We start from the raw sequence: 56,779 nt of genomic DNA, 5'->3' as shown, positions 1-56,779 counted from the left end.
AATCAAAAAGCCTAAAAAATCAGTTTAACATAAAATTAACGTTCTTTTTCACGGAAAAACGCATAAGTAACGTCGTGGAACAAATCCGTATGCGGGCTGTCCTCATAGCTCAATTCCGCCAAAGCGTCTTCAAATGCAAGCTGAATCGACTCGACCGCGATTTCGGCGGTGTCTGCGGGAAGAGCGCGGATTAAGGCTTTGAATGCGGTGGACAGGACGTGGTTCTGCATACGCAGCACGTCGTTTGCCTCCTCCAGATATTCCAAACGCTGTTCGATGCTGCCCATGATGTATCCTCGCGAATCTGTTAAAATGCATCATTATATCAAACCGCGCTTTATGCGCGGGTTTGTCTGCCTGCAAAGATTAAGGACCGGAAGCCGAAAAAATGGATACGAACAATCAGGATAAAGAGCCGAATTGGGAAAAACGCCTGGAAAACCTGCGCCGGACGCGCCGTATGAATACCGCGCCCGACCGTGTGCCGCCGGTTCAAACTTCCGAAGCGGCAAAGGGTTCGCCCGCGCCGAAATTGGACGATGCAAGCCGAAACCGTGTGTTAAAGGCGTATCTGAAGAAATGGCAGGAGGAGCACAATGCCGCCGTTGCCGATTGCGGGGAAGAAATCGAAACCGACCCGATGGTTATTCTTCAGGAAAACTGGCTCAACGCGCAGGCTTCCCTGCAAATGTCGGTTTCGGAAAAACACATCGAATCGCGACGTAAAATCCGGTTTGATGCCAAAAAAGACAGTGTCGAATTTGAAACCGGACAGATTGAAGGCGGGGAAAACGCCGATGCGGCAGAATCGGGTACGGCGGCAGACGGGGTTGCGGAAAACGGCGAAGGCGGTGCGGAAGAGGCGTTGATGCCCGTCCAAATCAATATCCTGAACCCGAAAGCCGTCAACCGGCGTGAAGTGTTCTGCCTGTCCGAACAGGAGCTGACCGAGCGGCTGATCAAACGCCTGCGCCCGCATCTGACCGATACCGTCAACGGCATCATCCGAACGGCGGTGCAAAAGCAGATGGCACTCTTTACTTATCAGCTCCAGCAAATGCTGCACGAGCAGGCGGGTGCGGTAGTCGAAGACGTGTTGGAACACGATGTCCGCAAAATCCTCAACGACATCAAGTACGAATTAAAATACAAACGCTGATTGCCATGCCGTCTGAAAGCCGTTTCAGACGGCATTTACATTCTCATCCGACTTGAAAGGCGCACGGAACGGGCGCAAAATATTAACAAATTAAACAACGGGCGCGCGCCCCGTTGCCGAACGGACAAAACCGAGGAATTACCGATGAGCAAAAAACTCCATCCGCAAACGCTCGCCATACGCGGCGGCAAAGAACAAACCGGATACCGCGAACACAATCAGGCCTTGTTCCTGACCAGCAGCTTCATGTGGGACAACGCCCAACACGCCGCCGATTTGTTTTCAAAAAAAATCAAAGGCTTCACTTATACCCGTACCGCCAACCCGACCACCGCCGCCTTTGAAAAACGCATCGCCGCTTTGGAAGGTGCGGAACGCGCGGTCGCCACTTCGACGGGTATGTCCGCGATTCAGGCGGCGTTTTTCACCTTCCTGCAGGCGGGCGACCACGTGGTTTCCAGCCGCAGCCTGTTCGGCACGACCGTCGGCTTTATCAATAACATCGTTACCAAATTCGGCATCGAAGTGAGCCACGTTTCGCCGACCGATATAAACGAATGGAAAGCCGCCGTCAAAGCTAATACCAAACTGCTGTTTTTGGAAACGCCGTCCAACCCCTTGGGCGAAGTGGCCGACTTGGAAGCTTTGGCGGAATTGGCGCACAGCATCGGCGCGCTTTTGGTGGTGGACAACAGCCTGCTGTCGCCCGTCGGCTCTCAGCCTTTGAAACACGGCGCGGATATTTCCGTTTCTTCCGCAACCAAAGCCATAGACGGACACGGGCGCGTGATGGGCGGCGTGTTGGCGGGTTCGGAAGAGCTGATGGCGCAGGTTGCCGTTTACTGCAACTCTTGCGGGCTGGCGATGTCGCCGTTTAACGCATGGCAGTTGTTGAGCGGCGTGGAAACCCTGTCGCTGCGTATGGAAAAACAGTTCGACAACGCCCTGAAAATCGCACAATGGCTGCAAGCGCAGCCGCAGGTTCAAGCCGTGTACTACACCGGATTGCCCGACCATCCGCAGGCAGAGCTTATCCGCAAACAGCAAAACGGCGGCGGCATCGTCATCGGCTTTGAAGTTGCCGATCAAGAAGCGGCGTGGAAAGTTGTGGACGGTGTGGAACTCTTTTCCCGCACCGCCAACCTCGGCGACGTGCGCTCGACCATTACCCACCCGTGGACAACCACGCACGGCAGGATGCAGCCCGAAGAAAAACTCGCCGCCGGTATCCGCCCCGGACTGGTGCGCCTGTCGGTCGGTTTGGAATATGTTGACGACCTCGTCGATGATTTGAAACAGGCACTCGCACGCTGATTGCGTGTTTCAGACGGCATTGGCAGGGAAACACGGCAAATGCCGTCTGAAACCGTTATCTCATATGGCATACACATCAACAATAGGAAAAAATATGGATGAAGCGGTTTTTGCCGATTGGGCGTTGAAAATCTGCCTGACCGGTTTGATTATTTTTTTAGGTTTTATCGTTTGGAATTTGGGCAAGGAGTCTAAAGCGGGCAAATTCGGCATCGCCATTTTGTTTTTGGTCTTGGGCTTGGGCGTGTTCGGTTTTGTGTTCAAAGAGTTATTGATTAAGTTTTTGGTATTGCCGAAATAGGTTTGCCGCCTGTCAAAATGCCGTCTGAAATCATAAAAAGTAATCTGCACCCTAAAAGTTTGATTTAACCGCCAATGATTAAGGTACTGATTTTTATGATAAAATATAGTGGATTAACAAAAACCAGTACGGCGTTGCCTCGCCTTAGCTCAAAGAGAACGATTCTCTAAGGTGCTGAAGCACCAAGTGAATCGGTTCCGTACTATCTGTACTGTCTGCGGCTTCGTCGCCTTGTCCTGATTTTTGTTAATCCACTATAAAAATCGTCTTTCCGCAGTCATTCCCACGGACGCGAAAGCCTGTCTTTTTGAATCCCGGATAATTTTACATCGTCATTCCCGCGCAGGCGGGAATCCAGATCATTGGGTAGCGGCAATGTTCAAAAGTCGTCTGAAAAATCAGAAGTTCTAGATTCCTGTTTTCACGGGAATGACGGAATTTCAGACGGCATCCTACCGCCCCGTCATTCCCGCGCAGGCGGGAATCTAGTCCGTTCGGTTTCGGTCATTTCCGACAAATTCCTGTTGCCTTTCATTTCTAGATTCCCACTTCCGTGGGAATGACGGAGGAGCGGATAAATTCCCGCAATCTAAAACCTCGTCATTTCCATAAAAAACAGCAATCCGAAACAGCAACTTAAAAACAGCAATCTGAAACCTCGTCATTCCCGCGCAGGCGGGAATCTAGTCCGTTCGGTTTCAGTCATTTACGATAAATTCCTGTTGCTTTTCATTTCTAGATTCCCACTTCCGTGGGAATGACGGTTTGGAAGTTGCCTAAAACTCGAAAACAACTAAAACTGAACGAATCGGATTCCCACTTCCGTGGGAATGACAAACTTTAAGGTGTGATGACTTATCCAAAACAGTCGAAACGCAAAAACCGGTTTCTCGTTTGCATAAGAACGGCAAATTTTTCGGTGTCTTGTTTTATGGGCGTTATCCCTTGTCCGCTCCGTAGGGCAGGTAAACGTCGAAGCGGGTGCTTTTGCCGGTGTATTGGTAGGCAGGAGCTTGTCCGGCAAGGTGTTCGCCGAGGCGCGGGCGTTTGACGACGACGCGTTTTTTTGCCGTTCGGCATGCGGTATGCAGGAGTGCCGCTTCATCTTGCGCTTCGCCGATAAGTCGGTGGAAGTAGGCCATTTCTTTTTTGACGGCGGCACTTTTGCGGCGTTCGGGATACATCGGGTCGAGATAGACGATGTCGGGTTTGCCTTGTGTTTGAACAAGGGGGGGCATCTGTTCGGCGGCATTGCCGAAATGGAGGTTGATGCGCGCGGCGGTGTCTTGCGTTTCGGGATTGAGGAGGGCGCGGCGGATGCCGTCTGAAAGCAGGCAGGCGACGGCGGGATGCTGCTCGAAGGCGGTAACGGACAGTCCGAGCGAGGCGAGGACGAAGCTGTCGCGCCCCAATCCGGCGGTCGCATCCCAAACGGTGGGGTGCGCGGTGTGGTTGACGGCTTTGGCGATGAGTTCGCCTCCGCCTTTTGTGCGCCGGTATTGTGCGGCTCCCGAGGCAAAATCGACGGTAACGCCGCCCTTTTCCCCGACAAGCCTGAGGCTGACGGTATCGTGCTCGGCAAGGAGGTAGCTGCCTTGTTCGGGCGGCCGGGAAACGGGCGCGAGGGGGAATGCCCGTATCAGGGTGCGGACGGTTTCGGTGGCGGTGTCGTCAATGAGGATGTCGGTCATAGTGTTTTGTGTCCGTTCGGGCGTGGGGCAAACCCGCTTTCCCGTGCCCTTTCAGACGGCATTTTTTCGGGGTTTTGCCGGTGTTGCCGTATAGGGTTTTGCCGTCAGCCGATGTTGAGGCGTTCCATACGGTAGCGCATCGAACGGAAGCTGATGCCCAAGCGTTTGGCGGCCTGCGTGCGGTTGCCTTCGGTTTGTTTGAGGGTTTGTTCGATGATGTCGCGTTCGATTTGGTCGAGGTAGTCCTGTATCTGCATGGTATCGGGGTCGAACGGCAGGAGGCGGGACGGTGCGGCGGCTGTTTCAGACGGCAAGGTATCGGCAACGGGGTCGGCGGTTTCCGTCCGGACGGGTTTGTGGCGCACATCTTGGATTTGCAGGTCGTCGATTTGCACGGTATGTCCGACGCACAGGGCGACGGCGCGTTCGAGGATGTTTTCGAGTTCGCGGAAATTGCCCGGATAACTGTAATTCAGGAGCATCTGTTGCGCGGCGGGGGAGAGTGTGTAAGGCCGGTTGTTGTGGCTGTGTTTGTACAGGAGGTAGGGGATGAGCAGCTTCAAATCTTCGCGCATTTCACGCAGGGACGGCATATTGAGGCTGACGACATTGAGGCGGTAATACAGGTCTTGGCGGAATGCGCCGCTTTCGACAAGGGCTTCGAGGTTTTTGTGGGTGGCGCAGACGATGCGGACATCGACGGGCTGCTCGGCCGTATCGCCGATGCGGCGCACGGCTTTTTCTTGAATCGCACGCAGGAGTTTGACCTGCATGGAAAGGGGCAGGTCGGCGACTTCGTCCAAAAATAAAGTGCCGCCGTCGGCGTGGCGGAAGAAGCCGTCGTGGTCTTTGTCGGCACCGGTAAAGCTGCCTTTGCGGTAGCCGAAAAATTCGCTTTCCATCAGGTTTTCGGGAATCGCACCGCAGTTGACGGCGACGAAGGGTTTGTCCGCGCGGTCGGACAGTTCGTGTATGGTGCGCGCCGCCTGTTCCTTACCTGTACCGGATTCGCCGGAGATATAGACGGGTACTTTGCCGGGCGCGAGGCGGCGGATGAGGTGGCGGACTTCGAGCATCTGCGGAGAGCTGCCGAGCAGGCGGGGCATATCGGGTTCCGCATAGGGAAGGGCGGCGGAAACGGGCGGTGCCGTCGGTATCGCGTTTGCAGGTTTCGGGGCTTCAGACGGCATGGGGGAAGAAACGGGGGATGCCGTCTGAACGGGCGGTTCGGGAATCTTGTTTTGGTTTTCGGAAACGGAAATTGCCGATTTGACGAGGGAACGCAGCCGGGCGAGGGTGATGGGTTTTTGGATGTAGTCGAATGCGCCGCAACGCAACGCTTCCTGTGCCTGATCGGCATTGCCGAAGGCGGTGATGACGGCAATCGGGATGTCGAGTGCACGGCTGTTGATGTGTTGGACAACCTCCAGCCCCGAGCCGTCGGGCATACGCATATCGGTCAGGACGAGCGAATAGCGTTGGTTGTCGAGCTTGTTTTTGGCTTCGGTAACGCCTGACGCGGTATGGACGCGCAACCCCATTTTCATCAGGGTCATTTCCATAAGGTCGAGGATGTCGGTTTCGTCATCGACGACGAGGACGGGGTGTTGCAGTTCAGTCATTGCTTTTTTCCGGTAATGTGAGTTCGAAACATTTGGCTTCGGGCAGGTAGGTCAAATCGCCGAAGTTGGCGTGTGCCAGTTCGCGGGCGACATACAGCCCGAGGCCGGTGCCGTTTTCTGCCGTGGTGTAAAAGGGTTCGAACAGGTGTTCCTGCACTTCGGGCGGCACGCCGCCGCCGTCGTCGGCAAAAAGGATGCAGACGGTGTTTTTTTGCGCGGGGCGGATGGTGACGGAAATCGAGCCGGGCTGTTTGCGGCTGTGCCGCCACGCGTTGTTGGCGAGGTTCCACATAATTTGCCGCAGGTGGGCGGGATCGAAATAGGCGGTCGGGCTGCCGCCCTGAATATCCGGACGGATGCAGCCGGCGGCATCGGGATGTCCGAGCAGGAACTCTTGTTTGAATTCTTCCCAAAACGGTATCAGGCCGATGGTTTCGCGTTCGGTTTTGTTGCGCTTGTTGAACGAGGAAATGTCTTCGAGCATTTTGTCGATGCGGCAGACGTTGCCGTCGATGATTTTGCACAATTTGGCGTTGAACGGATCTGCCGCCCCCGCTTCCATATTTTCGCGCAGCAGGTCGTTTGCGTGGCGGATGGCGGACATCGGATTGCGGATTTCGTGGGCGAGGTTGGCGGTCAGTTGTCCGAGCGCGGCAAGTTTGACGGACAGGGCTTCCGCCTGAATTTCGCTTTGCGGGCGGATGTAGAGGATGAGCAGCTTGTCCGGCCCTTTGTTGACCGGAACGGCGCGGATGCCGGCGTTCAGGCCGGGTGTGCCGAGGACGTATTCGAAATTGTGCGGAGAGGCTTGATTCCACAGTTCGGCGGCAGAATCGGACAGGCCGGCGCGCCGTCCGATTTCGAGCGCGGGGAAAAGGTCTTTCGCCTTCCGGTTGAACAGCACCGCCAGCCCTTCGGTATTGATGACGACGACGGCTTCCTGAACGCGTTCGAGTACGGTTTGGCTCAAGCCTTTGATGCGCCGGTAGGCGAGGTGGTTGTCGCGGGCCAGTTGGCCGGCGCTGTCGATGTATTTGACCGACAGGGAAGTGAAGATGGCGGAAAGATAGGAGGCGGCGACGAGGATGAAGGTTGCCGAGGCGGTACGGGTATCCGATATGAGCGGGTATTTGCCGATATTGCCGTCGGCAATGGCGTTGAATATCAGCAGGATGGCGGCGTAGCTGGAATAGAGCAGGGGGTAACGCCCGTAGCTGAGCAGGCAGGAGCAGACGACGAAGGGCAGGATCAGGATGCCGAAGCCGGAATCGATGCCGCCGAACAGGTAGGTCAGCACGCCGATCATCGTGATGTCCGCCACTGCGCTGAAACGCGGCATTTTCAGCGACTGCCATTGCCAATGCGGATGGATGATGGAAAAGAAAATCAGCCAGCAGGCAATGGCGAGCCAAACATAAAACGCCCACGCCGTCCACGAAGTGTGCAGGTTCGCACGGCTGCCGGTTTCCAGCCCGAGGATGTGCATAATCATCAGCGGGAAAACGATGGCGACGCGGATGATGTTGATCAGATTGGGAATCCGGTCTTTGAGTTTTTCAAGTTCGCGGGGGTTGGAAATCACCATAATATGTGCGGAACCGGGTTTATTTCGGGGAAGAAAGCTGTTTCAGGCTGCCCGATATGGGTAATAGTCTGCCTTTTTTGCCGCGTTTTGCTTCAAGCAGGGAAACGGGGATGCGGTCTTTGTGCGCCGCGCCGCGCCTGCCTTCGCTTTCAATCAGGATTTCCGGCTCGGAAGAAACGGCGGTATGCGTCATCGATTCGCCGGCGTTCAATCCGATGATTTGCAGCCCTTTGCCTTTCGCCATAATTTTCAATTCGCCGATGGGGAAGGCGAGGGCGCGGTTTTGATCGGTGGCGGCAATGATTTTGCAGTCGGGGTTGATGAACGAGGAGGCATAAACCGCAACCGGCGGCAGGACGGTTTCGCCGCTGTCTGCGGTCATCACTACTTTGCCCGCTTTCACGCGTCCGACCATGTCGCCCAGCTTGGCGATGAAGCCGTAGCCGCCGCTGCTTGATAATAAATAATGTTGTTCCGGCAATCCTGTCAACATCGCAACAGGTTTCGCACCGTTTTGCAACTCGATTAAGGAGGAAACCGGCACGCCATCGCCGCGTCCGCCGGGGATTTCGGCGGCATCAAGCGTGTAGGTTCTGCCCAATGAGTCGAGAATGACGACGGGTAAAACGGTGCGGCCTTCGAGGATTTGTTTGAGGCGGTCGCCTTCTTTGAACGCGGTTTGGCTCAAATCGAGATTGTGTCCGGCGCGGCTGCGTATCCAGCCTTTTTCCGACAGAATCAGTGTGATGGGTTCGTCGGCGGTGGTTTGCGTCAGCACGGCGCGTCCGGCCTCTTCCACCAGCGTGCGGCGCGCGTCGCCAAACTGCTTCATGTCCGCCTGCATCTCTTTGATAATCAGCTTGCGTTTTTCGTTTTCGTCGCCCAAAAGGATATTCAGACGGCCTTGTTCTTCGCGCAATTCGTTCAATTCTTTTTCGAGTTTGAACCCTTCCAAACGCGCCAACTGGCGCAGGCGGATTTCCAAAATGTCTTCGGCTTGGATTTCGGTCAGCCCGAACGCCGCCATCAAATCGGCTTTCGGGTCGTCTGATTCGCGGATGACTTTAATCACTTCGTCGATGTGCAGAAAGACTTTCAGACGGCCTTCGAGGATGTGCAGCCGTTTTTCCACTTGGTTCAAACGGAATTTCAGACGGCGTGTTACGGTAACGGTGCGGAAATCCAGCCATTCCTGCAAAATCGTTTTCAGGTTTTTTTGCGCGGGGCGGTTGTCCAAACCCATCATTACCAAGTTCATAGACACATTGCCTTCCAGCGAAGTTTGCGCCATCAGCGTGTTGATGAAGGTGTCGGTATCGATGCGGCTGGATTTCGGCTCGAACACCAGTCGCACGGGATGTTCGCCGTCGGACTCGTCGCGCACGCGGTCGATTAAATCCAGCATCAGCTTTTTGGTATTGAGCTGGTCTTGGTTCAGTTGCTTTTTGCCCGCTTTCGGTTTCGGGTTGGTCTGTTCTTCGATTTCGGCAAGGATTTTGGCGGAATTGGCGTTCGGCGGCAGCTCGGTCACAATCACGCGCCACTGTCCGCGCGCCAGTTTCTCGATTTCGTAACGCGCACGCACGCGCACGCTGCCCTTGCCGGTTTCGTAAATACGGCGCAATTCGTCCGCCGGCGTGATAATTTGACCGCCGCCGGCAAAATCGGGCGCAGGGATGTATTGCATCAGGTCGGCGGTTTCCAACGTCGGCTTTTTCAACAGTGCAATCGCCGCCTGTGTGACTTCGTTCAAATTGTGTGACGGGATTTCGGTCGCCATGCCTACCGCGATGCCTGACGCACCGTTGAGCAGCACCATAGGCAGGCGGGCGGGCAGGTGCAGCGGTTCGTCAAACGCGCCGTCGTAGTTCGGCACAAAATCCACCGTCCCCTGATTGATTTCGGACAACAGCAATTCCGCAATCGGCGTCAGCCGCGCTTCGGTGTAACGCATCGCCGCCGCCCCGTCGCCGTCGCGCGAACCGAAGTTGCCGATGCCGTCGATTAAGGGATAGCGCAAGGTAAAATCCTGCGCCATGCGCACCATCGCCTCATAGGCGGAACTGTCGCTGTGCGGATGGTATTTGCCCAAAATCTCGCCGACCACGCGCGCCGATTTCACCGGCTTTGCGCCCGCCGTCAAACCCATATCGCGCATCGCAAACAAAATGCGCCGCTGCACGGGCTTCTGGCCGTCTGAAACTTCAGGCAGCGCACGGCCTTTAACCACGCTCATGGCGTATTCGAGATAGGCGCGTTCGGCGTACCGGCCGAGCATCAGCGTATTGGAATCGGTATGGGAAGCGTGCGGTTGCGTATTCATTGTGTATGTGGAATGTAAAACAAAGGACATTATTGTAAATCAAAACGGCAAACCATAGTGGGCGCGTGTCTGAATCTGAATCAAATACGGGCAATGTGGAAATATGTTATAAATAAGGCTTTCCCACTTTTACAGATTGGAGACGATATGGAACTGGTATTTATCCGCCACGGACAAAGCGAATGGAACGCGAAAAACCTGTTTACAGGCTGGCGCGACGTGAAACTGAGCGGGCAGGGGCTTGCCGAGGCCGCCGCCGCCGGTAAAAAACTGAAAGAAAAAGGCTATGAGTTCGATATCGCCTTCACATCCGTCCTGACCCGCGCGATTAAGACCTGCAACATCGTTTTGGAAGAATCCGACCAACTGTTCGTACCGCAAATCAAAACATGGCGGCTGAACGAACGCCACTACGGCCGACTGCAAGGTCTGGACAAAAAACAAACCGCCGAAAAATACGGCGACGAGCAAGTCCGCATCTGGCGGCGCAGCTACGACACCCTGCCGCCGCTTTTGGACAAAGACGACGCGTTTTCCGCCCACAAAGACCGCCGCTATGCCCATCTGCCTGCCGATGTTATCCCCGACGGCGAAAACCTGAAAGTAACGCTGGAGCGCGTATTGCCGTTTTGGGAAGACCAAATCGCCCCCGCGATTTTGAGCGGCAAACGCGTCTTGGTGGCGGCGCACGGCAACTCCCTGCGCGCGCTGGCAAAACACATCGAGGGCATTTCCGACGAAGACATCATGGGCTTGGAAATCCCGACCGGCCAGCCGCTGGTGTACAAATTGGATGACAACCTGAAAGTCCTCGAAAAATTCTACCTGTAAGGGTGTGAAATAAAAAATGCCGTCTGAAGGCTTGAGCGTTCAGACGGCATTTTTGACGGTAAACGTAGGGCGGGCTTCAGCCCGCCAATCAACGACCGAAAATGAGGAAACGGTGGGCTGAAGCCCACCCTACGCAACTGGCTACGGCTTGCTGCCGCGTTTGCCGTATTTGTCGGCAAATTCGCCGTTGATGATGGCGGAAGTAGGAACTTGCATGATGGTTCTCCTTGTTTCGGGTTGGACGGTAGGGGGATTTTAGCGGAAAAAGGTCGTCTGAAAACGAGATTTTTGTTTTCAGACGGCCTGTAAACCTAAAGGTAGATTTTAAATCTTGGCTTAAATTATAAAAAACGCTAAAATAATGTCATTTATGAATGACTGAAAGATTAACTATGACCGAATTTGCACGAAAAAATTGGAACAAGTTAGCTGGAGATGCCATAAAAGCCAAAATGCATGAGCATGGAATTGGCTTTATACAATTATCAGAATTATTCTTGGAGCAAGGGGAAAGTGAAACGGCAAATGCAATTTGTAACAAAGTAAATAGAGGTACTTTTTCCCATGCTTTTTATCTTAAATGTATGGAGTTAATGACCAAACAGGAAAAGCAAGAAGACCGCGAAAAAAAATATAAAATTATTTCTTTATTTAGCGGTTGTGGCGGAATGGATTTGGGTTTTCTAGGGGGCTTTGAGTTTTTAAACCGTACTTATGACAAACATGATTTTGATATTATTTGGGCGAACGAAATCGACGAACACGCTGTTAGAACCTACCGCCACAACTTAGGAAATCACATTGTACATGGTGATATTTGGCAGCATTTGGATGAAATACCCACTAGCGCAGACATCATTATCGGTGGCTTTCCTTGTCAGGATATTTCTATTAATGGTAAAGGTGCAGGTATTTCAGGCAGCCGCAGCGGGCTGTATAAAGCCATGTTGTCTGCTGTTGAACGCGTTCGCCCCAAAATATTTGTTGCTGAAAATGTCAAAGGGCTACTGATGAAGCATCATCGGAAAGATTTGGAAACAGTGCTTTCAGATTTTCGCAATTTGGGTTATCAGGTAGATTACTATTTGCTGAATGCAGCCGATTACGGTGTTCCACAGACTCGGGAGCGAGTTATCATCGTTGGAAGGCTACCTGAAATTCCCGAAATACAGATTGAAAAAACAAATACCAGCAACAGCTATGTAACAGCTAGACAGGCTATAGGCGATTTGGCCGACAAAGTAGAAGACGAAATTGCCAACCATATTTGGAGTAGAGCAGAAAAAAGCCCCGATCAAGGTAGTCGAAAATTGGATGCCGAAAGGGCGGGCTACACTATTAGGGCAGAATGCCATGGAAACATACAGTGGCATTACGAATTACCCCGCCGCATCTCCATGCGTGAGGCGGCGCGCATCCAATCGTTTCCCGACAATTTTATTTTCCAGGCAAAATTGCGTGCCACAGAACGGCAAATTGGCAACGCCGTCCCTCCTGTTTTAGGGTGGCACATCGCCGCCGCCGTTAGTAAGGCACTTAAATAACCCTGTTAAATAAGATAAAATTACTACTTTATATTTTTAAGTGGTAATGCATTATGCTGACAAAAAAGGAGTTTGAGAAGTTTTTAGACGAGGTTTGCACCGTATTGAGGCAAGAGGCAAAAAACGCACCTTTCAAATCCCAAGATATTTTTGAAAACAGAGTTCGTGCGCTGTGCATTGCAAAAATTCCCGCTTATGCTGACATAGTTATCAATCCTGAACCTGTGCCGCAAATTTTCCCCGATGTTCCAATAGGGGAATATGGCGTAGAAGTCAAATTCACGCTAAAAGATACTTGGCGCAGCGTAGCAAACAGTATCCAAGAGAAAAACAAAGCTGACGGTGTACAGCATATCTATGTGGTATTCGGAAAAATGGGGGGCATTCCCGATGTGAAATGGCAACTTTACGAAGATAGCGTAATTCATGTCCGCACATCGCATGTTCCGCGCTTTGAGGTAGAAATAGAATCTGATCGACCGTCTCTGTTTGAGGGTTTCGGTATTTCCTATGCTGAATTTGCCGATTTGGATATGCATGAAAAAATGGAATATATCCGGAAATATGCCCGTAACAGGCTGAAAGAAGGCGAGCGGTTATGGTGGATAGAAGACATTGACGCAGTAGACAGCCATGATCTGCCTTTGGAAGTGCGCCTTTACACTTCCCTGCCGCAGGAAGAAAAAATCCGCCTCCGAGCTGAAGCAGCATTAGTCTCCCCCCGTATTGTCTGCTCAGGCAGGGCGAAGCACAAATACGATAATGCCGTCCTGTATCTGATTACCTATCGCGGTGTGCTTTGTCATCAGGCGCGGGACTTATTCAGTGCGGGCAGCGTTGCCAACTCGGCGGAAGACTACCGTGGCGGAAACTATGTAGAAAAATCTTTAAAATTGATTGAGCATGAAATTGAAAAAGCTGCTTTGGAAATGGATGATGCTCTAATTGTCGAATATTGGGGAGAAAGCGTCCCGACAGAAAAACGCCTAGAGTATTGGATTAAGATGTTGGATGATTTGGCAGATGGCTGGATACCTTCTGAATCGCTATTCAATGGTAGGTATAAAGCCAAATAAACTGACAGAGGCCGTCTGAAAATATCTTTCAGACGGCATCTTTAACACAAAAGGCAGCCTGAATCCCTTTCAGGCTGCCTTTCTCCATCAAGCCAGCTTCGCGCTAACCCAATCTTTCACGCTATCAATCATGGCGGGTAGTTTTTCGACATCGCTGCCCCCTGCCTGTGCCAAGTCGGGACGGCCGCCGCCTTTGCCGCCGACTTGTTCGGCTGCAAATTTAACCAGATCGCCTGCTTTGACTTTGCCGGTCAGGGCTTTGGATACGCCTGCGCACAGGGAAACTTTGCCGTCGTTTACTGCCGCTAAAAGAATCACGGCGTTGTCGGATTTTCCGGTCAGGTCGGTTACGATTTCGCGCAGGGCGGCTGCGTCGGCTTCGATTTGGGCGGCAACGAGTTTGGCCGCGCCCAAGTCTTTTGCATCGTCCAAGAGTTTGGCACCTGCGTGGACGGCAAGTTCGGCTTTGGCTTTTGCCAACTCTTTTTCCAAGGCTTTGGCGTTTGCGGCGTTGGCTTGGATTTTGGCAAGTACGTCTTTTTCGGTTTGGGCTTTGGTTTCGGCAATAATGTCTTTAACCAAACGCTCTTGCTCTTGCGCCCATTTGAGTGCGTTCAGGCCGGTGATGGCTTCGATACGGCGCACGCCTGCGGCAATACCGCCTTCGCTGATGATTTTGAAGAGGCCGATGTCGCCGGTGCGTGAAACATGTGTACCGCCGCACAATTCGGTAGAGAAACCGCCCATTTGCAATACGCGCACTTCGTCGCCGTATTTTTCGCCGAAGAGCATCATGGCGCCGGTTTTTTGCGCGTCTTCCATGCTCATAATGGCGGCGTTGACGGCAACGTTCGCCAAAACGGCTTCGTTGACGCGGCGTTCGACTTCGGCGATTTCTTCGGCAGTGACTGCTTGGGGATGGGAAATGTCGAAACGGGTGGATTCGGCGGTAACCAAAGAGCCTTTTTGTTCGACGTGTTCGCCCAATACGTCGCGCAGGGCTTTGTGCATCAGGTGGGTCGCGCTGTGGTTGCGCATATTGGCATTGCGGATTTCGTCATCCACTTTGGCGGTAACGCTGTCGCCGACTTTCAGACGGCCTGAAGTTTGTACGCCGAATTGACCGAATACGGCTGCTTTGATTTTTTGGGTATCGCGTACTTCAAAGCGGTTTTCGCCTGAGAAGATATAGCCGACGTCGCCGACTTGGCCGCCGGATTCTGCATAGAACGGGGTAAAGTCGATGACGACTGCGCCGCTGTCGCCTTCGTTCAATTCGTTGACTTGCTCGCCGTCTTTGTAGAGTGCCAACACGGTGGCTTCGGTTTGGCGTTCGCTATAACCTTTAAACTCGGTGTCTTGACCGTCGTAAGGCAGTTGGGCGTTGGCTTTGAAGCTTTGTGCGGCGCGGGCGCGGGCGCGTTGGGCTTCCATTTCACGGTTGAAGCCTGCTTCATCCAAATCGATATTGCGTTCGCGGCAGATGTCGGCAGTCAAGTCGTATGGGAAACCGTAGGTATCGTAGAGTTTGAAGATGATTTCGCCGTCGAGTGTTTTTCCGCCTTTAGCCAGCGCGTTTTCCAACAAAGCCATACCGGTTTCCAGCGTTTGGGCAAAACGGCTTTCTTCGTTTTTCAATGCTTCTTCAATTTGTGCTTGTTTTTCTTTCAATTCAGGGTAGGCATCGCCCATCTCTTTAACCAAATCGGCAACGAGTTTGTGGAAGAATGGTTTGCTTTGACCCAGTTTGTAACCGTGGCGCACGGCGCGGCGGATAATGCGGCGCAAGACATAGCCGCGTCCTTCGTTGGCAGGCAATACGCCGTCTGCAATCAGGAATGAGCAGGAGCGGATGTGGTCGGCGATAACTTTCAGGCTGGGTTCTTCCATACTGAATGGCGCGCCGGTTTCGCGGGCAACGGCTTTGAGCAGGTCTTGGAACAGGTCGATTTCGTAGTTGCTGTGAACATGCTGCATGACGGCGGCCATACGCTCCAAGCCCATGCCGGTATCGACGGAAGGCTTGGGCAGCGGATTCATATTGCCTTGTTCGTCGCGGTTGAACTGCATGAATACGCAGTTCCAAATTTCGATCCAGCGGTCGCCGTCTTCTTCAGGGCTGCCCGGAATGCCGCCCCAGATTTCTTCGCCGTGGTCGTAGAAAATTTCGGAGCAAGGGCCGCAAGGGCCGGTGTCGCCCATTTGCCAGAAGTTGTCGGATGCGTATTTCGCGCCTTTGTTGTCGCCGATGCGGACGATGCGCTCGGCAGGCATGCCGATTTCGTTCAACCAGATGTTGTAGGCTTCGTCGTCTTCTGCGTAAACGGTCGCCAAGAGTTTGTCTTTGGGGATGTTGAGCCATTCGGGGGAAGTGAGGAATTCCCAAGCGAAGTGGATCGCGTCGCGCTTGAAGTAGTCGCCGAAGGAGAAGTTGCCCATCATTTCAAAGAAGGTGTGGTGGCGGGCGGTGTAGCCTACGTTTTCCAAGTCGTTGTGTTTACCGCCTGCGCGTACGCATTTTTGCGCGGTGGTGGCGCGGCTATACGGGCGTTTGTCGAAACCTAAAAATACGTCTTTAAACTGGTTCATGCCCGCGTTGGTAAACAGCAGGGTCGGGTCGTCGTGCGGCACGAGGCTGGAAGAGCGGACGACGGTGTGGCCTTTGGTTTCAAAAAATTTTAGGAATTTTTGGCGCAGTTCGGAGGTTTTCATAATTTTTTCAATGTCTCTCAAATGTCTTGTCATGGTAAAAGCAGGGAAAACGAACGGCGGTATCTTACCGCAAATCCCTGTTTCTAGCTATGGAAGCGGCGGCTTTCAGACGGCATTGCGGGATTTTGAATGCCGTCTGAAGCCATCGCGTTTATAATGGCCGCTTTCTCCAACCCGATATGCAAGGAATGATAATGGCCAAACATCTGCCACTCGCCGTCCTGACTGCTTTGCTGCTTGCAGCGTGCGGCGGTTCGGACAAACCGCCTGCCGAAAAACCGGCACCCGCGGAAAACCAAAACGTATTGAAAATTTATAACTGGTCGGAATACGTCGATCCGGAAACCGTTGCCGATTTTGAAAAGAAAAACGGCATCAAGGTTACTTATGATGTGTACGACAGCGATGAAACGTTGGAAAGCAAGGTGCTGACCGGAAAATCCGGTTACGATATTGTCGCGCCGTCCAATGCGTTTGTGGGTAGGCAGATTAAGGCAGGTGCATATCAGAAAATCGATAAGTCGCTGATTCCCAATTATAAACACCTCAACCCTGAAATGATGAGGCTGATGGACGGGGTCGATCCCGGCCACGAATACGCCGTGCCGTTTTATTGGGGGACAAATACCTTCGCCATCAATACCGAACGCGTGAAAAAGGCTTTGGGTACGGACAAGCTGCCGGACAACCAGTGGGATTTGGTGTTCGACCCCGAATACACGTCCAAACTCAAGCAATGCGGCATCAGCTATTTGGACAGCGCGGCGGAAATTTATCCTATGGTGTTGAACTACATGGGTAAAAATCCAAACAGCAGCGAAACGGCGGATATTAAGGCGGCAACTGCCTTGCTTAAGAAAAACCGTCCGTACATCAAGCGTTTTACCTCGTCCGGTTTTATCGATGATTTGGCGCGCGGAGATACTTGCGTAACGATTGGCTTCGGCGGCGATTTGAACATCGCCAAACGCCGTGCAGAAGAAGCGGGCGGCAAGGAAAAAATCCGCGTGATGATGCCCAAAGAGGGCGTAGGGATTTGGGTGGATTCTTTCGTGATTCCGAAAGATGCGAAAAACGTCGCCAACGCGCACAAATACATCAACGACTTCCTCGACCCTGAAGTGTCGGCGAAAAACGGTAATTTCGTTACCTACGCGCCTTCGAGCAAGCCGGCGCGCGATTTGATGGAGGACGAATTTAAAAACGACAATACGATTTTCCCGAGTGGGGAAGATTTGAAAAACAGCTTTATTATGGTCCCCATCCGGCCGGCGGCATTGAAGTTTATGGTGCGCCAGTGGCAGGATGTGAAGGCGGGGAAATAAAGCCCGATATGCCGTCTGAAGGATGTTCGGACGGCATTTTTTATCTTTGGCGGAACAGGGATTGCAGCCGCTGTTTGAAGGCAATGGGGCGGATGCTGCTCAAAATGCCGCTGAGGATGATGATGCACATACCGAGTATTTCCTGCCAGAAAAGCTTTTCGCCCAAAAAGAACGCCGCCGAAAGCGCGGAAAAGACGACGGTCATATAGGAGAGCGAGGCAACCGTGAATTTGTCGCCGACTTTGTAGGCGCGCGTCATCGACAGTTGGGCAATCAGCGCGGACACGCCGATGCCCGACAGATAAACTGCCGATGGAAAGGACAGGGTGTGCCAGCCGGTCAGCGTCGCCCAAACCGACGACATCGCCACACCTGTCGCGGAAAGGTAAAACACGACGCGCCAGCCGGGTTCGCCCGCCAAAGACAGTTCGCGCACTTTCAAATACGCCCAGCCGGACATCGCGCCGCCGGCAAGACCGGCGAGTGCCGCCGTTTCCTGACCACTGCGGAACGAGGGGTTGAGCAGCAATACCACGCCGGCAAAACCAAGGAGCAGCACCGCCTGCGTGTAAACGGAAATCCGTTCTTTCAAAATCAGGAAGGAAAATACCGCCAAAAAAATCGACGAGGTGTAGCTTAGGGTTACGCCGGTTGCCAAAGGCAGATGCGTTACCGCGTAGAACAGCAGCAGCATCGCCCCCGTCCCGACCATACTGCGGTTTAAGTGGTTTTTCCAATGGGGCGTGCGGAAGGTGTCCCGACGCAATACGGCGGCAGCACCGAGCGCAACGGTTGAAAACAGCATACGCCAAAAGACCAATTCGCCGCTGCCGAGGGCAAATTTTGCCGATGCCTCTTTAATCAATACGTTCATAATGGTGAAGCAGGCCGCCGCCACCAGCATCCAGCCGGAACCCAAAACGTCTTTTTTTGCGGTATCCATATAATATTTGTCGCGATAAAAAGGTCAAATTGTAAACCTTGCGGCAGGGTTTGCGGCGGCGGATTCGGGCGCGCGCAATCCCGCCGAACCCCCGTTTTTTCGGAACAATTTGTTTTTTCAGGGCAAACCTGCTTATAATGGCGGGTATGAAAAAATATCTTGCCCTTATCCCCATCGCGGCCGCCTTGTCGGGCTGCGGAACTGTTTATGTGCCCACCCTGACCGAAATCCCTGTCAGACCGATTAATACCGTTCCGGCGGAAGCACCTGCAAAAGGTTTCCGCCTCGCACCTTCGCATTGGGCGGATGTGTCCAAAATCCGCGACGAGGCGACGCGCCTGAGCTATCAGGTGGACATCGGCAAAATGACCAAGGTTCAGGCGGCGCAATATCTGAACAACTTCAGAAAACGCCTAGTCGGACGCAATGCCGTCGATGACAGTATGTATGAAATCTACCTGCGTTCGGCGGTGGACAGCCAGCGCGGCGCAATCAATACGGAACAGTCCAAGCTGTATATCGAGAATGCCTTGCGCGGCTGGCAGCAGCGTTGGAAAAATATGGATGTCAAACCCGATAATCCAGCATTTACCAACTTTTTGATGGAAGTGATGAAGATGCAGCCCTTGAAATGACGCGGTACGCAAATGCCGTCTGAAAGTATTTTCAGACGGCATTTGCGTTTGAAGCCCCGATTTATTTTTGCCCGCCTTCTTTCCGGTATTGACCCGGCGAAACGTGATATTGCCGTTTGAACGCCTTGCCGAAATGCGTTTCCGACTGAAAGCCTACCGACAGCGCGACCGACAAAACCGAATCCGGGTTTTTTTTCAGCAGCAACGCGCCTTTTTGCAGGCGGATATGGTTCACAAAGGCGTGCGGGCTGAGTCCGACCCGGCTTTTGAAACGGCGCATCAGCTGCGCGCGCGACATATTGGCGGCGGCAACCATTTTGTCAATATTCCATTCGTCTTCCGGTTTGTCTATCACCTTTTGGATCAAATGTCCCAAACGTTTGTCCTGCCAACCCTTCAATACACCGGACAGTTCGACATCTTTTTCCTGTTCGAGATAGGCGCGCAGGATAAGCACCAGCAGGACGGACGATAATGCGTTGACCACGGAAGCCGTCCCCGCTAAAGGTTTTTCGCTTTCCAGTTGCAGCATTGAAACCACATACTGCAAACTCGGATGGGCAATGTTCAGAAAAACGGTTTCCGGCAGCCCGTTCATCAAATCGGCGTGGGTGTCGTAGCGGAAACGGGCGCAAAACAGGCTCATATCCAGTCCGTTGCCGCATTGTTTGACCGTAAACGCGCCGTTTTGTCGTATATCCGGTTGTAAACTTTCTCCGTATTTTCCGTCGTGGCTCAACAGGTGTCCCAAGCCGCGCGGGAAAAATACAATATCCCCCGCATTGACCCGGCGCGGGGAAGTTTCACCGTCGATGCAGAGATAGCCGCTGCCCGATGTAACAATGTGCACCAGCCCTTCGCGTTGCAAGGTTTCATGCCGTACCGACCATTGCCCGCCCAAGAGGCACTGCACATCCACACTGCCTGTCAGTTGGGCGAGGTCGACCAGTTTGTCGAGAATGTCCATAAATCTTTTTGAACCATAAAATGAGATGATTAAACGAGAAACACAACTGAATAATTGCAATAATACGCACATCGAAAACAGATACGCAAGCGCGTATCAGGGTTAAACGCAAGAGAAAGGAAAAGAAAATGTTTAAAGATTGGAAAGAACATACCGCATTGGTTAAAAAATCGTTCGGTGAGCTGGGTAAATCCCATCCTAAAATGCTGCAGGCCTACGGCGCATTGGAACAGGCCGCCGCCGCCGAAGCATTGGATGCCAAAACGCGCGAACTGATTGCCATCGCCGTTGCCATCACCACCCGTTGCGAGAGCTGCATCAGCGTTCACGCCGCCGCTGCCGCCAAAGCCGGTGCGACCGACAGCGAAATCGCCGGCGCATTGGCAACCGCCATCGCCTTGAATGCGGGTGCCGCTTACACTTATGCCCTGCGTGCATTGGAAGCGGTTGAAATGCAAAAATAATCCGTTTCGGATAAGAATGCCGTCTGAAAATATTTTAGACGGCATTTTGTCTGTTATGCTTCCCGATACTGTAAACAATATATGAAGCCGCTTAATTTCAGACGGCATTTGAGAAACAAGGGGTAAGCGTGAAATATTATCGCTGGGTATGGTTTGCCGCCATAAGCTGTCTGCTGTTGTCCGCCGTTTTTATTGCACCTTACCTGACGGCATTTCACGAACAAGAAAAAACATTCGAATATGCGGAATTGACCGTTACCGCACCCAACCGCAGCGGACGGGCAATCAAACTGGATGCAGAAGGGCGGCAGTACCGGCTTTCCTGCTACGGGTTCGATGATTTGTGCGCGCAAGGCAATATCGGCAGAACCATCAGGGCGGAGCAGCTTAGAACCGTTTTAAGCGACACCGTCGGAAACGGTTTTTTAAACGGCGTTCTGTTGGAATACCGCAACAGTGGCGGCATCCATACCAATAAAGATTTTTCCTTTCCGGAAAACCGCCTTATCGAAGTGTTGGCACAACCTGCCGTTTTCAGCCTGAAACCGGGTATTTTGCTTTTATTGGCCGCCATTTTCCTGCGTTTGAAAAGAAAGTGAAAACAGATTGGCGGGAAGGGGGAATGCCTATGCGGTAATTTTACGTTTTGGGTTATGAGGATAACCGTTATAATCACAACTTTACAGTCTGCACAGAGAAAACAGATGCCTTGGAACATCCCCATTTTCCTCACTTGGTTGAGGGTCTTGCTCATACCCGTACTGATTGTCCTTTTCTACCTGCCTTTCTCATGGTTTCCGGAAGAAGCAGTCAATGTTGCCGCCGCCGTCATTTTTGCCGTTGCCGCCTTGACCGACTGGTTTGACGGATTTTTGGCAAGGTTGTGGAAACAGACTTCCGATTTCGGCGCATTCCTCGACCCCGTCGCCGACAAGCTGATGGTTGCCGTATCGCTGCTTTTGCTGGTCAAACTCGATCGGACCTATGTTTTGTTTGCCATGATCATCATCGGCAGGGAAATTACCATTTCCGCATTGCGCGAATGGATGGCGCAAATGGGAAAAAGGAGCAGCGTTGCCGTCGCCACCATCGGCAAGTTCAAAACCGCCGCGCAAATGCTGGCGATTTTCTTTTTGCTGCTGAATTTTCCCGATTTTTACGGTTTTAATCTTGTTGTTATCGGCAACATATTGATGTTTATCGCATCTTTGCTGACGGTTTGGTCGATGCTGTATTATCTGAAAATGGCATGGAAAGAAATTGCCTGAAAAAAACATAAAAATAGCTTGACGGTAAAAACAGAATCCATAATAATTGCGTCTTCTTCGATGTCGGAGAGTGAAATCGGGCGGGAATAGCTCAGTTGGTAGAGCGCAACCTTGCCAAGGTTGAGGTCGCGAGTTCGAGACTCGTTTCCCGCTCCAAAAATTTCATTCTTCCGTAATCATTGCGGGAATAGCTCAGTTGGTAGAGCGCAACCTTGCCAAGGTTGAGGTCGCGAGTTCGAGACTCGTTTCCCGCTCCAAAAACCGATATGTTTGAACGCGCGGGAATAGCTCAGTTGGTAGAGCGCAACCTTGCCAAGGTTGAGGTCGCGAGTTCGAGACTCGTTTCCCGCTCCAAGTTTTATTTCAAACGTATCAACGCGGGAATAGCTCAGTTGGTAGAGCGCAACCTTGCCAAGGTTGAGGTCGCGAGTTCGAGACTCGTTTCCCGCTCCAAGTTTTTAGATAAGCCAGTTTTAGGCGAGATAGCAAAGTGGTTATGCAGCGGATTGCAAATCCGTCTACGCCGGTTCGATTCCGACTCTCGCCTCCATTATCGTACTATGGCGGGGTGGCAGAGTGTTTATGCTATGAGGAGTGCAATCTTCATATAGGCCGGTTAAAATCCGCGCCCCCGCCTCCACCTTTCACAAATGCCCGGGTGGTGAAATAGGTAGACACAACGGACTTAAAATCCGTCGGGACTAAACATCCCGTGCCGGTTCGATTCCGGCTCCGGGCACCAAGCTGAAAATAACAATACCGCTCCAAGCGGTTATTTTTTTATCTGTCGGACGGGGATGGACAATATTGACATGTTCATGCCTGAACAAGAGGAAATCCAATCAATGTGGAAAGAAATTTTACTGAATTACGGTATTTTCCTGCTCGAACTGCTTACCGTGTTCGGCGCAATTGCGCTGATTGTGTTGGTTATCGTACAGAGTAAGAAACAGTCGGAAAGCGGCAGTGTCGTACTGACGGATTTTTCGGAAAATTATAAAAAACAGCGGCAATCGTTTGAAGCATTCTTTTTAAGCGGGGAAGAGGCAAAACATCAGGAAAAAGAAGAAAAGAAAAAGGAAAAGGCGGAAGCCAAAGCAGAGAAAAAGCGTTTGAAGGAGGGCGGGGAGAAATCTGCCGAAACGCAAAAATCCCGCCTTTTTGTGTTGGCTTTTGACGGCGATTTGTATGCACACGCCGTAGAATCCTTGCGTCATGAGATTACGGCGGTGCTTTCGATTGCCAAGCCTGAAGATGAGGTTCTGCTCAGATTGGAAAGTCCGGGCGGCGTGGTTCACGGTTACGGTTTGGCGGCTTCGCAGCTTAGGCGTTTGCGCGAACGTAATATTCCGCTGACCGTCGCCGTCGATAAGGTGGCGGCGAGCGGCGGTTATATGATGGCGTGTGTGGCGGATAAAATTGTTTCCGCTCCGTTTGCGATTGTCGGTTCGGTGGGTGTGGTGGCGGAAGTGCCGAATATCCACCGCCTGTTGAAAAAACATGATATCGATGTGGATGTAATGACGGCAGGCGAGTTTAAGCGCACGGTTACCTTTATGGGTGAAAATACGGAAAAGGGCAAACAGAAATTCCGGCAGGAACTGGAGGAAACGCATCAGTTGTTCAAGCAGTTTGTCAGTGAAAACCGCCCTGGGTTGGATATTGAAAAAATAGCGACGGGCGAGCATTGGTTCGGCCGGCAGGCGTTGGCGTTGAACTTGATTGACGAGATTTCGACCAGTGATGATTTGTTGTTGAAAGCGTTTGAAAACAAACAGGTTATCGAAGTGAAATATCAGGAGAAGCAAAGTCTGATCCAGCGCATTGGTTTGCAGGCGGAAGCTTCTGTTGAAAAGTTGTTTGCCAAACTTGTCAACCGGCGGGCGGATGTGATGTAGTTTGCCGAACGGATGGAAATGCCGTCTGAAGCGTGTTCAGACGGCATTTTTCAAGTTCCGGCTTTGATGTTCCGTTCCGACCACTCTATCCGTTGTCCGATGTCTTTCAAATTGGAATATTGTTCGACCAATCGCGGCACGTCGTCCAAACTCATGGCAAACATCCACAGATAAGTGCTGACCGAATAGACATGCCCCGCGCTGCCGTAGCCTTTGAGCGTCATCATCACAAAAGCAAAGCCGAATAAAATACCCATCGCTGCGCCGACGCAGAGATAGCCGAAGGCTTCGCGGTTGGAAATCAGCACACGCAGGCGCGCAACCAGTCCGTAATGGCGGTACAGCTGCCGCCGGTCGCCTTTTCGGATAAAGTGGTTGTCGCGTTCCAAGCTGTTGTTCAGGCGGAAATACAGGTTTTCGCTGATGGCGGCAAAACGTGGCAAAAGCCATAAAAACAACGCAAGTATGCCCACCGCTGACACGCCGACCCAAAATTCCAGCACCAGCAGCATGATGCACGTGCCGAATATGGATACGACGGATGTCGCGGCAATCGGCAGGTGTTCTTCAAAAAAGCTGACAAACTCACGCGACAGGGCAACCCGCGCAGTTATAGTGGATTAACAAAAATTAGGACAAGGCGACGAAGCCGCAGACAGTACAAATAGTACGGCAAGGCGAGGCAACGCCGTACTGGTTTAAATTTAATCCACTATATTGCTGAATGCGGGACTTGCCGCTGCCGCTGTTCCAACACAACTGGCACGGCGATTTCGGTATAAATCTGCGTAAACGTGCGCGTATCGGCAATCCGCCGCGCCGCACCGACCAGCCACATCAAAAGCACAACCAAAGCGTACAGCAACGCCTGCCACACCTTCCCCGCAATTACGGCATTAATTGCCCAACCGCCAAACACTGGATACACCAGCATCAAAAGGTTTTCCAGTCCGACCAGGGAAAACGTGCCAATCAGTCGCTTGCGGTGGGTTTGGGCTATGTGTTTCAACATTTTCCACATATTTGTTCCCTCTATTTTTTATTTTCCGAGATTGTTTTTTCCATCACTTCCGCCAGTGCATCCAAATCGGCAAACAGCCGAGTTGTGCGCTTGTCGCCGAATGTGGCAAATACTTTGTCGCTGAATTCCTGTGCGCTTTCTATTAAAGGTGAGGCATGGGCTTTGCCTTTTTCGGTCAGCGACAGCAACCGTTCGCGCCTGTCCTGTTCGCCTCCCTGCCATTCGATCAACCCTTGTCCGGCAAGGGTTTTGCATACGCCTGAAACGGTCTGTTTGGGCAGACTCCACTCTTCGCCGATATGCTTTTGCGTACGGCTGCCTTCGGTTGCCAGGGTATAAAGTACGGCAAAGAGGTTGTAATTCAGATCCTGCTGCCCGATCCATTTGTCGAAGACATTGCAAATCAGGTTGATACGGGTTCCAAGTTGGTCGAGTCGGTTCATAATTGGTCTTGATATTGACTAAATTTGTGCGGACTATAGTCATAATCGGGACTGATTTCAAGCGTGGGGCGATAAAAATGCCGTCTGAAACGCTTTCGGGCTTCAGACGGCATTGTGTTTGGAAAAGGCAATCAGTGTTCTGCCAATTTCAGGTAAACGCCGGAAACGTCCTGTTCGCCGTAGCCGGCTTCGACTGCTTTGCGGTAGCTGGCAGCAACGGTTTTGACGGCGGGCAGGGTGTTGCCTGCCTGTTCAAGCTCTTTGACGGCGAGGTTGAGGTCTTTGGAGGCGTGTTTGAGGGCGAAGGCGGGCGGGAATTCGCGGTTTGCCCACAGGGATTTTTTGGTTTGGAACATGGGCGAGTCCATTGCCGAGCCGCCGATGGCTTCGACGATGGTGTCGGTATCGATGCCGAACTGCCGCGCCATCAGCATCGCTTCGCTGTACGCTTCGCCGAAAATGCCTAAGAGCGAGTTCAAGACGAGTTTCGCGCCCGAGCCTTTGCCCACTTCGCCGAAGTGGAAGGTTTTTTTGCCGACGAGGGAAAATATTTTTTGCAGCGGGTTTAAAACGGCTTCGCTGCCGCCGAACAGAATCAGCAGCGTGCCGTTGGTGGCGGGTCCGACCGATCCGGAAACGGGTGCTTCGGCAAACTGTCCGCCTGCGGCTTCGACAAGTGCTTTGACGGCGAGGTTTTCGGTCGGGGAGATGGTGCTCATATTGACGATGATTTTGCCGGACAATCCGTCGCGGACTCCGTTCAGGATGTCGCACACGGCGGCATAGTCGGAAACCATCAGGAAAATGACGGGATAGTCGCGGACGAGTTCGGCGGTGCTGCCGTAAACTTTTGCGCCTTTTTCAACTAAGGTGGCGGCTTTGCCGGGCGAGCGGTTGTATACGCCGACTCCGATACCGCCGTCCAAAAGGCGCGTTACCATAGGCAGGCCCATTTGCCCTAAGCCTATCCAGCCGATTTGTGCGTATGTTTCTGCGAACATAGTGTTTCTCCTTTGTTATGGGTGCTTTGATGCCGTCTGAAGGCTTCCTGCGCTTCAGACGGCCTGTTTTTGGGTGTTATGCGCTCAGCGTGCCTTTGGTCGAGGGGGTCTGTCCTGCCATGCGCGGGTCATGTTCGACTGCCATACGCAGGGCACGCCCGAAGGCTTTGAATACGGTTTCCGCCTGATGGTGGGCGTTTTTGCCGCTGAGGTTGTCGATGTGCAGGGTCATCATACTGTGGTTGACGATGCCGTGGAAAAATTCTTCAAACAAATCGACATCGAAACGTCCGATTAGTGCGCGGGTAAATTCGATGTTGTACACGAGTCCGGGGCGGCCGGAAAGGTCGATGACGACGCGGCTGAGGGCTTCGTCGAGTGGGACGTAGGCGTGTCCGTAACGGCGGATGCCTTTTTTGTCGCCGAGTGCCTGCCTGATTGCCTGTCCGAGTGTGATGCCGATGTCTTCGACGGTGTGGTGGTCGTCGATATGCAGGTCGCCTTTGCAGCTGATGTTGATGTCGATCATGCCGTGGCGGGCGATTTGGTCGATCATGTGTTCGAGGAAGGGTACGCCGGTGTCGAGTTTGGCTTTGCCGCTGCCGTCGAGGTTGATGGAGACGGTGATTTGGGTTTCGCAGGTATGGCGGTTGACGGTAACGGCGCGGCAGCCGGCAGCAGATGCGGTTTCGGCAATTTGGGTTTCGGCAGTTCCGGTGCTTTCTGCGGCGGTTTCGGGGACAGTGCGTTCGTGGTGTTTTCTGTCGAGCCAGCCTTTGGGTTTGCCGGTGTGTTTTTCGAGTTTTGCCATCAGGCTGGGACGGATGCCGCGCGCGTCGGGGTCTTCTGCCTGCTCTTCAAGGCGTTGTTTGAGTTTGTAGAGTGCGACGGGGGTGCGGTAGCCGCAGAGTTTGGCGAGCTTGGGCAGTGAACCTGCTTCTTGGACTAGGGTCAGGAAGTTGTGCAGTTGGCGTTGTGTTTTAGTCAAATTCATAGGAAATCCGTTGGTTGGCAGTAAAGTTGGCGGATGACGTTGAGAACGGCATCGTTTTGTGCGGGGCTGCCTACGGTAATACGCAGGCAGTGTTTCAAAAGCGGGTGTGCGCCGTGCAGTTTTTTGATGAGGATGCGGTTTTGTTTGAACGTGTCAAACAACAAATCGGCATCGGGTACGCGTATGGTAATGAAGTTTGCCTGACTTGGAAAGGCGTTCAGACGGCATATTTTGCCCAATTCGGCGAACATCCGTTCGCGTTCGTTTTTCAGGCTGTCGATGTTGGCAGAGATGATGCCGTAGTGTTGCAGGGCGAGTTTGGCGGTGGTCAGGCTCAGTTGGTTCATATTGTAGGGCGGCAGGATTTTTTGCAGTTCGCCGATGACTTCGGGACAGCCTGCCGCATAACCGATACGCAGTCCGGCAAAACCGATTTTGCTGAGGGTGCGTAAGACTATCAGGTTGGGAATCCTGCCTGCCTGAGGCAGGAAGCTGTCGCCGTTGAATGCGCCGTAGGCTTCATCGACGACGACGATGCCGTCTGAGGCCTCGATGACGGCTTCGACTTCGTCGCGCGCGTAGCATACGCCGGTCGGGTTGTTCGGATAGGCGATAAAGGTCAGGGCAGGGCGGTGCTTCCTGACGGCTTCGAGGACGGCGGGCAGGTTGAGGGTGAAATCTCCGTTCAATGGAACGCCGACATAATCCATACCGTAAAGGGCGGCGTTGTGGCGGTACATGACGAAACCGGGTTCGACCGCCAACATTGCCGCGCCCGGTTTGGCGGTCAGCATCGTGATGAACTGTATCAGCTCGTCCGAGCCGTTGCCCAGCGCGATGTCGGCGGACTCGGGAATGTCGAACGCCGAACGCAATGCTTCCTGTAAACCGCTGCCGGAGGGATTGGGGTAAAGATGGATGGGCGCGGCGGCAAGCCGTGCCTGCCATTCCTGCAACAGCGTTTCATGTCCGGCAAAAGGGTGGACGGGACTTTCCATCGAATCGAGTTTGGCAAAATCCGACGGGACATCGGTGATTTTGTATGCGGACATGGCGAGGATGTCGTCGCGGATGAAGGAGCGGACGGATTTCATCGTGTTTCCTTAATGGTTGGAATATGCCTGTACGCCGTTCCGGCATTATTTCATACGGAACTCTGCCGCGCGGGCGTGGGCGGTCAGGCTTTCGCCGTGTGCCAGCACGCTGGCGGTTTCGCCTAATTTTTGCGCGCCGTGTTCCGAAACCTGAATCAGGCTGGAGCGTTTTTGGAAATCATATGTCCCCAAAGGCGAGGAAAAGCGGGCGGTGCGGCTGGTGGGCAACACATGGTTTGGGCCGGCGCAGTAGTCGCCGAGGCTTTCGCCGGTGTAGCGTCCCATGAAAATCGCACCGGCGTGGCGGATTTTTTTCGCCCATTCCTGCGGATTTTCGACTGACAGTTCCAAGTGTTCGGGGGAAATGTAGTTGGCGATTTCGCAGGCTTCGTCCAAGTCTTTGGCGAGTATCATCGCGCCCCTGTTGCCGAGCGAGGCTTCGATGATGTCGCGGCGCGGCATAGTTTCGATCAGGCGGTTCATGGCGGCTTCTACTTCGTCGAGATACGCTTGCGACGTGCCGATGAGGATGGCTTGGGCAATTTCGTCGTGTTCGGCTTGGCTGAACAAATCCATCGCCACCCAATCGGCGGGTGTCGTGCCGTCGGCGATGACCAGGATTTCAGACGGTCCCGCCACCATGTCGATGCCGACCACGCCGAACACGCGGCGTTTGGCGGCGGCGACGAAGGCGTTGCCCGGACCGGTGATTTTATCGACTTGGGGGATGGTTTCCGTGCCGTAGGCGAGGGCGGCAACCGCCTGCGCGCCGCCGACGGTGAAGACTTTGGTTACGCCGGCGACGTATGCGGCGGCAAGTACGATGTCGTTGCGTTCGCCTTTCGGTGTCGGCACGACCATGATGATTTCTTTCACACCTGCGACGTGGGCGGGCATGGCGTTCATGATGACGGAACTCGGATACGCCGCCTTGCCGCCGGGGACGTAAATGCCGACGCGGTCAAGCGGTGTGATTTGTTGTCCCAGCAGCGTGCCGTCTTCATCGGTGTAGCTCCACGATTCCATTTTTTGGCGTTGGTGGTAGCTTTCGACACGGCGGGCGGCGGTCTGCAATGCCGTCTGAACGTTGTTCGGAATGCGCTCGAACGCGGCTTTCAAATCGGCTTGCGTGAGTATTAAATCATCGATGCTTTGAGCGTTTGCCCAGTCGAATTTGCTGGTGTATTCAATCAAAGCCGCATCGCCGCGCTTTTGCACATCGGCGCAAATGTCGGCAACGATGCGTTCGGTTTCGGGGTTTTGCGCGGTTTCAAAAGCCAGCAGGGCTTTGAGTCCGGCTTGGAAATTTTCAGATAATGTGTTGAGTTTTTTCATGATTTGTTCTCCTTGTGATTTGTTCCGAATGCCGTCTGAAAGCAGTTCGGAAAACATTTCGGTTTGATTTATACGGTTTTGGGGCGGATATAGGTTTTGTCCGAACCGTTGGCAAATTTCAAATCGGGCAGCGATTTTTGCCGCAATCCCAAAGTTTCCGCCGCATCGGTTTCTGGCAGGAAGGCAAAACGGTACGTCGTCAGCGTTTTGCCGTTTTTGACCGTTTCCACCGTTTCAAAACCTGCCACTTCATAGGCGCAGACGACAGCATTGCTTGCAGCCGTATCGATGCCGACCAGATATTTCACTTTTTTAATCAAGTCTTTGGCTGCCGTCCAAGTACCGCGTGCGCGTTCGGCGAGCGTTTCGGCGGATTCGTTGCGCGAGACTGCATCGGGCAGTTTGACCGCCAAAACCAAACCGTCGGGATTCAGTGCGTCCGTCTGCACGGCTTCAAAGCCGAAACGGCGTTCCCACTCTTCCGCGCTGATGCCCCAAACCGAACCATCGGCGTGGTTTTTCAGTTTTTTGCCGCCGACGCTGCGGACAAACGCCACCACTGCCTGTTCTGCCGCACGCGCTTCGTTTTCGGTCAGATGGCTGTTCAGGATAAAGCGTCCGCTTTTACGGCACTTGGATACCGCTTTTGCCGTCGGTGCGTCGAAATGGTCGAACTCGAAAATGCGGTTGCCGCAACCCGTACCGATATACAGCACTTTGCCTTTTTTCAAATCGGTCAGGCAGTACACATAAAAATTGTTTTCGCCGCTGCCCAATGCAGACAGCGCGGCTTCGGAAAAGCCTTTGCTTGCCGTATCCATTCTGTTCTCCAAAATAATGTTCCGAAAACTGAAATGTCGTCTGAAACGTTTACGCCTGCGCGCCGACCGCGCTTTCAAAAGCACGGATAATCGGTTCGAGCAGCGCGTATTTCGTTTTCAAAGCAGCCTTGTTGACCACCAGGCGGCTGGAAATGTCGACGATGTGTTCGACTGCCTCCAAGCCGTTTGCCTTCAAGGTGTTGCCCGTCGAAACCAAGTCCACAATCGCATCGCTCAAGCCGACCAGCGGCGCAAGTTCCATCGAGCCGTACAGTTTGATAATGTCCACATGGACACCCTTGCCGGCAAAATGAGATGCCGCGATTTCAGGATACTTCGTGGCAATCTTCAGACGGCATCCGGGTTGCGAAGCGGCTTCGTAATCAAACCCTTTACGCACAGCAACCATCATGCGGCACTTGGCAATCTCCAAATCCAAAGGTTGGTAAAGCCCCGTGCCGCCGTGTTCGATCAGCACGTCTTTGCCCGCAATGCCGAAGTCCGCCGCGCCGTAGCGGACATAAGTCGGCACATCGGTTGCGCGGACAATGACAAGGCGGATGTTTTCATGGTTCGTCCCGATAATCAGCTTGCGCGATTTTTCAGGCTCTTCAGTCGGAACAATGCCGGCAGCGGCAAGCAGCGGCAGCGTCTCCTCAAAAATGCGCCCCTTGGATAAGGCGATGGTCAAAGCATTATCCTGCATGGTGTGGATGTCCTTTGTCGGTTGAAACAATAATGCCGTCTGAACAGGCATCGGCGGTTCAGACGGCATACGGTTTTATCAGAGCAGGGTCCTTACATCGGCGGCAATCGTTTCCGGCTCGCTTCCGTAAGGCGAGAAAATGGCAACCTCCCCGTTTTTGTCGATGAGATACGCACCGGAAGAGTGGTCGACCAAATAGTTTTCGCTGTCTTCTTTTTGATTGACTTTGGCAGAAACTACGCGGTATTGCTGCTTGATGACTGGCAGGCTTTGGTCGCCCGTTGCCGTCAGGCCGATAAAGTCCGGATTGAACTGTTTGGCATACTTGCCGATGATTTCAGGCGTGTCGCGTTCCGGATCGATGCTCACAAACACAACCTTCACGTCCTTAGCCTGCCCGCCCAACTGCTTCAACGTGTCGCTATAAGTCAGCAGCTCGGTGGGGCAGACATCGGGACAGTGCGTATAGCCGAAAGACAGAATCACGACCTTGCCTTTCAAATCGCTCAGGCTGAAAGGCTTGCCTTCGCCGTCGGTCAGCGTGAAATCGCCGCCGATGTCTTCCTTACGCATATCCGTACCGCGTGTTTGCGGTTTTGCCGCATTTTCCGCAGCCGGCGCGGATGCACTTGAAGAAGCGGCTTGCGCCGCACTGTTGTCTTGAGGTTTGCAGGCGGCAAGCGAGGCAAGTGCGAAAACGCCCAGCAAAAAGGAACGCGGTACAGAAAACATGACAATCTCCCAAGAATAAATAGAAAAACCTGATTCGTACGGAATTTGAATATTTCCATCTTAACGCGTTTGGCAGATTTAATGTAGTATTTTTTACATTGTCCGTACGGCAGGAATTGCCGAATCATACAGAATGCTTTGAAGCGGAAAGCACAGTAAGATTAAAATAATAAAAATTCTATTTAAAATCAAAAATAAAATAAAAACAGATAAAATAATTTCAAAAAAAGGTTTACAGAATCTCAAAATCCATTATAATGGCGACTTCTTCACCAGCCCAGGTGGCGAAATTGGTAGACGCAGGGGACTCAAAATCCCCCGCCGCAAGGTGTGTCGGTTCGAGTCCGACCCTGGGCACCACAACCGCTTTATAGCGGTTATTTTTTTGTCTATTGCTGTTTACTGGAATAGATGAGACTAAATACAATCAATATCTTAAGTCGTTGTTAGCCCTCTTGGTTCTGTCAATGCCGCCCAATACAGTCCGGTGCAATGAGCTATTTTCAGGAAGTATGGTTGGGAATATTTTTGATATATCAAAAATATAGTGGATTAAATTTAAATCAGGACAAGGCGACGAAGCCGCAGGCAGTACAAATAGTACGGCAAGGCGAGGCAACGCCGTACTGGTTTAAAGTTAATCCACTATAAAATCAAGTTCAATCAATATCCCGAGTCTTTAATTGGGATGAAACCCTGTAAATTTTAAAATTCTTGATACCGAAGAAGGGTTTTTTCACATCTTCCCTCATGCAAACTGTCAACAATTCCCATCTTTCAAAAAAAAGGCACTCCTGATTTTATTCTTTTAAAATCAATCAATAATCTCTCCATCTTCAAAAAATATTAAAAGATGAAAGATTTTTCTTGATTGAACTGTCGGTTTGCGTTATCGTTTCTACTCTTTTTCACAAACTCTGTGTTTCTTTCCAATTGATTGGATAATCCGTCTGTTGCCGTGTTCTTCCAATGCGCGTACCCTAAATCGCTGCTTGGTGGAATTGCATTACAGGTGCTGTGGCAAAGCGGTTTGTCCCTATTGGTTTGAAACCGTATAAAAGAGGTCGTTATGCAGTTATCAGGCGCACAAATCATAGTGCAGAGTCTCAAAGCCGAAGGTGTCGAGTACGTTTTCGGTTATCCCGGCGGTGCGGTTATCGAAATCTACGATGCCCTGTTCCAACTCAATAAATTCAAACACATTCTTACCCGCCATGAGCAGGCGGCAGTACACGCGGCAGATGCGTATGCGCGCGTCAGCGGTAAGGTGGGCGTGGCATTGGTTACATCCGGCCCGGGCGTTACCAATGCGCTGACCGGTATTGCTACTGCCTATACGGATTCGATTCCGATGGTGGTCATCAGCGGACAGGTAGGCAATTCCCTGATTGGTACGGATGCGTTCCAAGAAGTTGATACGGTGGGTATTACCCGTCCGTGCGTCAAACACAATTTCCTGGTTACGGATATCAATGAGTTGGCGGAAACCATTAAAAAGGCGTTCCAAATTGCCGCAAGCGGCCGGCCGGGACCCGTGGTGGTTGATGTCCCGAAAGATGTTACGCAGGCGATGGCGAAATTCAGCTATCCTCAGGAAGATATTTTTATCCGTTCGTATCAACCAGTTGTTCAAGGGCATATCGGTCAGATTAAAAAGGCCGTGCAGATGTTGGCATCTGCCAAACGTCCGGTCGTCTATTTTGGCGGCGGCGTGGTGTTGGGTAATGCTTCTGAAGAGCTGACCCGATTTGTCCGAATGACGGGTGCTCCGTGCACGGGTACGCTGATGGGCTTGGGTGCTTATCCTTCCAGCGACCGCCAATTCCTCGGTATGCTCGGTATGCACGGTACTTACGAGGCAAACCTTGCCATGCAGAATGCGGATGTCGTTCTTGCCGTAGGTGCGCGTTTTGACGACCGTGTGGTTTCCGTACCGTCCAAATTTTTCGAGAAGGCGAAGAAGGTTATCCATATCGATGTCGACCCTTCCAGCATCGCCAAACGCGTGAAGGTGGACATTCCGATTGTCGGCGACGTGAAAAACGTTTTGTCCGAGATGGTTGCGCTGTGGCAAAAGCAAGAGTCCATGCCGTCTGAAGATGCTTTGGGCAAATGGTGGAAAACCATAGAGGAATGGCGTTCCCGCGATTGCTTGTGGTTTGACAACGGCAGCGAAATTATCAAGCCCCAATATGTGATTCAGAAGCTTGCCGAGATTACCGGCAATTCGGCAATCATCACATCGGATGTAGGGCAGCATCAAATGTTTGCGGCTCAATATTATCCTTTCGAACGTCCGCGCCAATGGCTCAATTCCGGCGGTTTGGGTACGATGGGCGTAGGTCTGCCTTATGCGATTGGTGCGAAACTTGCTGCCCCGGATCAAGACGTATTCTGTATTACCGGCGACGGCTCGATCCAGATGAACATCCAAGAGTTGTCCACCTGTTTCCAATATCGGATTCCGGTTAACGTCATTACGCTGAACAACGGTTATCTCGGTATGGTACGCCAGTGGCAGGAAATATATTACGGCGGCCGAGAGTCGGAAACCTATTTCGATTCTTTGCCCGATTTCGTCAAACTTGCCGAGGCATACGGTCATATCGGTATCCGCGTGGACAAGAAGTCTGATGTGGAAGGTGCGTTGTTGGAAGCATTGAACCAAAAAGACAGGCTGGTATTTATCGACTTCCTGACCGACCAGAAACAGAATGTGATGCCCATGGTCGGCAACGGCAAAGGTTTGGACGAAATGGTACTTCCGCCGCATATGCGTGCGGACGGAAAGGCGTAAGGAGAGGCAAATGCGACATATCTTATCTGTTCTGATTGAAAACGAATCAGGTGCGATGAGCCGCGTGGTCGGTCTTTTCTCCGCTCGAGACTACAACATCGACTCCTTGGCAGTAGCCCCGACCGAAGACAAAACCCTGTCCCGTATGACCATCGTTACCCACGGCGACGAGCAAGTCATCGAACAAATCACCAAGCAACTCAATAAATTGATTGAAGTGATTAAAGTGGTCGATTTGAACGAAAGCCGTTTTGTCGAACGCGAACTGATGTTGGTAAAAGTCCGTGCCGCCGGCAAAGACCGCGACGAATTTTTACGCTTGACCGAAATCTACCGGGGCAGCATCATCGACGTAACCGACCGCAGCTATACGATTGAAATTACCGGCTCGACAGACAAGCTGGATTCCTTTTTGGAAACGGTCGGACGCGCCCAAATTTTGGAAACCGTACGTACAGGCGCGGCCGGCATCGGTCGCGGTGAGCGTATTTTGAAAATTTAACGCCGTAACCTTTCAGACGGCACGGTATTTGAATGCCGTCTGAAAAACGAACGGCAGGAGAGATTTATGTCGAACATTAAAATTGTCGCACTGGTTACCGTCAAACTGGAATACACGGAAACACTGGCAGCACAGTTTAAAGAATTGGTCAAAGCCAGCCGTGCAGAAGAGGGCAACATCAGCTACGATCTCCATCAGGAAATCGGCAAACCGAACCGTTTTGTTTTCGTGGAAAATTGGAAATCCCAAGCAGCTATTGACGAACATAACGCCAGCGCGCATTTCCAAGCTTTCATCCAGTCCGTCGACGGCAAAACCGAAGCGTTGGAAATCGTATTGATGAATGAAGTTGCCGCTTAAGCGGCACACTCTGTTTAACCCGTCCGAAGCCGCTCAACATTTTAAGGCTTCGACAACCATTTACCTTAAAGGAAATCAAATGCAAGTCTATTACGATAAAGATGCCGATCTGTCCCTGATCAAAGGCAAAACCGTTGCCATCATCGGTTACGGTTCGCAAGGTCATGCCCATGCTGCCAACCTGAAAGATTCGGGTGTAAACGTGGTGATCGGTCTGCGCCACGGCTCTTCTTGGAAAAAAGCCGAAGCAGCCGGCCATGTCGTCAAAACCGTTGCTGAAGCGACCAAAGAAGCCGATGTCGTTATGCTGCTGCTGCCTGACGAAACCATGCCTGCCGTCTATCACGCCGAAGTTGCAGCCAATTTGAAAGAAGGCGCAACGCTGGCATTTGCACACGGCTTCAACGTGCACTACAACCAAATCGTTCCGCGTGCCGACTTGGACGTGATTATGGTTGCCCCCAAAGGCCCGGGTCATACCGTACGCAGTGAATACAAACGCGGCGGCGGCGTGCCTTCTCTGATTGCTGTTTACCAAGACAATTCCGGCAAAGCCAAAGATATTGCCCTGTCTTATGCGGCTGCCAACGGCGGCACCAAAGGCGGTGTGATTGAAACCACTTTCCGCGAAGAAACCGAAACCGATCTGTTCGGCGAACAAGCCGTATTGTGCGGCGGCGTGGTCGAGTTGATTAAAGCAGGTTTTGAAACCCTGACCGAAGCCGGTTACGCGCCTGAAATGGCTTACTTCGAATGTCTGCACGAAATGAAGCTCATCGTCGACTTAATCTTCGAAGGCGGTATTGCCAACATGAACTACTCCATTTCCAACAATGCGGAGTACGGCGAATACGTTACCGGTCCTGAAGTGGTCAATGCTTCCAGCAAAGAAGCCATGCGCAATGCCCTGAAACGCATTCAAACCGGCGAATACGCGAAAATGTTTATCCAAGAGGGTAACGTCAACTACGCGTCTATGACTGCCCGCCGCCGTCTGAATGCCGATCACCAAGTTGAAAAAGTCGGCGCACAACTGCGTGCTATGATGCCTTGGATTACTGCCAACAAATTGGTTGACCAAGACAAAAACTGATTGTTTTCAAACGGAACTGCCTACACATTGTGTAGGCAGTTTTTTATATGGATGCCGTCTGAACATCGTGTTCAGACGGCATCTGTGTTGCGGATGAATTTAAACAGGTACAGTTCTGTCAGTCGCCCAGAGCCGCGACCATTACCGCTTTAATCGTGTGCATACGGTTTTCCGCCTGATCGAACACGATGCTGGCGGGGCTTTCGAATACTTCTTCTGTAACTTCCACACCGTTCAGCCCGAAGGTTTCGTAAATCCATTCGCCGACTTTGGTTTCGAGGTTGTGGAAGGCGGGCAGGCAGTGCATGAATTTGACCTGCGGATTGCCCGATGCCGCCATCAGCTCGGGGGTAACGCGGTAATCTTTCAGCAAATCGATGCGTTCCTGCCAGACTTCTTTCGGCTCGCCCATACTGACCCATACGTCGGTATGAATGAAACCGACACCTTTGACGGCTTCATGCGCGTTTTCGGTCAGGGTAATTTTTGCGCCGGTTTCTTTGGCGGCGGCGTGTGCGGCGGCAATAATGCCTTCAGACGGCCACAGGCTTTGCGGTGCGCCGATACGCACGTCCATCCCCAATTTTGCCCCTAAAATCAGCAGGGAATTGCCCATGTTGTAACGCGCGTCGCCGACGTAGGCAAACGCGGTTTGGTTCAAAGGTTTGCTGCTATGTTCGCGCATAGTCAGTGCATCGGCAAGCATTTGTGTGGGGTGGAACTCGTTGGTCAGTCCGTTAAATACGGGTACGCCCGCATATTTCGCCAATTCTTCAACAACTTCCTGACCGAAGCCGCGATATTCGATGGCATCGTACATCCTGCCCAAGACGCGCGCCGTGTCTTTGATGCTTTCTTTGTGCCCGATTTGGCTGGCGGACGGTTCTAGATAGGTTGCGCCCGCGCCTTGATCGCGTGCGGCAACTTCAAACGCACAGCGTGTCCGAGTAGAGGTTTTTTCAAAAATCAGGGCGATGTTTTTCCCTTTCATCCGCTGCACTTCGCCCCCTGCCTTTTTAGCGGCTTTCAATTCGGCGGCAAGGTCGAGGTAGGCGGTGATTTCTTCCGGCGTGAAGTCTAAAAGTTTCAGAAAATGGCGGTTTTTCAGGTTCACTGTCGTTTCCTTTATGTGGGGGAGTGAACGCCGTATTTGCAGCGTTTGCGGAAAGAAGGGTTAGCGGAATGTTGCAATGCCGTCTGAAGGTTGTTCAGACGGCATTGCGGTCAATCCCTTACTCCATACGGATGACGGGGATCAAACATTCACGGTCTCGGCTACTTCGTTGTAGCTGTCGATTTCGTTGAAGTTCATATAGCGGTAGATTTTATCGCCCTGTTCGTTGATGATGCCGATATTGGCTTGATATTCTTCAACGGTCGGGATTTTACCCAGTTTGGAGCAGATTGCCGCCAATTCCGCCGAACCGAGGTAAACAAAGGTGTTTTTGCCCAAGCGGTTCGGGAAGTTGCGGGTGGAGGTGGACATAACGGTCGCACCTTCGCGTACTTGCGCCTGATTACCCATACATAAGGAGCAACCCGGCATTTCCATACGCGCGCCGGCACGTCCGAGTACGCCGTAGTGTCCTTCGTCGGACAATTGTTTCGCGTCCATTTTGGTCGGCGGCGCAATCCACAGGCGGACGGGGGTGTCTGCCTTGCCTTCCAAAAGTTTGGAGGCGGCGCGGAAGTGGCCGATGTTGGTCATACAAGAACCGATGAACACTTCGTCGATTTTGGTGCCGGAGCGTTCGGACATAAAGCATACGTCATCCGGATCGTTCGGGCAGGCGATAATCGGCTCTTTGATGTCGTCCATGTTGATTTCGATCACGGCAGCGTATTCGGCATCTTTATCCGCTTCGAGCAGCTCAGGATTTGCCAGCCATTTTTCCATGGCTTTGATGCGGCGTTCCAAAGTGCGCGGGTCTTGATAGCCGTCGGCAATCATGTTTTTCATCAACACGACGTTGGATTTCATGTACTCGATAATCGGCTCTTTGTTGAGCTTCACGGTACAGCCGGCGGCGGAGCGTTCGGCGGATGCGTCGGTCAATTCAAAGGCTTGTTCCACTTTCAAATCAGGCAGGCCTTCGATTTCGAGGATGCGGCCGGAGAAGATGTTTTTCTTACCGGCTTTGGCAACGGTCAGCAAACCTTGTTTAATCGCGTAAAGCGGAATGGCGTTTACCAAATCGCGCAGGGTTACGCCCGGTTGCAGCTTGCCGCTGAAGCGTACCAATACGGACTCGGGCATATCGAGCGGCATTACGCCCGTTGCGGCGGCAAAAGCGACCAAGCCTGAACCTGCGGGGAAGGAAATACCGATGGGGAAACGGGTGTGGCTGTCGCCGCCGGTGCCGACGGTATCGGGCAGCAGCAGGCGGTTGAGCCACGAGTGGATGACACCGTCGCCCGGACGCAGGGACACGCCGCCACGGGTAGAAATAAAGGCGGGAAGTTCTTTATGGGTTCTGACATCGACAGGTTTCGGATAAGCCGCGGTGTGACAGAAAGACTGCATCACCATGTCGGCAGAGAAACCCAAGCAAGCCAAGTCTTTCAACTCGTCGCGAGTCATCGGGCCGGTCGTGTCTTGCGAACCGACCGTGGTCATGCGTGGTTCGCAATAAGTACCCGGGCGTACGCCTTGCCCTTCGGGCAGACCGCAGGCGCGACCGACCATTTTTTGTGCCAAGGTGAAACCGGCTTTGCTTTCGGCAGGTGCTTGAGGCAGACGGAATTCGGTAGAAGCAGGCAGTTTCAGGGCTTCGCGCGCTTTGGCAGTCAGGCCGCGACCGATAATCAGGTTGATACGGCCACCGGCTTGCACTTCGTCCAGCAATACTTGTGATTTCAGGCTGAACTCGGCAACAGTTTCGCCGTTTTTCACGATTTTGCCTTCATAAGGCAGGATATCGACGACATCGCCCATTTTCAGCGCGGAAACATCAACTTCAATCGGCAATGCGCCGGAGTCTTCTTGAGTATTGAAGAAAATCGGCGCAATTTTGCCACCCAGGCATACGCCGCCGAAACGTTTGTTCGGTACGAAGGGAATATCTTCGCCTGTATGCCAAATGACGGAGTTGGTCGCGGATTTGCGTGAAGAACCGGTACCGACCACGTCGCCAACGTAAGCAACAGGATGACCTTTGGCTTTGAGTTCTTCCAACAATTTAATCGGACCGACTTCGCCCGGTTTGTCGGGCGTGATGCCGTCGCGCGGGTTTTTCAACATAGCCAGCGCGTGCAGAGGGATATCAGGACGGCTCCACGCGTCGGGCGCGGGAGAGAGGTCGTCTGTATTGGTTTCGCCGTCGACTTTAAAGACGGTAACAGTGATTTTTTCGGGAACTTTGGCACGGGAGGTGAACCATTCGGCATCTGCCCAAGATTGCAAAACTTCTTGCGCGTATTTGTTGCCTTTTTCGGCTTTTTCCTGAACGTCGTGGAAGGAATCGAACATCAGAAGCGTATGTTTCAAGCCTTTGGCAGCAATGGGCGCGAGTTTGTCGTCGTCCAAGAGTTCGATTAAGGCGTGGATATTGTAACCGCCGAGCATCGTACCTAAGAGTTCGGTCGCATATTCGGGGGAAACCAACGGGCTGGATACGCTGCCTTCGGCAACGGCAGCCAAGAATGAGGCTTTGACTTTGGCGGCATCGTCCACGCCGGGCGGTACGCGGTGGGCAAGCAGTTCGACCAAGAACTCGCCTTCGCCTGCGGGCGGGTTTTTCAGCAAATCGACCAAATCGGCGGTTTGCTGCGCGTTCAAAGGGAGGGCGGGAATGCCGAGGGCGGCGCGCTCAGCGGCGGCTTTGCGATAGGCTTCTAACATCTCTTTGTTCCTTTTTCTGTTTTTCTTTTGTCGGGTTGCAAATGATTTGCGTTAAATATTGTAAACAATATTTGTACCGCTATCATAGACTAGTTTTAACAAAAATGGAACTGTTATGACAGGCAATGTAATAGGGAACGGCTATCTGTCTGCGAGAATATGATAATAAAAATCAATGCCGTCCGAAGGGGGTTCAGACGGCATTGGTTTAGCGTTTTTCCTGTTTGCGTATCAGCCAAACAGCAAGCAAGGCGAAGGCTATGGTAGGCAGTGCGCCGGCGAAGAAGGGTGGGACGCCGTAGAGTTGGCTGGTAAACCCGAAGAGCCTGCCGGTAAAGTGGAACAGCAAACCGAGGCAGATACCGCCGAAGAGTTTCAAGCCCATATTGCCGTGGCGCGTGGTTTGCGGCGTAAAGGCGAAGGCAACGAGCGCCATGACCCATGCGGCGACGGGGTAAACGAGTTTGCGCCACCATGCGATGGCATAGACTTGGGTATTTTGGTTATTTTTTTCCAGATGGTCGATGTAGGTGGTCAGCTCGCCGACGGACATTTGGTCGGGTTTGACGAGCAATACGTCCATCAGGTTGCGTCTGACGGCAATCGGCCAGTTTTCTTCAGCCGCAATAGAGACCTCGACTTTATCTTCGCCCAATATGCTGCGGCGGATATTTTTCAACTGCCAGCTGCCGTCGGGATTCAAAACAGCGGATTCGGCTTCTGCCGCTTGGATCAGTTCGTTTTTATCGTTACGCTCCCAAATTTTGATGCCCAAAAGCGTATGGTCGGGCAGCATTTCGCGCACGTTGATGATGCTGTTTTTTTCTTTGAGCCAAAGGCCGGTATTGCCGGTGCTGATTTTGCCGTTGATGGCGGCGGATTTGATGTTTTCGGCTTTTTGGCTGAGGACGGGGGCGATCCATTCGCCGAGCGCAGCGGTGGCGATGGCGAAAATCAGTCCGAACTGCGACAGGATCAGCAGCAGTTTTTTGGTGCTCATGCCGCTTGCTTTGATGACGGTCAGTTCGCTGCCGGCGGCAAGTTGGCTGAGGGAGACGAGTCCGCCGATGAGGACGGCGAGGGGCATGAGTTCGTAGGCGCGCGCGGGCATCTGCATGAGGACGTATTGCGCCATGGTTGCGCCGTTATAGCTGCCTTTGCCCAAGTCGCCGACTTCGTTGATGATCTCGAAAAAGCTGTATAGGGCGAGGAAGGCCAGGAGGGCGTAAACCGCCATAACCGCCATTTGGCGGATGATGTAACGTGAAATCAGGTTCATTTTCTGCCTTTCGGTGTCAGGCTTTCGGCAACCGCCCGCCAAAATGGCTGCGCGGGCATACTGCGGACGCGCAACAGGATGACGGCGGTGGCGGACATAATGATGTGCATAGGCAGAAGTCCGAGCCAGAAATGGATTTTTCCATTTTCAACGGCTTCAAAAAGCAGGGTCAGCCCGTTTTGGTAAATTAGAAACAAACCGATGGCAATCAAGATATTGTAGGTGTGTCCGCTGCGCGGATTGAAATAAGAAAGCGGCACGGCAAGCAGGCACAACAGCAAAACGCTGACGGTCAAGGAAATACGCCACATCAATTCCGCCTGGTGTTGGGGATTGCTGCTGCCAATCAGTTGGGCGGTCGGAATGGTACGGCGGTGTGAAACAGGGTCGATGAGTTTGGGCGTGGTGCTGATAATCAGGCTGAGGTGTTGGAAAGAAACGCGGTTGTAGTCGGCTTTGCCGGGCGTGCCGCTGTAACGGTAACCGTCGTGTAATTCAAGCGTGCGTTTGTTGTCGGTTAGCGAGAAGTTACCTTCTTTGGCGAAGATAATGTTGTCGTTGCCGTTTTTGTCCTGTTCGCGCAGGAACAGGTTTTTCATGATGCCGGATTCGGTATCGAAGGTTTCGACAAAATAAACCCTGCCGTTGCGCTTGCCCAAGTTATTGAACTCGCCGGCTTCCACCAAAGACAATTCCTGCTTCTGCTTCAAAATTTCAGCATATTCGCGGCTGCGCAACTCTGCCCACGGCATGACCCAAAGCTGCATGACGGCAATCAAAACGGCAAACGGCACGGCAAACTGCATGACGGGGCGTATCCACTGTTTCAACGCCAATCCGCAGGAGAGCCAGACCGACATTTCGCTGTCGCGCCAGTAACGGGTCAACACGGTCAGCGTGCTGATGAACGCAGTCAAAACCAGCAAAAGCGGCGTCATGCCGATGACCCAGAAGCCGACCAATGCCAACACGGCATCGATGGCGACGCGCCCGTCGGCAGCACGGCCGAGCAGGTTGATTGCCTGAGTGGAGACTAACACCGCCAAGAGGACGACGAAAATGCCGACGGCGGTAAAAGAGAGTTCTTTGATGAAGTTTCTTTGATAAATCATAGAATCGCGGCTAGGAGCGGTAGCGGTTCGGCGCAGGCGGATTGTCTGCGCAAGGTTTCAGACGACCTCTCAAATGGAGTACAATCTTTCCAACCGTTTTCAGACGACTTCTTGATGCAAAGGGTCGTCTGAAACTACCCGAAACCATCTCAATCAGGAGAATAAACGTGGAATTTAGCACAAAAGCCGGAACCTTGCAGCCGCAACAGGCAGGTGCGCAATTATTTGTCTGCGCCGAAGCATCGCAACTGAGCAACCCGACCGTCCTTGCCCTTTTGTCTTCGCTTGAAGAAGGTCAAACTTTTGCCGACACCAAAATCCCGACAGGCAACGGTTTGCAGGCAGTCGCCGTCGTCCGCCTTGAAAAAACCGACCGTGCCGCGCTGAACAAAGCCGCTGCCGAAGCCGCCAAATGGGCGCAAAATCAGGAAACGGTCAATGTGGACGTTCACGCCTTTGAAGAAGCGCAAGCCGCCGCTGTTGCCGAAGCCTTTGCCATCGCGTTCGGCAACGCCGCCTACCGTTTCGACCGCTATAAAAAAGAAGCCAAGCCCGCCAAATTCGCACAAGCCGTGTTCCACACCGCACACGAAGCCGCCGTCAAAGAAGCCCTGCGCGTCGCCGAAGCGCAGGTTTACGGACAAAGCCTCTGCCGCGACTTGGGCAACGCCGCGCCCAACGAATGTACGCCCGAATTTTTAGCGCGCACCGCCAAAGCCGAAGCCGAAAAACTGGGCGCACACGCCAAAATCATCGAAAAAGACTACATCAAAGAAAACATGGGTTCGTTCTGGTCGGTCGCCAAAGGCAGCGTGGAAGACCCCTATCTGATTGAATTGAGTTACTTCGGTGCAGCCGACAAAGAAGCCGCCCCCGTCGTCCTAGTCGGCAAAGGCATTACCTTCGACACCGGCGGCATCTCCCTTAAGCCCGGCCTGAACATGGATGAAATGAAGTTTGACATGTGCGGCGCGGCAACCGTCATCAGCACCTTCTGCGCCGCCGTCAAACTGCAACTGCCGATTAACCTCATCGCCATCGTCGCCACTTGTGAAAATATGCCTTCCGGCGCGGCCAACAAACCGGGCGACGTTGTGAAAAGTATGAAAGGGCTGACCATCGAAGTGTTGAACACCGATGCTGAAGGCCGTCTGATTTTGTGCGACGCGCTCACTTACGCCGAACAGTTCAAACCCAAAGCCGTGATTGATGTGGCGACTTTAACGGGGGCGTGTATTGTCGCTTTGGGGCACGATGTCAGCGGCGTGATGGGCAACAATCAGGATTTGATCGACAGCCTGCTTGCCGCTTCCTACAACGTGGACGACAAAGTATGGCAACTGCCGCTTTTCGAGACCTACAAAGACCAGCTCAAATCCAACTTCGCCGACATCCCCAACATCGGCACGCCGGGTGCAGGCACGATTATCGCCGCAACATTCCTGTCTTACTTCACCGAAGACTACCCGTGGGCGCACCTCGACATCGCGGGTACGGCATGGAAATCCGGCAGCGAAAAAGGCGCGACCGGCCGCCCCGTGCCGCTGCTGTTGAACTACCTGCGCAATCTTTAACCCCGTAATCATGCCGTCTGAAACAGTGTGCCGCACCGTTCAGACGGCATACCCTTGCCAAGCAAACGATATGCCGAAAGCCACCTTTTACACGCACGTTGCCCAAGTTCCGATTTTCACCTGCCGCCTGATTGCCCGTGCGATTCGGGACGGTGGCAGGATACTGGTGTGGTCCGATTCGTTCGGGCAGCTTCAGGAATTGGACAAAATGCTTTGGCAATACGAAGCCGAGAGTTTCATTCCGCACGAAATTTGGGAAACGGAAGAAGCCATGCCGTCTGAAACATCCGTCCTGCTTGCCTGCGGCGGCAATCCGCCCCGAATTCCCGAAGGCATGGCCGTTTTGAACCTGTCCGACGGTTTTTGGAACACCGCTCCGGTCTTGCCCGCACGCGTTTTGGAAATCGTCGGCAACAGTCTGGAAGAACTCGCCGACGCGCGCGAACGCTTTGCCGCCTACCGCCGAAGCGGTTTTGCCATCGAACATCACGGCATGGAGGGCAAGGCATGAAATGCCGTCTGAAATGCCGCATTTACAAAATTTAAACAGGCTTGATTCTATTTGATTAAAATTTCCTGATCGGTTGAACCCCGCCACTTGGACATCTGTCCTTCGGGGCGGTAGAATCAGACCTTATTTGGGAAGGTTCAATCCCTTCCAAAACAGGACAGCACACAGATTGACGCTTTATGTGTCGTCCTGTGTGTTGAAACATTCAAACTCGGCTATAATCCCGTTTTTCCGACCTTATCGACAGCGAAGATCCATCATGAACACCATTTTCAAAATCAGCGCACTGACCCTTTCCGCCGCTTTGGCACTTTCCGCCTGCGGCAAAAAAGAAGCCGCCCCCGCATCTGCATCCGAACCTGCCGCCGCTTCTGCCGCGCAGGGCGACACCTCTTCAATCGGCAGCACGATGCAGCAGGCAAGCTACGCGATGGGCGTGGACATCGGACGCTCCCTGAAACAAATGAAGGAACAGGGCGCGGAAATCGATTTGAAAGTCTTTACCGAAGCCATGCAGGCAGTGTATGACGGCAAAGAAATCAAAATGACCGAAGAGCAGGCTCAGGAAGTCATGATGAAATTCCTTCAGGAACAACAGGCCAAAGCCGTAGAAAAACACAAGGCGGACGCGAAGGCCAATAAAGAAAAAGGCGAAGCCTTCCTGAAGGAAAATGCCGGCAAAGAAGGTGTGAAAACCACCGCTTCCGGCCTGCAATACAAAATCACCAAACAGGGCGAAGGCAAACAGCCGACCAAAGACGACATCGTTACCGTGGAATACGAAGGCCGTCTGATTGACGGTACGGTATTCGACAGCAGCAAAGCCAACGGCGGCCCCGCCACCTTCCCCTTGAGCCAAGTCATCCCCGGTTGGACCGAAGGCGTCCAACTCCTGAAAGAAGGCGGCGAAGCCACCTTCTACATCCCGTCCAACCTTGCCTACCGAGAACAGGGTGCGGGTGATAAAATCGGCCCGAATTCCACTTTGGTATTTGATGTGAAACTGGTTAAAGTCGGCGCGCCGGAAAACGCGCCTGCCAAGCAGCCGGTTCAAGTCGACATCAAAAAAGTAAATTAAGTCCGAATCCTTGCCCGAAACAGGTTTTCGGGCATTTTTACGGCAAATGCCGTCTGAAGGCGCAAAGCGGCAGATTCAGACGGCATCCCTTTCAAAAGCGTACCATTATGAAAAACATCGTCATCCTGATTTCCGGACGCGGCAGCAATATGCAGGCCATCGTCAATGCTGCTATTCCCAACGTTCGTATTGCTGCCGTGTTAAGCAACAGCGAAACGGCGGAAGGACTGAAATGGGCGGCCGAACGCGGTATTCCGACCGACAGCCTGAACCATAAAAACTTTACATCCCGGCTTGCCTTCGATACCGCTATGATGGAGAAAATCGACGCATATCAACCTGACTTGGTGGTTTTGGCAGGTTTTATGCGGATTCTGACCCCCGAGTTTTGCGCCCATTACGAAGGCAGGCTGATGAACATCCACCCGTCCATCCTTCCCTCGTTTACCGGACTTCATACGCACGAACGCGCTTTGGAGGCAGGTTGCCGCGTTGCCGGCTGTACTATTCATTTTGTTACGGCCGAGCTGGATTGCGGCCCGATTGTATCGCAAGGGATTGTGCCGATACTTGATGGTGATACGGCAGACGATATTGCCGCACGGGTTTTAGCTGTCGAGCATAAACTTTATCCGAAAGCCGTTGCTGATTTTGCCGCCGGCCGCTTGAGTATCGAGGGCAACCGCGTCAGAAATTCGGAAAACGCCGATGCCGCCCGTTTCCTGACGGCGTAAACCGGGCGGGAGCAAATGATGAAGACTTTAAAAAATATATTTTCCGCCGCCATTTTGTCCGCCGCCCTGCCGTGCGCGTATGCGGCAGGGCTGCCCCAATCCGCCGTGCTGCATTATTCGGGCAGCTACGGCATCCCCGCCACGATGACATTTGAACGCAGCGGCAATGCTTACAAAATCGTTTCAACGATCAAAGTACCTTTGTACAACATCCGTTTCGAATCAGGAGGTACGGTTAGCGGCAATACACTGCATCCTGCCTACTACAAAGATATACGCGGCGGAAAACTATATGCGGAAGCCAAGTTCGTTGACGGTAGCGTAACTTACGGTAAAGCCGGAGAGAGTAAAACCGAGCCAAGCCCCAAGGCTATGGATTTATTCACATTGGCATGGCAGCTGGCGGCAAACGACGCGAAACTTCCCTCCGGTCTGAAAATTACCAACGGTAAAAAACTTTATTCCGTCGGCGGTTTGAATAAGGAGGGTACGGGAAAATACAGCATAGGCGGCGCGGAAACCGAGGTTGTCAAATATCAGGTGCGGCGCGGCGACGATACAGTAACGTATTTCTTCGCACCGTCCCTGAACAATATTCCGGCACAAATCGGCTATACCGACGACGGCAAAACCTATACGCTGAAGCTCAAATCGGTGCAGATCAACGGCCAGGCCGCCAAACCGTAAACCGGTTTTCGGGCGGTTTTTTGCCGTTTTGTCCATATTTCTGTATAAGCCGCTTGAAATTGTTTACAATAACGCCATATGCAGGGCGGTTTTAATGTGATTATCCGGAGGGAGGAACGATGCAGGTTACATCAAAATGGATAGACGGAATGTGCTTTGTCGGCACGGCGGAAGGCGGGCACAGCGTCATTATGGAGGGTTCGGCGGCGGAAGGCGCGGTCAAGCGCGGCCCCAGCCCTTTGGAAATGCTGCTGTTGGGCGTGGCGGGCTGTTCGAGCATCGATGTAGTGATGATTGCCGAAAGACAGCGTCAGAAAGTAACTGACTGCCGTGCGACGGTAACGGCGAAACGGGCAGACGATGCGCCGCGCGTGTTTACCGAAATCCACATCCATTTCAAAGTATTCGGGCACGATTTGAAAGAACAGGCCATCGGGCGCGCCGTGCAGATGTCTGCCGAAAAATACTGTTCGGCCTCGATTATGCTGGGCAAGGCGGCAAAGATTACCCACAGTTTTGAAATTGCCGGGGCGGAGAAATAGGCATCGGGCGGCATTATGGGGAAACGGCCGATGCCGTCTGAAGGAGGGGGGGCGGCAGGCAAGCCGGAGGCGCATAAAAAAGCAGATATATTCGGACTGCACCTCCCGAATATATCTACCTGCTGTTTCCTCTTTATTCAGCCTTTATAATACTTGGACTTGTCGGGGTATTGTGCAGGCTTGATTCCGGATTGTCAACAATTTTCGGTCAAATTTTAAATGCCGCGTTTTAAAATGATGCCCGCCTGCTTCTGCAGGCGGGCGGAAGGCGGGTATCCTGTTATTTTAAGCCATATATTAATTTATTGAATTATAGTGGATTAAATTTAAACCAGTACGGCGTTGCCTCGCCTTGCCGTACTATCTGTACTGTCTGCGGCTTCGTCGCCTTGTCCTGATTTAAATTTAATCCACTATAAAATAAATTTGTGTAATACTTTAATTTCTCCGACACGATTTGAAGCACAGCCGTCTTGAAACATCTTAAAAAATTTGAAAGCGTAAAAATACGGAAAACATCATGAACTTTGAAAACGACGACATTATCCATGCGCCGACCACGTCTTCCCTGATTCTCGAAGAGCGGCACGATTCGGAACTGTTCCGTGTTTACGCCCTGATTTTGGACGGCATTACCGATCAGGTGCTGCTGCCCGGCAAAAAGCTGACCGAATCCGAACTTTGCCGTCAGATGGTGTGTTCGCGCAACACCGTCCGCGGCGCGCTGTCGCTTTTGGCGCACGACAAGATTGTCGATTTGCAACCCAACAGGGGCGCGTTCGTCCATGTTCCCGATTTGAAAGAAATGCAGGATGTGTTCAATGCGCGCATCGAAATGGAGACGATGATTTTGAATATCCTCGCCGACCTGCCGGATTTGGAAACGCGCCTCAAGCCGCTTTATGCGATGATAAGGCGCGAAGAAGAGGCTTCCGGCAGAGGAGACCGCGTCGGCTGGAACCGCCTGTCCAATGCCTTCCACGTCGAACTGGCGCGCCTGGTGGGCAACGATGTGCTGTTCGACATTATGAACACGCTGTGCGCGCGGTCTTCCCTGATTGTCGCCGTGGCGGGCGTGCATCGCGAGGAAAAACACGCCATCAATACGCACACGCATTCCGAACACCGCGAAATCCTCGACCTGCTGCTGGCGGGCAGGCGCAACCGCGTGGTCAAAATCCTGCGCCGCCATTTGGGCAACTGTATGGAACGCTTGGAAAAGACTTTGGAAGATTGAATGCCGGAGCGGATAAGCCGCCTGAACCTTCAGGCGGTTTTTTAATGGCGAACCTGATGCCGTCTGAAATATGGATGCGGGTATCTGCAATTTTCAGACGGCAATTTTTAAGCCGCACATATCATGCGGCAATAAAGGAGGTCAGGAGATGAACAGCCTGATGACGTTGCTTTCGGTTTTGGTACCGATGTTTGCCGGATTTTTTATCCGTGTTCCCAAGCCTTACCTGCCTGCCTTGGACAAGGTGCTGTTGGTTTTGGTGTATGCCGTGCTGCTGCTGATCGGCGTATCGTTGTCGCGCGTGGAGGATTTGGGTTCGCGGTTGGGCGATATGGCGTTGACGGTTCTGTGGCTGTTTGTTTGTACAGTCGGGGCGAACCTGCTTGCCTTGGCAGTGTCGGGGAAGTTGTCCCCGTGGCGGATAGGGGGGAAAGGGAAGGGCGTTTCGGTCGGCGTGTCGGACAGTGTGAGGCAGCTCGGATGCGTGCTGCTCGGATTCTCATTCGGAAAACTGATGCGCGATATTTGGATGCCGTCTGAAAACGCGGGTATGTACTGCCTGATGCTGCTGGTGTTCCTCATCGGCGTGCAGCTCAAAAGCGGCGGCGTGCCGTTGCGGCAGGTTTTGCTTAACCGGCGGGGCATCCGGCTTTCGGTCTGGTTTATGCTTTCATCCCTTTCGGGCGGATTGCTGTTTGCTGTTTCGACAGACGGCGTGTCGTGGGCGAAAGGTTTGGCGATGGCTTCCGGCTTCGGTTGGTATTCCCTCTCGGGTTTGGTAATGACCGAGGCTTACGGTGCGGTGTGGGGCAGCATCGCGCTGTTGAACGACTTGGCACGAGAGCTGTTTGCATTGGCATTTATCCCGCTGCTGATGAAGCGTTTTCCGGATGCGGCGGTGGGGGTTGGCGGTGCGACCAGTATGGATTTCACATTGCCCGTGATTCAGGGTGCGGGCGGTTTGGAAGTCGTGCCGGTAGCGGTCAGCTTCGGCGTGGTGGTCAACATTGCCGCCCCGTTTCTGATGGTGGTGTTTTCCACACTGGGCTGAGCGCGGTAAAATCCACATTCGTAGGAAATGAAATAAAAACATATGAAACCGAAAATCCAAAGGCACGGAGAGGTTTTAAGCCTTGTCCGACGGCATCAGTTTATGTCGGTGGACGAGCTTGCCGCCGCATTGGACGTTACCCCGCAGACGATACGCCGCGACATCCGCGAGTTGGAGGAGGGCGGCAGCCTGAAACGCCATCACGGCGGCGCATCTTCGGGCGGAAACTTGCCGGAGGGTCTGCCCGCCGACCGGCAAACCCGGTGTCAAAACGAAAAAAATGCCATTGCCCGGCTGATTGCGGAACACATCCCCGACGGTTCGTCGCTGTTTGTCAGTATCGGCACGACGATGGAGGCCGTGGTGTCGGAGCTGGTCAGGCGGCGCGGCAGCCTGAGGGTAATTACCAACAATATCCACGCCGCCTCGATTGCTTCGGCGCGGACGGATTACACGGTCATCATCACATCCGGCGTTGTCCGTCCCCTAGACGGCGGCATTACCGGCGTGGCGACCGTCGATTTTATCAACCAGTTCAAAGTCGATTATGCCGTGATGAGCACGCACGGCGTGGAAAGCGACGGATCGCTTTTGGACGACGACTATAAAGAAGTCAGCGTGATGCAGGCGATGATGGCCAACGCGCGCGTCCGCTTCCTCGGCGTGGACCACAGCAAATTCCGCAGCAACGCGCTGGTCAGGCTCGGCGACATTACGGCGTTTGACAAAGTATTTACCGACCGGCTGCCCGATACCGCGATGCAGAAGATGCTGAAAGAGGCGGGGGTGGAATGCCTGATTGCCGATGCCGTCTGAACGCTATGTCAAAGCGCACAAGTCGGGTACAATAAACACATCATCAAACCGCTTCAGACGGCATACGGAACCGCCCCAATGCCGTCTGAAGCCATCTGTTCAAAGAAAACTATGCTCAATAAAGACCAATTCGCGGACAACCACTTTATCCGCACCATCATCGAAGACGACCTCAAAAGCGGCAAACACGCAGCCGTCCAAACTCGTTTTCCGCCCGAACCCAACGGCTACCTGCACATCGGTCATGCCAAATCCATCTGCCTGAACTTCGGTTTGGCTTATATTTACGATGGCTTGTGCAACCTGCGTTTTGACGATACCAATCCTGAAAAAGAAAACGACGAATACGTCAACGCCATCAAAGAAGACGTTGAGTGGCTTGGTTTTCATTGGGCGGGCGAGCCGCGTTTTGCTTCCAACTATTTCGACCAGCTTTATGATTACGCCGTCGGTTTAATCAAAGACGGCAAAGCGTATGTCGATGATTTGACGCCTGAAGAAATGCGCGAATACCGCGGTACGCTGACCGAAGCGGGCAAAAACAGCCCTTACCGCGACCGCAGCATCGAAGAAAACCTCGACCTGTTCACACGCATGAAAAACGGCGAGTTTCCAGACGGCAGCAAAACCCTGCGCCTGAAAATCGACATGGCGGCAGGCAACATCAATATGCGCGACCCCGTCATCTACCGCATCCGCCGCGCCCATCACCACAACACCGGCGACAAATGGTGCATCTACCCGATGTACGACTACACGCATTGCATTTCCGATGCCATCGAAGGTATCACGCATTCCTTGTGCACGCTCGAATTTGAAGCGCACCGTCCGCTTTACGACTGGGTGTTGGACAACATCCCCGCGCCGCACGCCACACGTCCGCGCCAATACGAGTTTTCACGCTTGGAGCTTTTGTACACCATTACCTCCAAACGGAAATTGAATCAGTTGGTTGTGGAAAAACACGTTTCCGGCTGGGACGATCCGCGTATGCCGACGATTTCCGGTATGCGCCGCCGCGGCTACACGCCCGAAGGGCTGCGCCTGTTTGCCAAACGCGCCGGTATTTCCAAATCTGAAAACATCGTCGATATGAGCGTGTTGGAAGGCGCGATTCGCGAAGAGTTGGAAAACTCCGCCCCGCGCCTGATGGCGGTGTTGAACCCGCTCAAAGTTACCCTGACCAACTTTGAAGCCGGTAAAACCCAAAGCCGCCGTGCCGCGTTCCATCCGAACCACGAAGAAATGGGCGATCGCGAAGTACCTGTTTCACAAACCATCTACATCGAAGCCGACGACTTTGCCGAAAATCCGCCCAAAGGATTCAAACGCCTGATTCCCGGCGGCGAAGTGCGTTTGCGCCACGGTTATGTCATCAAGTGCGATGAAGTCGTCAAAGACGCGGCAGGCAATGTGGTCGAACTCAAGTGCAGCATCGACCACGACACCTTGGGCAAAAATCCAGAAGGCCGTAAAGTTAAAGGCGTGATTCACTGGGTGTCCGCCGAACATGCCGCCGAAATCAAAGTCCGCCTGTACGACCGACTCTTTACCGTCGAGCGTCCGGATGCCGTGCGCGGCGAAGACGGCGAATACCTGCCGTTTACCGATTTCCTTAATCCTGAATCCGTCAAGGAAATCACCGCCTACGCCGAACCTGCCGCAAAAGATCTGCCGGCAGAAAGCCGTTGGCAGTTCGAGCGCATCGGCTATTTTGTTACCGACCGCAAAGACCACAGCAAAGACACGCCGGTGTTTAACCGCACGGTCACGCTGAAAGATTCTTGGCAGCCTAAGTAAAACCCCATCCTTGCCGTCTGAATATTGTTCGGACGGCATTTCTCCTTTACCCGCGAAATGCGGCACATTCGGCACACTGGAAAGGAAATATGATGAAAGTCCTCTTTATCGCCGACCCGATGGCAAGTTTCAAAACCTATAAAGACACCACCTACGCGATGATGCGGGAAATGGCAAAACGCGGCTGGCAACTGTTTCACACATTGAGCGGGGAATTGTCTGTAAACGGCGGTTTGGTAACGGCACAGGCATCGGCATTTGAATTTTTGGGTGCAAAAGCCGATGATGATCATGCATGGTTTAAAGCGGCGGACAAAGTTCAGACGGCATTGAAAGCATTTGATGCCGTGATTATGCGTACCGATCCGCCGTTCGATATGCAATACCTCTACGCCACACAGCTTCTGACGCTGGCGGAACAGCAGGGCGCGAAAGTGTTCAACAGTGGACAGGCGATGCGCGACTTTAATGAAAAACTGGCGATTTTGAACTTCAGCCGCTTTATCGCGCCCACGCTGGTAACGACCCGTTCCGCCGATGTCCGCGCATTTTTGAAAGAACACGGCGACATCATCATCAAACCGCTCGACGGCATGGGCGGTATGGGCATTTTCCGCCTGACCGAAAAAGACCCCAACATCGGCAGTATCCTCGAAACCTTGATGCAGCTTGATTCCCGCACCATTATGGTGCAACGCTACATTCCCGAAATCGTACACGGCGACAAACGCATCCTGATTATCGGCGGCGAAGTCGTCCCCTATGCTTTGGCGCGTATCCCGCAAAACGGCGAAACACGCGGCAACCTTGCGGCAGGCGGGCGCGGCGTGGCGCAGGAATTGAGTGAACGCGACCGAGAAATTGCCGAAACGCTCGCCCCCGAACTCAAACGGCGCGGCATCCTGCTGGCCGGTTTGGACGTTATCGGCAGCAACCTGACCGAAGTCAACGTAACCAGCCCGACCGGATTCCAAGAAATCATGAAACAAAAAGGTTTCGATGTGGCGGCGATGTTTGCCGATGCCGTTGCCGCGTGGTCGGTACGTTAAACCGATGCCGTCTGAAAGGCTTTTGCTTCACAACCACCTGGTTTGATCGGGCAGGCAGGGTTTTCCCTCAGCCGGCAGGGATGCGCTTAATGCCGTACGGACACCCCGTCGACTCGTTTTCAGACGGCATATATTGAGGACATTTTGAAAGGATACCGATGGAACCTTCCTCCTACGCGGCAGAAAAAAAAGGCAAAGGCGGCATCAGGCGCATCATCAACGCGTTCGGCTATTCGATAGACGGCATTGCCGCCGCCTACCGTTACGAAGCGGCATTCCGTCAGGTTTTGTGGCTGAACGCGCTGCTGGTGTGCGCGGCATTTTTTTGGGTTTCCGAAACCGCCGTCCGCCTGCCGTTGATTATCGCGTCTTTTGTGTCGGTTATTGTCGAATTGTTCAACACCGCCGTCGAAGCCGCCGTCGATCATACTTCGACTGAAAAACACGAACTGGCCAAACGTGCCAAAGACGCAGGTTCTGCCGCACAATTGTTTGCGATGCTGATGTTGGCGGCGGTTTGGCTGTCCGCCCTGTTCGGGTAAAACGCTTGCAGCAGGATTTGTAATCCTTTAGGATTAGTATGTAGTATTTATTATTCGCTTAATCTATATCAAATTTCCGAACGGTATTTGTTTGTAAGATGAGTGCATCCTCGTTTGACATTTAAGGAGTAGAAAGATGAAAAAACTATTGGCAGCCGTGATGATGGCAGGTTTGGCAGGCGCGGTTTCCGCCGCCGGAATCCACGTTGAGGACGGCTGGGCGCGCACCACCGTCGAAGGTATGAAAATGGGCGGCGCGTTCATGAAAATCCACAACGACGAAGCCAAACAAGACTTTTTGCTCGGCGGAAGCAGCCCCGTTGCCGACCGCGTCGAAGTGCATACCCACATCAACGACAACGGTGTGATGCGTATGCGCGAAGTCGAAGGCGGCGTGCCTTTGGAGGCGAAATCCGTTACCGAACTCAAACCCGGCAGCTATCATGTCATGTTTATGGGTTTGAAAAAACAGTTAAAAGAGGGCGACAAGATTCCCGTTACCCTGAAGTTTAAAAACGCCAAAGCGCAAACCGTCCAACTGGAAGTCAAAACCGCGCCGATGCCGGCAATGGATCACGGTCATCACCACGGCGAAGCGCATCAGCACTAATCTGCTGAAAATATTTGAAATGCCGTCTGAAAAAGCCCGGGCTTTCAGACGGCATTTTTATGCCCGCCTTTAAAATGTGTTAAAATCCGCCTTTAAAAACCGCCGTTTCCAACCATATTCTACGCATGAATACGACAGCAAACCCTTCCAATATCATCGTCGGGCTCTCCGGCGGTGTCGATTCTTCCGTAACCGCCGCCCTGCTCAAGCAGCAGGGTTATCAAGTGCGCGGTGTATTCATGCAAAACTGGGAGGACGACGACAACGACGAATATTGCAGCATCAAACAGGACTCGTTCGATGCCATCGCCGTTGCCGATATTGTCGGCATCGATATCGACATCGTTAATTTCGCCGCGCAATATAAAGACAAAGTTTTTGCTTATTTTCTAAAGGAATACAGTGCGGGGCGCACGCCGAATCCCGATGTGTTGTGCAACGCCGAAATCAAATTCAAATGCTTTTTGGACTATGCCGTAGGGCAGGGCGCGGATACCATTGCCACCGGACACTATGCGCGCAAAGAAATCCGCAACGGCGTGCATTACCTGCTCAAAGGTTTGGATCAAAACAAAGACCAAAGCTATTTCCTCTACCGCCTCAAGCCTTTCCAGCTCGAACGCGCGATTTTTCCGTTGGGCGGTTTGGAAAAACCCGAAGTGCGCCGCCTTGCCACCGAGTTCAAACTGCCGACCGCCGCCAAAAAAGACAGCACGGGCATCTGTTTCATCGGCGAGCGTCCGTTCCGCGAGTTCCTGCAAAAATACCTACCGACCGACAACGGTAAAATGGTTACGCCCGAAGGGAAAACCGTCGGCGAACACGTCGGGCTGATGTTTTACACATTGGGCCAGCGCAAAGGATTGGGCATCGGCGGCGCGGGCGAACCGTGGTTTGTTGCGGCTAAAGATTTGACGAAAAACGAACTGATTGTCGTGCAAGGACACGACCATCCGCTGCTCTATACCCGCAGCCTTGTGATGAACGATTTGAGTTTCACGCTGCCCGAACGTCTGAAGGCAGGACGCTATACCTGCAAAACGCGTTACCGTATGGCGGACGCGCCTTGCGAATTGCGCTATTTGGATGATGAAACCGCCGAGCTGGTGTTTGACGAACCGCAATGGGCGGTTACGCCGGGTCAGTCCGCCGTGCTGTACGACGGCGACATCTGTTTGGGCGGCGGCATCATCCAATCGACCGACAAGCCTGTCATCATCACGCGATAAAACTTATGCCGTCTGAAACGGTTTTCAGACGGCATTGTTCCGCTCAATTCCACTTTGACGCTACTCCATCATTTCTGACTACCTCGGCACGCCCATAGAGGCGTATGACGAGGAAGGACGGCGTGTTTGGGCTCGAGAGCTAGACATCTAGGGGTTGGTTAAATATATTGTTTATCAAGCACCAGAACTCGATGCAACTGGGAATCCTACAGGAAAAATCTACACTGGTAGAACGAGTGGGGCTGATGAGATGTCAGTGCGTCAAATTTTATCTAAAAGGAAAAGAGGGCATCACCGAAAAAACAGAAGCATCATATTGAGAATTGGGAAACTCAAACAAGCGAAGAGATCGAAACGGGACTACTCGATGATAATTTATCAAATAAAACACATTAAAAATAATCGATATGGATAAGGGTGTAAAAAAATACGGAAAAATCTATGAAATCTCGCTCCCAAATGGGAAATTTGCTTACATATGTAGGGTGAGGCAATACGAGTTTGGTATTTTTGATTATCTCTCGGAAAAG

General features: G+C 52.7%; 50 protein-coding genes, 7 tRNA genes and 3 pseudogenes. 38 read left to right on the top strand and 22 right to left on the bottom strand.

The window, feature by feature from the left end; genetic code table 11:
• Nucleotides 1-35 precede the first annotated feature (35 nt).
• Nucleotides 36-287, bottom strand: a complete 252-nt coding sequence (locus tag Q9J79_RS07785) for an NGO1151 family protein (RefSeq protein ID WP_003689748.1) — start codon at nt 285-287, stop codon at nt 36-38.
• A gap of 101 nt (nt 288-388) precedes the next feature.
• On the opposite strand from Q9J79_RS07785, the gene Q9J79_RS07780 reads away from it, so the two are divergent.
• The 3 genes from Q9J79_RS07780 (at nt 389) to Q9J79_RS07770 (ending at nt 2,774) form a co-directional block, all read left to right on the top strand.
• The gene (locus Q9J79_RS07780) at nt 389-1,159 is read left to right on the top strand and encodes a hypothetical protein (RefSeq protein WP_301911430.1); all 771 of its coding nucleotides are present in this window, start codon (nt 389-391) and stop codon (nt 1,157-1,159) included.
• A 144-nt stretch (nt 1,160-1,303) separates the two neighbouring features.
• Nucleotides 1,304-2,473, top strand: a complete 1,170-nt coding sequence (gene metZ, locus Q9J79_RS07775) for an O-succinylhomoserine sulfhydrylase (RefSeq protein ID WP_301911429.1) — start codon at nt 1,304-1,306, stop codon at nt 2,471-2,473.
• Nucleotides 2,474-2,567: 94 nt separating this feature from the next.
• Nucleotides 2,568-2,774 (top strand): DUF2788 domain-containing protein, encoded by a 207-nt coding sequence (locus tag Q9J79_RS07770; protein ID WP_002212781.1) that lies wholly within the window; start codon nt 2,568-2,570, stop codon nt 2,772-2,774.
• A 938-nt stretch (nt 2,775-3,712) separates the two neighbouring features.
• On the opposite strand, the gene Q9J79_RS07765 is transcribed toward Q9J79_RS07770, so the two are convergent.
• The 4 genes from Q9J79_RS07765 to parC form a co-directional block, all read right to left on the bottom strand.
• Nucleotides 3,713-4,465, bottom strand: coding sequence for a class I SAM-dependent methyltransferase (locus tag Q9J79_RS07765; RefSeq protein WP_301911428.1), 753 nt, complete (start codon nt 4,463-4,465; stop codon nt 3,713-3,715).
• Between the two features lie 104 nt (nt 4,466-4,569).
• Nucleotides 4,570-6,087: a sigma-54-dependent transcriptional regulator gene (locus Q9J79_RS07760; RefSeq protein ID WP_301911427.1), complete on the bottom strand. Its 1,518-nt coding sequence runs from the start codon at nt 6,085-6,087 to the stop codon at nt 4,570-4,572.
• Complete coding sequence (locus Q9J79_RS07755) at nt 6,080-7,672, bottom strand: ATP-binding protein (RefSeq protein WP_301911426.1); 1,593 nt, start codon at nt 7,670-7,672, stop codon at nt 6,080-6,082. Before Q9J79_RS07755 ends, Q9J79_RS07760 begins: the two co-directional genes overlap by 8 nt.
• Before the next feature lie 19 nt (nt 7,673-7,691).
• Nucleotides 7,692-9,995: a DNA topoisomerase IV subunit A gene (gene parC / locus Q9J79_RS07750; protein ID WP_301911425.1), complete on the bottom strand. Its 2,304-nt coding sequence runs from the start codon at nt 9,993-9,995 to the stop codon at nt 7,692-7,694.
• A gap of 147 nt (nt 9,996-10,142) precedes the next feature.
• On the opposite strand from parC, the gene Q9J79_RS07745 reads away from it, so the two are divergent.
• The 3 genes from Q9J79_RS07745 (at nt 10,143) to Q9J79_RS07735 (ending at nt 13,446) form a co-directional block, all read left to right on the top strand.
• Nucleotides 10,143-10,826, top strand: a complete 684-nt coding sequence (locus tag Q9J79_RS07745; RefSeq protein ID WP_301911424.1) for a 2,3-diphosphoglycerate-dependent phosphoglycerate mutase — start codon at nt 10,143-10,145, stop codon at nt 10,824-10,826.
• A gap of 392 nt (nt 10,827-11,218) precedes the next feature.
• Nucleotides 11,219-12,370, top strand: coding sequence for a DNA cytosine methyltransferase (locus Q9J79_RS07740; RefSeq protein ID WP_016688051.1), 1,152 nt, complete (start codon nt 11,219-11,221; stop codon nt 12,368-12,370).
• A 53-nt stretch (nt 12,371-12,423) separates the two neighbouring features.
• Nucleotides 12,424-13,446 (top strand): hypothetical protein, encoded by a 1,023-nt coding sequence (locus Q9J79_RS07735; RefSeq protein WP_002218975.1) that lies wholly within the window; start codon nt 12,424-12,426, stop codon nt 13,444-13,446.
• 87 nt (nt 13,447-13,533) lie between these two features.
• Here Q9J79_RS07735 and alaS read toward each other — a convergent pair whose 3' ends face one another.
• Complete coding sequence (alaS, locus tag Q9J79_RS07730) at nt 13,534-16,158, bottom strand: alanine--tRNA ligase (protein WP_301911423.1); 2,625 nt, start codon at nt 16,156-16,158, stop codon at nt 13,534-13,536.
• Between the two features lie 194 nt (nt 16,159-16,352).
• On the opposite strand from alaS, the gene Q9J79_RS07725 reads away from it, so the two are divergent.
• Nucleotides 16,353-17,483, top strand: coding sequence for a polyamine ABC transporter substrate-binding protein (locus tag Q9J79_RS07725; RefSeq protein ID WP_301911422.1), 1,131 nt, complete (start codon nt 16,353-16,355; stop codon nt 17,481-17,483).
• A gap of 40 nt (nt 17,484-17,523) precedes the next feature.
• Here the strand turns inward: Q9J79_RS07725 and Q9J79_RS07720 are convergent, their stop codons facing one another.
• A complete protein-coding gene (locus Q9J79_RS07720) occupies nt 17,524-18,426 on the bottom strand; it encodes a DMT family transporter (RefSeq protein ID WP_301911421.1) in 903 nt (300 codons plus the stop codon).
• A 146-nt stretch (nt 18,427-18,572) separates the two neighbouring features.
• Here Q9J79_RS07720 and Q9J79_RS07715 point away from each other — a divergent pair, with 146 nt between their 5' ends.
• Nucleotides 18,573-19,061 (top strand): prokaryotic membrane lipolipid attachment site family protein, encoded by a 489-nt coding sequence (locus Q9J79_RS07715; RefSeq protein WP_373321224.1) that lies wholly within the window; start codon nt 18,573-18,575, stop codon nt 19,059-19,061.
• Between the two features lie 61 nt (nt 19,062-19,122).
• On the opposite strand, the gene mtrA is transcribed toward Q9J79_RS07715, so the two are convergent.
• Nucleotides 19,123-20,028 (bottom strand): efflux transporter MtrCDE transcriptional activator MtrA, encoded by a 906-nt coding sequence (gene mtrA / locus Q9J79_RS07710; RefSeq protein ID WP_301911419.1) that lies wholly within the window; start codon nt 20,026-20,028, stop codon nt 19,123-19,125.
• Nucleotides 20,029-20,156: 128 nt separating this feature from the next.
• Here mtrA and Q9J79_RS07705 point away from each other — a divergent pair, with 128 nt between their 5' ends.
• From Q9J79_RS07705 to sohB, 10 genes are all read left to right on the top strand, one after another.
• A complete protein-coding gene (locus Q9J79_RS07705; RefSeq protein WP_013448673.1) occupies nt 20,157-20,492 on the top strand; it encodes a carboxymuconolactone decarboxylase family protein in 336 nt (111 codons plus the stop codon).
• A 176-nt stretch (nt 20,493-20,668) separates the two neighbouring features.
• Complete coding sequence (locus tag Q9J79_RS07700; RefSeq protein WP_107863748.1) at nt 20,669-21,091, top strand: hypothetical protein; 423 nt, start codon at nt 20,669-20,671, stop codon at nt 21,089-21,091.
• A 105-nt stretch (nt 21,092-21,196) separates the two neighbouring features.
• On the top strand, nt 21,197-21,760 hold the full coding sequence (gene pgsA / locus Q9J79_RS07695) for a CDP-diacylglycerol--glycerol-3-phosphate 3-phosphatidyltransferase (RefSeq protein WP_301911418.1): 564 nt from the start codon (nt 21,197-21,199) through the stop codon (nt 21,758-21,760).
• An 80-nt stretch (nt 21,761-21,840) separates the two neighbouring features.
• Nucleotides 21,841-21,916: transfer RNA gene (locus tag Q9J79_RS07690), tRNA-Gly, on the top strand.
• Nucleotides 21,917-21,941: 25 nt separating this feature from the next.
• Nucleotides 21,942-22,017, top strand: a tRNA-Gly gene (locus tag Q9J79_RS07685).
• Nucleotides 22,018-22,038: 21 nt separating this feature from the next.
• A tRNA-Gly gene (locus tag Q9J79_RS07680) sits at nt 22,039-22,114 on the top strand.
• 23 nt (nt 22,115-22,137) lie between these two features.
• Nucleotides 22,138-22,213, top strand: a tRNA-Gly gene (locus tag Q9J79_RS07675).
• Between the two features lie 23 nt (nt 22,214-22,236).
• Nucleotides 22,237-22,310, top strand: a tRNA-Cys gene (locus Q9J79_RS07670).
• A gap of 102 nt (nt 22,311-22,412) precedes the next feature.
• Nucleotides 22,413-22,502: transfer RNA gene (locus tag Q9J79_RS07665), tRNA-Leu, on the top strand.
• A gap of 103 nt (nt 22,503-22,605) precedes the next feature.
• Nucleotides 22,606-23,658, top strand: a complete 1,053-nt coding sequence (gene sohB, locus Q9J79_RS07660) for a protease SohB (RefSeq protein WP_301911417.1) — start codon at nt 22,606-22,608, stop codon at nt 23,656-23,658.
• A 50-nt stretch (nt 23,659-23,708) separates the two neighbouring features.
• On the opposite strand, the pseudogene Q9J79_RS10460 reads toward sohB, so the two are convergent.
• The 10 genes and pseudogenes from Q9J79_RS10460 to Q9J79_RS07610 all read right to left on the bottom strand — a co-directional run.
• A pseudogene (locus tag Q9J79_RS10460) lies at nt 23,709-24,272 on the bottom strand (ABC transporter six-transmembrane domain-containing protein); the annotation flags it as partial.
• A 104-nt stretch (nt 24,273-24,376) separates the two neighbouring features.
• Nucleotides 24,377-24,679: pseudogene (locus tag Q9J79_RS10455) on the bottom strand (ABC transporter six-transmembrane domain-containing protein); the annotation flags it as partial.
• An 11-nt stretch (nt 24,680-24,690) separates the two neighbouring features.
• The gene (locus Q9J79_RS07645; protein WP_301911415.1) at nt 24,691-25,122 is read right to left on the bottom strand and encodes a MarR family winged helix-turn-helix transcriptional regulator; all 432 of its coding nucleotides are present in this window, start codon (nt 25,120-25,122) and stop codon (nt 24,691-24,693) included.
• 131 nt (nt 25,123-25,253) lie between these two features.
• On the bottom strand, nt 25,254-26,123 hold the full coding sequence (locus tag Q9J79_RS07640) for an NAD(P)-dependent oxidoreductase (protein WP_301911414.1): 870 nt from the start codon (nt 26,121-26,123) through the stop codon (nt 25,254-25,256).
• Between the two features lie 76 nt (nt 26,124-26,199).
• Nucleotides 26,200-27,117, bottom strand: coding sequence for an imidazoleglycerol-phosphate dehydratase HisB (gene hisB / locus Q9J79_RS07635; RefSeq protein ID WP_301911412.1), 918 nt, complete (start codon nt 27,115-27,117; stop codon nt 26,200-26,202).
• Nucleotides 27,114-28,211: a histidinol-phosphate transaminase gene (gene hisC / locus Q9J79_RS07630; RefSeq protein WP_301911410.1), complete on the bottom strand. Its 1,098-nt coding sequence runs from the start codon at nt 28,209-28,211 to the stop codon at nt 27,114-27,116. The genes hisB and hisC overlap by 4 nt, the downstream gene beginning before the upstream one ends.
• A gap of 45 nt (nt 28,212-28,256) precedes the next feature.
• A complete protein-coding gene (gene hisD / locus Q9J79_RS07625; RefSeq protein WP_301911409.1) occupies nt 28,257-29,546 on the bottom strand; it encodes a histidinol dehydrogenase in 1,290 nt (429 codons plus the stop codon).
• A gap of 68 nt (nt 29,547-29,614) precedes the next feature.
• The gene (locus Q9J79_RS07620) at nt 29,615-30,367 is read right to left on the bottom strand and encodes an endonuclease (RefSeq protein ID WP_304674825.1); all 753 of its coding nucleotides are present in this window, start codon (nt 30,365-30,367) and stop codon (nt 29,615-29,617) included.
• Between the two features lie 49 nt (nt 30,368-30,416).
• Nucleotides 30,417-31,073, bottom strand: coding sequence for an ATP phosphoribosyltransferase (gene hisG / locus Q9J79_RS07615; protein ID WP_301911436.1), 657 nt, complete (start codon nt 31,071-31,073; stop codon nt 30,417-30,419).
• 78 nt (nt 31,074-31,151) lie between these two features.
• Nucleotides 31,152-31,805 (bottom strand): SCO family protein, encoded by a 654-nt coding sequence (locus Q9J79_RS07610; protein WP_301911407.1) that lies wholly within the window; start codon nt 31,803-31,805, stop codon nt 31,152-31,154.
• 275 nt (nt 31,806-32,080) lie between these two features.
• Between Q9J79_RS07610 and Q9J79_RS07605 the strand changes: the two genes are divergently transcribed.
• The 6 genes and pseudogenes from Q9J79_RS07605 (at nt 32,081) to ilvC (ending at nt 36,557) form a co-directional block, all read left to right on the top strand.
• Nucleotides 32,081-32,165: transfer RNA gene (locus tag Q9J79_RS07605), tRNA-Leu, on the top strand.
• A 177-nt stretch (nt 32,166-32,342) separates the two neighbouring features.
• A pseudogene (locus Q9J79_RS07600) lies at nt 32,343-32,453 on the top strand (IS5/IS1182 family transposase); the annotation flags it as partial.
• Nucleotides 32,454-32,874: 421 nt separating this feature from the next.
• The gene (gene ilvB / locus Q9J79_RS07595; protein ID WP_301911406.1) at nt 32,875-34,602 is read left to right on the top strand and encodes a biosynthetic-type acetolactate synthase large subunit; all 1,728 of its coding nucleotides are present in this window, start codon (nt 32,875-32,877) and stop codon (nt 34,600-34,602) included.
• Nucleotides 34,603-34,612: 10 nt separating this feature from the next.
• Nucleotides 34,613-35,104 (top strand): acetolactate synthase small subunit, encoded by a 492-nt coding sequence (gene ilvN / locus Q9J79_RS07590; protein ID WP_002212817.1) that lies wholly within the window; start codon nt 34,613-34,615, stop codon nt 35,102-35,104.
• 66 nt (nt 35,105-35,170) lie between these two features.
• Nucleotides 35,171-35,464, top strand: a complete 294-nt coding sequence (locus tag Q9J79_RS07585) for a putative quinol monooxygenase (RefSeq protein ID WP_301911405.1) — start codon at nt 35,171-35,173, stop codon at nt 35,462-35,464.
• 79 nt (nt 35,465-35,543) lie between these two features.
• Nucleotides 35,544-36,557: a ketol-acid reductoisomerase gene (gene ilvC / locus Q9J79_RS07580; RefSeq protein WP_127202576.1), complete on the top strand. Its 1,014-nt coding sequence runs from the start codon at nt 35,544-35,546 to the stop codon at nt 36,555-36,557.
• Nucleotides 36,558-36,675: 118 nt separating this feature from the next.
• Here the strand turns inward: ilvC and Q9J79_RS07575 are convergent, their stop codons facing one another.
• The 4 genes from Q9J79_RS07575 to lptF form a co-directional block, all read right to left on the bottom strand.
• The gene (locus Q9J79_RS07575; RefSeq protein WP_301911404.1) at nt 36,676-37,671 is read right to left on the bottom strand and encodes an ornithine carbamoyltransferase; all 996 of its coding nucleotides are present in this window, start codon (nt 37,669-37,671) and stop codon (nt 36,676-36,678) included.
• Between the two features lie 141 nt (nt 37,672-37,812).
• Nucleotides 37,813-40,398 carry a bifunctional aconitate hydratase 2/2-methylisocitrate dehydratase gene (gene acnB, locus Q9J79_RS07570; protein ID WP_304685293.1) on the bottom strand — a complete coding sequence of 862 codons (2,586 nt, stop codon included), beginning with the start codon at nt 40,396-40,398 and terminating at the stop codon, nt 37,813-37,815.
• Between the two features lie 208 nt (nt 40,399-40,606).
• The gene (gene lptG, locus Q9J79_RS07565) at nt 40,607-41,677 is read right to left on the bottom strand and encodes an LPS export ABC transporter permease LptG (RefSeq protein ID WP_301911402.1); all 1,071 of its coding nucleotides are present in this window, start codon (nt 41,675-41,677) and stop codon (nt 40,607-40,609) included.
• On the bottom strand, nt 41,674-42,789 hold the full coding sequence (lptF, locus tag Q9J79_RS07560) for an LPS export ABC transporter permease LptF (protein WP_301911401.1): 1,116 nt from the start codon (nt 42,787-42,789) through the stop codon (nt 41,674-41,676). The genes lptG and lptF overlap by 4 nt, the downstream gene beginning before the upstream one ends.
• A 167-nt stretch (nt 42,790-42,956) precedes the next feature.
• Here lptF and Q9J79_RS07555 point away from each other — a divergent pair, with 167 nt between their 5' ends.
• The 14 genes from Q9J79_RS07555 (at nt 42,957) to mnmA (ending at nt 56,249) form a co-directional block, all read left to right on the top strand.
• Entirely contained in the window at nt 42,957-44,363 is a 1,407-nt protein-coding gene (locus Q9J79_RS07555; RefSeq protein ID WP_301911400.1) for a leucyl aminopeptidase, read from the top strand.
• A gap of 70 nt (nt 44,364-44,433) precedes the next feature.
• Nucleotides 44,434-44,874: a DNA polymerase III subunit chi gene (locus Q9J79_RS07550; RefSeq protein ID WP_301911435.1), complete on the top strand. Its 441-nt coding sequence runs from the start codon at nt 44,434-44,436 to the stop codon at nt 44,872-44,874.
• A 259-nt stretch (nt 44,875-45,133) separates the two neighbouring features.
• A complete protein-coding gene (locus tag Q9J79_RS07545; RefSeq protein ID WP_301885147.1) occupies nt 45,134-45,952 on the top strand; it encodes an FKBP-type peptidyl-prolyl cis-trans isomerase in 819 nt (272 codons plus the stop codon).
• Between the two features lie 107 nt (nt 45,953-46,059).
• Nucleotides 46,060-46,686, top strand: coding sequence for a phosphoribosylglycinamide formyltransferase (gene purN / locus Q9J79_RS07540; RefSeq protein ID WP_301911399.1), 627 nt, complete (start codon nt 46,060-46,062; stop codon nt 46,684-46,686).
• Between the two features lie 15 nt (nt 46,687-46,701).
• A complete protein-coding gene (locus Q9J79_RS07535; protein ID WP_301911398.1) occupies nt 46,702-47,373 on the top strand; it encodes a DUF3108 domain-containing protein in 672 nt (223 codons plus the stop codon).
• A 119-nt stretch (nt 47,374-47,492) separates the two neighbouring features.
• Entirely contained in the window at nt 47,493-47,915 is a 423-nt protein-coding gene (locus Q9J79_RS07530) for an OsmC family protein (RefSeq protein WP_301911397.1), read from the top strand.
• A gap of 520 nt (nt 47,916-48,435) precedes the next feature.
• Nucleotides 48,436-49,152 (top strand): GntR family transcriptional regulator, encoded by a 717-nt coding sequence (locus tag Q9J79_RS07520; RefSeq protein ID WP_002212831.1) that lies wholly within the window; start codon nt 48,436-48,438, stop codon nt 49,150-49,152.
• Between the two features lie 148 nt (nt 49,153-49,300).
• Entirely contained in the window at nt 49,301-50,203 is a 903-nt protein-coding gene (locus Q9J79_RS07515; protein WP_301911396.1) for a LysO family transporter, read from the top strand.
• A gap of 42 nt (nt 50,204-50,245) precedes the next feature.
• Nucleotides 50,246-51,019, top strand: coding sequence for a DeoR/GlpR family DNA-binding transcription regulator (locus Q9J79_RS07510; RefSeq protein ID WP_301818739.1), 774 nt, complete (start codon nt 50,246-50,248; stop codon nt 51,017-51,019).
• 111 nt (nt 51,020-51,130) lie between these two features.
• Nucleotides 51,131-52,819: a glutamine--tRNA ligase/YqeY domain fusion protein gene (locus Q9J79_RS07505; RefSeq protein WP_301911434.1), complete on the top strand. Its 1,689-nt coding sequence runs from the start codon at nt 51,131-51,133 to the stop codon at nt 52,817-52,819.
• A 92-nt stretch (nt 52,820-52,911) separates the two neighbouring features.
• Complete coding sequence (gene gshB / locus Q9J79_RS07500; protein WP_301911433.1) at nt 52,912-53,868, top strand: glutathione synthase; 957 nt, start codon at nt 52,912-52,914, stop codon at nt 53,866-53,868.
• A gap of 158 nt (nt 53,869-54,026) precedes the next feature.
• A complete protein-coding gene (locus tag Q9J79_RS07495) occupies nt 54,027-54,410 on the top strand; it encodes a diacylglycerol kinase (protein ID WP_096100352.1) in 384 nt (127 codons plus the stop codon).
• Nucleotides 54,411-54,546: 136 nt separating this feature from the next.
• Nucleotides 54,547-55,020: a copper chaperone PCu(A)C gene (locus Q9J79_RS07490; protein WP_003714216.1), complete on the top strand. Its 474-nt coding sequence runs from the start codon at nt 54,547-54,549 to the stop codon at nt 55,018-55,020.
• 125 nt (nt 55,021-55,145) lie between these two features.
• Nucleotides 55,146-56,249: a tRNA 2-thiouridine(34) synthase MnmA gene (gene mnmA, locus Q9J79_RS07485; RefSeq protein ID WP_301911394.1), complete on the top strand. Its 1,104-nt coding sequence runs from the start codon at nt 55,146-55,148 to the stop codon at nt 56,247-56,249.
• Nucleotides 56,250-56,779: the final 530 nt, after the last annotated feature.

The organism is Neisseria viridiae (genome assembly GCF_962747995.1).
Lineage (GTDB): Bacteria > Pseudomonadota > Gammaproteobacteria > Burkholderiales > Neisseriaceae > Neisseria > Neisseria viridiae.
Note: the sequence above shows the minus strand (reverse complement) of the source record. Positions and strands in the feature narration are given on the sequence as shown.

Excerpts from the sequence above, each read along its gene's own strand:
- Q9J79_RS07785 (WP_003689748.1), bottom strand. The coding sequence starts at position 287 with ATGGGCAGCATCGAACAGCGTTTGGAATATCTGGAGGAGGCAAACGAC.
- Q9J79_RS07780 (WP_301911430.1), top strand. The coding sequence starts at position 389 with ATGGATACGAACAATCAGGATAAAGAGCCGAATTGGGAAAAACGCCTG.
- metZ (WP_301911429.1), top strand. The coding sequence starts at position 1,304 with ATGAGCAAAAAACTCCATCCGCAAACGCTCGCCATACGCGGCGGCAAA.
- Q9J79_RS07770 (WP_002212781.1), top strand. The coding sequence starts at position 2,568 with ATGGATGAAGCGGTTTTTGCCGATTGGGCGTTGAAAATCTGCCTGACC.
- Q9J79_RS07765 (WP_301911428.1), bottom strand. The coding sequence starts at position 4,465 with ATGACCGACATCCTCATTGACGACACCGCCACCGAAACCGTCCGCACC.
- Q9J79_RS07760 (WP_301911427.1), bottom strand. The coding sequence starts at position 6,087 with ATGACTGAACTGCAACACCCCGTCCTCGTCGTCGATGACGAAACCGAC.
- Q9J79_RS07755 (WP_301911426.1), bottom strand. The coding sequence starts at position 7,672 with ATGGTGATTTCCAACCCCCGCGAACTTGAAAAACTCAAAGACCGGATT.
- parC (WP_301911425.1), bottom strand. The coding sequence starts at position 9,995 with ATGAATACGCAACCGCACGCTTCCCATACCGATTCCAATACGCTGATG.
- Q9J79_RS07745 (WP_301911424.1), top strand. The coding sequence starts at position 10,143 with ATGGAACTGGTATTTATCCGCCACGGACAAAGCGAATGGAACGCGAAA.
- Q9J79_RS07740 (WP_016688051.1), top strand. The coding sequence starts at position 11,219 with ATGACCGAATTTGCACGAAAAAATTGGAACAAGTTAGCTGGAGATGCC.
- Q9J79_RS07735 (WP_002218975.1), top strand. The coding sequence starts at position 12,424 with ATGCTGACAAAAAAGGAGTTTGAGAAGTTTTTAGACGAGGTTTGCACC.
- alaS (WP_301911423.1), bottom strand. The coding sequence starts at position 16,158 with ATGAAAACCTCCGAACTGCGCCAAAAATTCCTAAAATTTTTTGAAACC.
- Q9J79_RS07725 (WP_301911422.1), top strand. The coding sequence starts at position 16,353 with ATGGCCAAACATCTGCCACTCGCCGTCCTGACTGCTTTGCTGCTTGCA.
- Q9J79_RS07720 (WP_301911421.1), bottom strand. The coding sequence starts at position 18,426 with ATGGATACCGCAAAAAAAGACGTTTTGGGTTCCGGCTGGATGCTGGTG.
- Q9J79_RS07715 (WP_373321224.1), top strand. The coding sequence starts at position 18,573 with ATGAAAAAATATCTTGCCCTTATCCCCATCGCGGCCGCCTTGTCGGGC.
- mtrA (WP_301911419.1), bottom strand. The coding sequence starts at position 20,028 with ATGGACATTCTCGACAAACTGGTCGACCTCGCCCAACTGACAGGCAGT.
- Q9J79_RS07705 (WP_013448673.1), top strand. The coding sequence starts at position 20,157 with ATGTTTAAAGATTGGAAAGAACATACCGCATTGGTTAAAAAATCGTTC.
- pgsA (WP_301911418.1), top strand. The coding sequence starts at position 21,197 with ATGCCTTGGAACATCCCCATTTTCCTCACTTGGTTGAGGGTCTTGCTC.
- sohB (WP_301911417.1), top strand. The coding sequence starts at position 22,606 with ATGTGGAAAGAAATTTTACTGAATTACGGTATTTTCCTGCTCGAACTG.
- Q9J79_RS07645 (WP_301911415.1), bottom strand. The coding sequence starts at position 25,122 with ATGAACCGACTCGACCAACTTGGAACCCGTATCAACCTGATTTGCAAT.
- Q9J79_RS07640 (WP_301911414.1), bottom strand. The coding sequence starts at position 26,123 with ATGTTCGCAGAAACATACGCACAAATCGGCTGGATAGGCTTAGGGCAA.
- hisB (WP_301911412.1), bottom strand. The coding sequence starts at position 27,117 with ATGAATTTGACTAAAACACAACGCCAACTGCACAACTTCCTGACCCTA.
- hisC (WP_301911410.1), bottom strand. The coding sequence starts at position 28,211 with ATGAAATCCGTCCGCTCCTTCATCCGCGACGACATCCTCGCCATGTCC.
- hisD (WP_301911409.1), bottom strand. The coding sequence starts at position 29,546 with ATGAAAAAACTCAACACATTATCTGAAAATTTCCAAGCCGGACTCAAA.
- Q9J79_RS07620 (WP_304674825.1), bottom strand. The coding sequence starts at position 30,367 with ATGGATACGGCAAGCAAAGGCTTTTCCGAAGCCGCGCTGTCTGCATTG.
- hisG (WP_301911436.1), bottom strand. The coding sequence starts at position 31,073 with ATGCAGGATAATGCTTTGACCATCGCCTTATCCAAGGGGCGCATTTTT.
- Q9J79_RS07610 (WP_301911407.1), bottom strand. The coding sequence starts at position 31,805 with ATGTTTTCTGTACCGCGTTCCTTTTTGCTGGGCGTTTTCGCACTTGCC.
- ilvB (WP_301911406.1), top strand. The coding sequence starts at position 32,875 with ATGCAGTTATCAGGCGCACAAATCATAGTGCAGAGTCTCAAAGCCGAA.
- ilvN (WP_002212817.1), top strand. The coding sequence starts at position 34,613 with ATGCGACATATCTTATCTGTTCTGATTGAAAACGAATCAGGTGCGATG.
- Q9J79_RS07585 (WP_301911405.1), top strand. The coding sequence starts at position 35,171 with ATGTCGAACATTAAAATTGTCGCACTGGTTACCGTCAAACTGGAATAC.
- ilvC (WP_127202576.1), top strand. The coding sequence starts at position 35,544 with ATGCAAGTCTATTACGATAAAGATGCCGATCTGTCCCTGATCAAAGGC.
- acnB (WP_304685293.1), bottom strand. The coding sequence starts at position 40,398 with ATGTTAGAAGCCTATCGCAAAGCCGCCGCTGAGCGCGCCGCCCTCGGC.
- lptG (WP_301911402.1), bottom strand. The coding sequence starts at position 41,677 with ATGAACCTGATTTCACGTTACATCATCCGCCAAATGGCGGTTATGGCG.
- lptF (WP_301911401.1), bottom strand. The coding sequence starts at position 42,789 with ATGATTTATCAAAGAAACTTCATCAAAGAACTCTCTTTTACCGCCGTC.
- Q9J79_RS07550 (WP_301911435.1), top strand. The coding sequence starts at position 44,434 with ATGCCGAAAGCCACCTTTTACACGCACGTTGCCCAAGTTCCGATTTTC.
- Q9J79_RS07545 (WP_301885147.1), top strand. The coding sequence starts at position 45,134 with ATGAACACCATTTTCAAAATCAGCGCACTGACCCTTTCCGCCGCTTTG.
- purN (WP_301911399.1), top strand. The coding sequence starts at position 46,060 with ATGAAAAACATCGTCATCCTGATTTCCGGACGCGGCAGCAATATGCAG.
- Q9J79_RS07535 (WP_301911398.1), top strand. The coding sequence starts at position 46,702 with ATGATGAAGACTTTAAAAAATATATTTTCCGCCGCCATTTTGTCCGCC.
- Q9J79_RS07530 (WP_301911397.1), top strand. The coding sequence starts at position 47,493 with ATGCAGGTTACATCAAAATGGATAGACGGAATGTGCTTTGTCGGCACG.
- Q9J79_RS07520 (WP_002212831.1), top strand. The coding sequence starts at position 48,436 with ATGAACTTTGAAAACGACGACATTATCCATGCGCCGACCACGTCTTCC.
- Q9J79_RS07515 (WP_301911396.1), top strand. The coding sequence starts at position 49,301 with ATGAACAGCCTGATGACGTTGCTTTCGGTTTTGGTACCGATGTTTGCC.
- Q9J79_RS07510 (WP_301818739.1), top strand. The coding sequence starts at position 50,246 with ATGAAACCGAAAATCCAAAGGCACGGAGAGGTTTTAAGCCTTGTCCGA.
- Q9J79_RS07505 (WP_301911434.1), top strand. The coding sequence starts at position 51,131 with ATGCTCAATAAAGACCAATTCGCGGACAACCACTTTATCCGCACCATC.
- gshB (WP_301911433.1), top strand. The coding sequence starts at position 52,912 with ATGAAAGTCCTCTTTATCGCCGACCCGATGGCAAGTTTCAAAACCTAT.
- Q9J79_RS07495 (WP_096100352.1), top strand. The coding sequence starts at position 54,027 with ATGGAACCTTCCTCCTACGCGGCAGAAAAAAAAGGCAAAGGCGGCATC.
- Q9J79_RS07490 (WP_003714216.1), top strand. The coding sequence starts at position 54,547 with ATGAAAAAACTATTGGCAGCCGTGATGATGGCAGGTTTGGCAGGCGCG.
- mnmA (WP_301911394.1), top strand. The coding sequence starts at position 55,146 with ATGAATACGACAGCAAACCCTTCCAATATCATCGTCGGGCTCTCCGGC.